This is a genomic window from Sphingopyxis sp. H050, from assembly GCF_001468265.1.
Lineage (GTDB): Bacteria > Pseudomonadota > Alphaproteobacteria > Sphingomonadales > Sphingomonadaceae > Sphingopyxis.
Window position 1 is genome coordinate 110505 of the sequence record NZ_LNRZ01000003.1, and the last position, 55742, is coordinate 166246.

A 55742-nucleotide genomic window follows, 5' to 3' on the forward strand; every position below is an offset into this window, starting at 1 on the left:
CGTCCAGTCCGGTGGCCAGGTTGCCCTATTTCGCCTCGCGCGCGACCTCGCGCCAGCCGATATCGCGGCGGCAAAAACCGCTTGGGAAATCGAGCTTGTCGACCGCGGCATAGGCGCGCGCCTGCGCTTCGGTGACGCTCTTGCCCGTCGCGGTGACGTTGAGAACGCGGCCGCCCGCGGCTACCAAGGTGCGATCCTCGCGCGCGGTGCCGGCGTGGAAGACGCGCACGCCGCCCGCCTCGGCATCGGCGATGCGGCGGATCGCGCCCCCCTTTTCGGGCGTGCCCGGATAGCCGTTCGCCGCCATCACGACCGTGAGGGCATAGTCATGCGCGAAGGTCGGGGCGTCGGCGGTGGCGATGGCGCCGGTCGCCGCGGCGTGGAGCAGCGCGGCGAAATCGCCCCGGAAGCGCATCATCAGCACCTGGCATTCGGGGTCGCCGAAGCGGCAGTTATACTCGATCAGCTTCGGGCCTTCGTCCGTCAGCATCAGCCCGGCGAACAGCACGCCGACATAAGGCGTGCCCTCCGCGGCGAGCGTCGCCACCGTCGGACGGATGATGCGGTCCATGACGGCGGCTTCGAGCTCGGCGGTGAGCACGGGGGCGGGGCTGTACGCGCCCATGCCGCCGGTGTTCGGACCCGTGTCGCCGTCGCCGACGCGCTTGTGGTCCTGCGCGCTGCCGAAGGCGATGACGTCGGTCCCGTCGGAGAGCGCGAAGAAGCTCGCCTCTTCGCCGGTCATGAATTCCTCGATCACCACCTCGGCGCCCGCGCTGCCGAAGGCGCCGTCGAACATATGCTCGATCGCCGCCTCGGCCTCGGTCCGCGTCTCGGCGATGATCACGCCCTTGCCCGCGGCCAAGCCGTCGGCCTTGATCACGACGGGGATTGCAAAGCCTTCGAGCACCGCGCGCGCTTCCTCGGCGCTGGTGCAGCGAACGTATCCGGCGGTCGGGATACCGGCGCGCGCGCACAGATCCTTGGTGAAGCCCTTCGATCCCTCGAGCCGCGCGGCGGCGGCGCTGGGGCCGAAGGCGGGGATGCCGATCTCGCGGAGGCGGTCGGCGAGGCCCGCGACGAGCGGCGCTTCGGGGCCGACGACGACGAAGTCGATCGCATGCGCCTTCACGAAGGCGATCAGCCCGTCGATATCGTCGGCGGCGACAGGCACGCATTCGGCATATATCTCGATCCCCGGGTTGCCGGGCGCGGCATAGAGCTTGGCGCAACTCGGCGATTGTGCCAGTTGCCAGGCTAACGCATGTTCGCGGCCACCAGAGCCCACCAGCAGGATATTCATGTCAGTCCCTTTTCCCGATCCGGCGTCCGACGATGGCACCGAAGCGCGGCTGTTAGCCGAGGCGGTGCCGGGGGACAATGCACCCGCCCTGTCGGTCAGCCAATTATCCGCAGCGATCAAGCGGACCGTAGAGGACGGTTTCGCCCGTGTCCGCGTGCGCGGCGAGCTGTCGGGGGCGAAACGCGCCGCGTCGGGGCATTTCTATGCCGCGCTGAAGGACGACAATGCGCTCATCGACATGGTGATGTGGAAGGGGCAGGCGGGCCGCCTCGCCTTCCGGCCCGAGGACGGGATCGAGGTGATCGCGACCGGCAAGCTCACCACCTATCCGGGGCGCTCGAAATATCAGCTCGTCGTCGACACGCTCGAGGTCGCGGGCGAAGGCGCGCTGATGCTGCTCTTCGAGAAGCTGAAGGCGCGGCTGGGCGGCGAGGGGCTGTTCGACCAGACACGCAAGCAGCCGCTGCCCTATCTGCCGCAGGTCATCGGCGTCGTCACCTCGCCGACCGGCGCGGTGATCCGCGACATATTGCACCGCCTGGCCGATCGCTGCCCGACGCGCGTGATCGTGTGGCCGGTGCTGGTGCAGGGCGAGGGCGCGGCAGCGCAGGTCGCCAATGCCGTGCGCGGGTTCGATGCGCTGGCGCCCGGCGGGCCGGTGCCGCGGCCCGATCTGGTGATCGTGGCGCGCGGCGGCGGGTCGATCGAGGATCTGTGGGCCTTCAACGAAGAGGTGGTCGTGCGCGCGATCGCCGATTGCCGCATCCCGACGATCAGCGCGGTCGGGCACGAGACCGACGTGACGCTTGCCGACTATGTCGCGGACGTGCGCGCGCCGACGCCGACCGCGGCCGCCGAGATGGCGGTGCCGGTGCGCGCCGAGTTGCAGGCGCAGCTTGCGACATGGCAGGGGCGGATGATCGGCGCGGCGAACCGCCAGCAGGCCTTGCGCAGCGAGCGGCTGGCGGCGCTGGCGCGGCACCTGCCCCGGCGCGAGGCGCTCTATGCGCCGCAGCGCCAGCGGCTCGACGACAATGGCGAGCGGCTCGACCGGGCGCAGCGGTATCGGCTGGGCGTGGTCGCCGAGCGGCTGGCGACGCGCTCGGAGGCGCTGCGGCCGGCGCTGCTCGAACGGCGCTGGGACCGCGACCGCGCGAAGCTGGAAGGGCTGGGGCGCTTGCTCGACTCGCTCGATCCGCGCGCGCTGCTGTCGCGTGGCTATGCGATGGTGCGCGATGGCGAAGGCGCGATCGTGACGACCGCGGCGAAGGCGCGCGGCGCCGGGCATCTGCGGCTGCAATTCGCCGACGGCGAGGTGCCGGTTGCCGTGAGTGACGGCGGTCAGACTTTGCCTCCCGCCGCGCCGAAGCCGGCTCGCAAGCAACCCCCCGCGGCGCCGGGCGCGACGGGCCGGGGGCAGGGCGAGCTTTTCTGATCGGGCTGGGGTGGCCGAAAGCGGCGCAGCTGCTATATTGCGTGCAATGACTTACGCTTCGATGGACCCGAAACCATGCTGATCGCCAGCCGCAACCGCCTTGCCCGCCTGCACTATGGACCCAATGGGTTCCGCGTTCTGGCGCCCGGCGACCACGTGCTGTGCGCGGTGAGCGGGGTGCCGATCGGGCTCGACGAGCTCCGCTATTGGTCGGTCGCGCGGCAGGAGCCCTATGCGACCGCCGCCCTTTCGGTACAGGCTGCGCTCGACGCCAAGGCATGAAGCGCGCGTACCGGCCGCGCCTGGCCGCGGTCCTGCCCCTGATGATGCTTGCCGCCGGTTGCGTGCCGCCTGCCGCGCCGGTCGATGCGCCCCACACGCCGCGCCCCGGGCCGCGCCCCGCCGCCAGCGTCCCGCCGCCAACCGCACCCTTGCCGCCGCTGCGCACCGATTTTGCATTGCGCGGCGTGCCCGAGCAGGGCGCGATCCTGATCGGGCAGGCGCCGGCGGGGACGCGCAGCCTGACGCTCGACGGCAGGCCGCTCGCAGTCGCACCCGACGGCGGCTTCCTGATGGCGTTCGACCGCGATGCCGGGCCGACGGCGCTGCTCGCGGTGACGCTTGCCGACGGCCGGAGCGCCGAGCGGGTGCTGAGCGTCGCACCGGGCAGCTGGCGGATCGAATATATCAACGCGCCCTATCGCGGCAGCGCGGCGAGCGACGCCGATTTCGAACGCCGCCGGCCGGCCGAGCTGGCGCAGATCGCCGCAGCGCGCGCTGTCGCGGTCGAGTCCGACGGCTGGCGGCAGGCGTTTCGCTGGCCGGTGACCGGGCGGCTGTCGGGCTTTTTCGGGTCGCAGCGCGGCTATCAGGGCAAGCCCGGCACCTATCATGGCGGCACCGATATCGCGGTGCCCGCCGGCACGCCCTTCGTCGCGCCCGCCGACGGCGTGGTGACGCTCGCGGCGACGGCGCCTTTCACACTCGAGGGCAATCTGCTGATCGTCGATCATGGCATGGGGCTGAGCAGCGCCTTCCTGCATTGCCAGCGGCTCGACGTGAAGGTCGGCGACCGCGTCGTGCAGGGCCAGCGGCTTGGAACCGTCGGCCGGACCGGGCGCGCGACGGGCCCCCACATGCATTGGGGCCTCAAATGGCACGATGCCCGGCTCGACCCCGGAAAGCTGGCCGGACCCATCGGCAGCTGAGCCCCATCGCAGGCGCGACATTTTGTTTCCCCTGAAACAAAATGTCGCGGATTGTGCAGTGCAACCGCCTTGTATGTCGCGGAATCCCGCAGTTGTTGCAAATACGTCACAATGGCATCCGAAACCGCCGGGCGCCGGGCAAATTCCCTTTACTCAACATGAATGAGCGATCATCCCGCGTGCTATCGGGGCATCTGTGCGTCGGCACTTCGCCGGCGCCATGGGGGCCCAGGTAACATCACCATCAGTAGCAAGGGACTGCACTGTGAAGACAACCCACTATTCCAAGCTGAAGCTCGGCGCCGCGCCGCTCGTCATGGGCATCGCGCTGGCTTCGGCTCCTGCCTATGCGCAGGACGCCGCTGAGGACAGCGCGACCACGGGCGGCGAAATCGTCGTTACGGGTACGCTGATCCGCAACCCCAACCTCGAACAGTCGACCCCCGTCAACGTGACCACGTCGGACGCGATCGAACTGAAGCAGTCGAACGTCGCGGAAGAAGTTCTGCGCGAACTGCCTGGCGTCGTTCCGAACATGGGTTCGGCCGTCAACAACGGCAACACCGGCGGCTCGTACGTCGACCTTCGCGGCCTCGGCTCGACCCGCAACATCGTCCTGCTGAACGGCAACCGCGTCGCTCCGTCGGATGTGAACGGCCGCGTCGACCTCAACAACATCCCGCTGGCCCTGATCGAGCGCGTCGACGCGCTGACCGGCGCCGCGGTGACCACCTATGGTGCGGACGCCATCACCGGCGTCGTCAACTTCGTCACCAAGCGCGACTTTGCGGGTCTGGAAGTCACGGCTTCGGAACAGATCACCGAACAGGGCGACGGCAACGTCTTCCGCGTCGACGCGACGATCGGTGCGAATTTCGACGACGGCCGCGGCAACGCGGTTCTCAGCATCGGCTACCAGCAGGCCGACGCCGTCTATCAGGGTGCGCGTCCGTTCTCGGACAACACGCTCGACAGCTATTCGAACACCTTCCTGGGTTCGGGAACCTCGGTTCCGTCGCGCTTCTCTGGCACCCGCCCGCTGATCGCCGGCACCAACACCCCGAATACCACGCCCGACCCGAACGGCACCGGTAACGGTGGTGTCCGTCAGGTCAACGCAGCCGGCCAGGCTGTCGGCACCTTCGCGACCTATAACTTCAACCCGTTCAACATCTTCCAGACCCCGTTCGAGCGCTATAACATTTATGGCCAGGCGAACTACGAAGTGTCGGACGCGGTCGAGGTCTATGCCCGCGGCATCTTCTCGAAGAACAAGGTTTCGACGATCATCGCCCCGTCGGGTTCGTTCGGCGGCACTGTTACCATCAACCTCAACAACCCGTTCCTGCCTGCGACGCTGCGCAACCAGTTCTGCGCATTCAACACGTCGACGACGAACGGCGTCTACACGCCGCGCTTCACCCCCGCGGAATGCGCCGCAGCGGCGACGGCCACCGGCCGCACCGACGCGAACTATCGTGAAGTCACGGTTACGCTGAACCGCCGTACGCCGGAAGTCGGCCCGCGTATCAGCGACTACCAGACAACGTTCTTCGACTATCGCGTCGGCGCCCGTGGCGGCATCACCGACACGATCGACTGGAGCATCGAAGGCGCCTACGGCGAGTCGGAAAATATTCAAACGATCAAGGGCTACACGCTGCAGTCGCGCTTCCGTCAGGGCTCGCTGGTCAACGGCACGCTCGCCAACCCGGTTTGCCAGGATCCGTCGAACGGCTGCGTTCCGATCAATCTGTTCGGCCCCGAAGGGTCGATCTCGCCCGCCGCTGCCGACTTCCTTTCGGAAAACAGCTCGACGACCAACCGGACTTCGCTCGCTCAAGCGCGCGCGATCATTTCGGGCGACCTCGGCTTTACTTCGCCGGGCGCCGTGCAGCCGATCGGCTTCGCGATCGGTGGCGAATACCGCAAGTATAAGGCGCAGCAGGCGTCGGATCTTCTCGCCAAGACCCCGGGTGAACTCGGCGGCGCCGGCGGTGCGGCTCCGGACATCGATGGTGGCTATGACGTCTATGAGGCTTATGCCGAAATCGTCGCACCGCTGATCGAAGACAAGCCCTTCTTCGAAAGCCTGACCCTCGAAGCCGGTATCCGTTATTCGGATTACAGCATTCAGGGTGCCGGTGGGTACAACACCACCACCTGGAAGGCTGGCGGCAGCTGGGAGCCGGGCGCTGGCGTCAAGTTCCGCGGCAACTACAGCCATGCCGTTCGCGCACCGAACATCGGCGAACTGTTCACGCCGACTTCGGTTGGCCTGACCAACCTCGGCATCGATCCCTGCGCGGGCGCCGCTCCGGTTGGCAACGCCAACCTGCGCGCGGTCTGTATCGCTCAGGGCGCTCCGGCGGGCACGATCGGTTCGATCACCAACCCGACGGCGGCTCAGGCGAACATCACCACCGGTGGTAACCTGAACCTGCAGCCGGAAAAGGCCAACACCTGGACCCTCGGTCTCGTGTGGCAGCCGGACTTCCTGCCGCGCTTCAACATGTCGGTCGACTATTACAACATCAAGGTCACCGACGTGCTCGGCACGCCGCTGCCGGGTGACATCATCAACGCCTGCTTCGGTGCCGTTACCGCATCGAGCGCGACAGATCCGGCTTGTACCGCGATCCGTCGTAACCCGATCACGGGCGGCCTTGACGGTGACCCGGCAACGACGCCCGGTCTGTTCGGTACCACGAACAACCTGGGTAAGCTGTTCACCGATGGTGTCGACCTGATCATGAACTACAATACCGATCTGGGCTTCGCGAGCCTCGACTGGTCGTTCGTCGGTAACTGGACGCACAGCTCGAAGTTCAACTCGAACGCTGCCGACCCGGCTTCGCTCAACCGCGAGTGCGTCGGCTACTACAGCGTGAACTGCTCGTTCACGGGTTCGATCCAGCCCGAGTTCCAGTTCTCGCAGCGCTTCACGTTCGGCTTCGACAAGGTCGACCTGTCGCTGCTGTGGCGCTGGCAGGATGCCGTGTCGTTCGAACCGCAGCAGCTGGCTGACGATATCGCGGCTGCCGTTGCGGCGGGCACCAACCCGGCGACGGGCTGCCCCGATCCGACGGGCACCGACCCCAACGGTTGCGTCGTCGATCCGCAGTTCCGCAAGATCAAGGCGGCGCACTATTTCGACCTCACGGCTCGCTTCAACGTCAGCGAGAACCTCACCTTCACGGCGACGGTTCAGAACCTGCTCGACAAGAAGCCGCCGATCGTCGGCAACACGATCGGTTCGACCACCTACAACAGCGGCAACACCTTCCCGTCGTCCTACGACGCGCTGGGCCGCCGTTATGCGGTGTCGGCGAAGCTGAAGTTCTAGTCGCTTCACGCTACGGCAAGAATTGGGGGCGGACAGCAATGTCCGCCCCTTTTTCTATGGATCGAAAGGGATCGGGCCGAATGGCGTCGGGTCAGCCCACGCGGAGCGGCTGCGGCAGGTCGAGGGGAATGCCGGCCTGTGAGGCGACCGCCTCGGCCCAGGTGGCGACCTGTTCGATCTCTTCGCCATAGGCCGCTTCGGCCGCGGCCAGATCGCGCTGACGCTCGCCCGCCGCGAAGGGGGCGCCCGACTTGCTGTTCCGCCCGAGCGCCGGATGCCCGCCCAGGTCGGCACGATCGCCCGACAGGCCGTAATGGTCGATCGCCGCCCCGAGCGCGGCGACGGGATCGGCGGTCAGTGTTTCGCTGTCGAGCGAGACGATCCGGTCGGGCGCCCAGTCGAGGAGCGCCGCGAACGCCTGTTGCTGGGTGAGCCAGCCTATCGCGGCGACCTGCAGGTCCGATTGGCGGAAATAGTCGCGCGGCTCGAAGCCGAGCTGGACATAGCCGTCGGCAAGATAGCTCTCGAGCAATTCGCGGCACCACAGCCGGCACCACATGCCTTTGCGCGCCACCGACAGCAAAAAGGCGCGGAGCGGCGCATGGAGCAGGATCGCCCGCGCCTGCGGGCGCAGCATCAGCGCGCCGCGCGCAAGCGGATTGAAAATACTCGAGGGTTTGACGACGACTGCTTCACCCGCCGCGAAACCGCGCCCAAGCATCGTCAGCGCATCGTCCATCACCCGGCCGTGCACGCGCGGCTCCGCGCCGCGCCGCCGCCAGCCCACCATGTCGTTGAGCAGCACCGGCTCGGACAGCGTCGTCGCGCTTCCCCGACGGTCGAGCGCCTGGACGAGCATCGTCGACGCGCAATAGGCCGAATGAAACAGGAAATGGAGCGGGCGCGTGTCGCCCTCGACCGCCTCGCGGCATTCGGTCCGGCGCAGGACGACCGGCGAATCGTCCGCGCCCAGATGCAGATCGGTCAGGAAGGGAACCGACTGGCGCGCCGCCCGCGCGACGCGCCGGAAATGAAAAGCGTCATGACCCGGATCATAGCGGTGCGCGAGCCACTCGGCGTCGCGGACGAGGGCGGAAACGGACGGTGCGACGGTCATCAATCGACCTTGCCGACTGCCCCCGCCGATGGCAAGCATGGCGGATCGAGCCGGCCGTCGCGCCGGCCCGGATTCGACGCAAATGGTTGGGGACGATGCGGGGGCGCAGGGGCATGATGAAATTCCAGGGTTCGCCGGGGCGGCGGACCTGAATCGATGACGAGTTCGGTTCCGCCCGCAGCGGCCGTCGAAGCCAACCGGCTGGGGATCGCGGCGCTGCAGGCCGGCGACTTCGACGCTGCGGTAACGCATTTCACGGCGGCGATCGCCGCCGACCCGCGATCGGGCGCGCTCCAGCGCAATCTTGCCTCGGCGTGGCGGGCGCTGGGCGACGAGGCGCGCGAGCTTGCCGCCCTCGACGCCGCGCTGGCGATCGACCGCCGCGATCTGATGGCGTGGATCCGCAAGGCCGAACGGCACGAGGCGCAGGGCGACAAGGGCACGGCGCTCGCGGCCTGGAGCGCCGGGGTTGCGCTTGCCGCCCAGCTCGACCCCGTTCCGCCGGCGCTCGCGCCGTTGCTCGCGCACGGGCAGGCGTTCATCGACGGCGCGACGGGCAGCATGTTCACCGCCGCCTCGGAAGCTTTCGACGAAATCCGCGGCGCGCTGTCCGAAGGCGAAGTCCGGCGCGGCGAAGCCTTTATCGCGAGCGCACTCGGTCGCCGCCGCATCTATCAGAACGAATGTGCGGGCGTTTATTACCCATTCCTGCCTGCCGACGAATTCTTCGACCGCGGGCATTTTCCGTGGATGGCGAAGATCGAGGCGCAGACCGATGCGATCCGCGCCGAGCTCGGCGCCCTGCTCGACGATCCGGGCGAAGCGCTGCGCCCCTATGTGCGGATGGAGGCGGGGACCCCCGATTCGATCTGGACCGGGCTCGACAACCGCCTCGACTGGGGGGCGTGCTTCCTGTGGGAATATGGCGTGCCGAACCAGCCGGTCCTCGATCGCTGCCCGGCGACGGCGGCCGCCCTCGCCGCCATTCCCGGCGCGCATATTCCCGGACGCGCGCCGAGCGCTTTTTTCTCGATGCTCAAACCGCACACGCGCATCCCGCCGCACACCGGCGTCACCAACACGCGTGCGATCGTCCATCTGCCGCTGATCGTCCCGCCCGGCTGCGGCTTTCGCGTCGGCGGCGAGACGCGCAGCTGGGAAGAGGGCCGGGCCTTCGCCTTCGACGACACGATCGAACATGAAGCGTGGAACGACAGCGACGAGCTGCGCGCGGTGCTGATCTTCGACGTGTGGAATCCGCATCTGACCGCGGGCGAGCGCGATCTGCTCCTGCGCTATTTCGCGTCCGCCGATGCATCGGGCTATGCCGTCCCGCGCTGAGGGCGATACCCCCCGGCAGGTGTCTGGCATTGGCCGAAATTCAGCTTTGCGAAAGCGCGCACCAGCCATATGATGCCGCATCGAGGCTGCGGGCTTGGCCCGCGCTAGGAGGATTTTCGATGACCCGCATTTTATCTGCCCTCGCCGCCGTGGCGCTTTTGGCTTCGCCGGCCGCTTTCGCCGCCGAAACGACCGCCGCGGTCGACCGCACGCCGCCGCCGAAAACCCCGTCGCTGATGACGCCGACCGAGATCAAGGCCTATAACGAAGGGCTGCCGCCGACCCATCCTTATTATATCAAATGCCGCAAATCGGTCGAAATCGGTTCGCTGGTGAAGAAGAATCGGGTGTGCCACACCAATGCGGACTGGAAGATCGCGCTTGAAAAGGGCGCGACGAGCGCACGTGAAACGGCAGAGGCGATGACGAGCAAGGCCGGCACCTCGAACTGATCGCTGCCCCGGGTAATTCCCGCCATGGGAGAATTCGATGCTTAGAGCTGCAAGTCTGGGAATTTTGATGACCTTGGCGGCGGCTTCGCCTGCGCTCGCAAGCGACGCCGCTGAAACGCCGCTTGCCCGCGCGCCGTCGGACATGACGGGTGACGAGATCGCCGCCTACAATGTCGGACGCGCGGCGAATTCGCCCGACTATATCCGCTGTCGCCGGATCGAACAGATCGGATCGCTGGTGCGGAAGAGCCGCGTCTGCCACACCAACGCCGAATGGCGGCGGATTACCGACAAGGGCAATCAGGACGCGCGCGACACGCTGGCGAACATCGAACGCGGCCACAGCAATTCGCTGGAACCGGCCGATCAGATCGGTCCGCAAATCCGCCCGCAGTGAAGGGACAGCCGATATGGTACACCTGATGATCGCATTGGCGATGGCGGCGTCGACAGCGCCGGCCGCAGCTCCCACCGGCACCGAACGCCGGCCGCCGCTCGACCGGCCGGCGTCGACCATGACCGGCAGCGAGATCAAGGCCTATAATGTCGGCCTGGCGCCGACCCACCCCGATTTCATCAAATGCCGCAAGATCGAGGAGATCGGATCGCTGGTGAAGAAAGCGCGTGTTTGCCACACCAACGACGAGTGGAAGCAGCTGTGGGTGCAGGGCAACCAGGATTCGCGCGACACGATGGACGCCTATGCCAGCAAAGCAGGGGATTGCCGCGCGACCGGCACCTGCTGAGACCGGCGGCCTTTGCAAAGGAAAGGGCGGCATTTCTGCCGCCCTTCATGGTTATGCCGGGGTAAGTTTGAGCGCCCCGTCGCCTTCGTCGACCTTGATCGTCGATCCGTCCTTCACTTCGCCTTTCAGGATCAGATCGGCAAGCGGATCCTGCAGATATTTCTGCACCGCGCGCTTGAGCGGCCGCGCGCCATAGACGGGGTCGTAGCCGACGCGGCCGAGCCACGCGCGCGCGGCGTCGGTGAGGTCGAGCGTGACCTTGCGGTCGGCGAGCAGTTTCTGGACGCGCGCGACCTGGATGTCGACGATGCCCGCCATATGCCGCTGGGCGAGGCGATTGAAGAGCACGATCTCGTCGAGCCGGTTGAGGAACTCGGGCCGGAAATGCGCGCGCACGATTTCCATCACCGCGGGCTCGGCCTGTTCGATCGGCGCGTCGTCGGGCAGCGCGGCGATCGCCTGGCTGCCGAGGTTCGAGGTCAGGATGATCAGCGTGTTGGTGAAATCGACCGTGCGACCCTGCCCGTCGGTGAGCCGCCCGTCGTCGAGCACCTGGAGCAGGATGTTGAACACGTCGGGATGCGCCTTTTCGACCTCGTCGAACAGCACGACCTGATAGGGGCGGCGGCGCACCGCTTCGGTGAGCGTGCCCCCCTCTTCATAGCCGACATAGCCCGGGGGCGCGCCGACGAGCCGCGCGACGCTGTGCTTTTCCATGAATTCGGACATGTCGATGCGGACCATCGCATTGTCGTCGTCGAACAGGAACCGCGCGAGCGCCTTGGTGAGCTCGGTCTTGCCGACCCCCGTCGGGCCGAGGAACAGGAAGCTGCCGAGCGGGCGGTTCGGGTCCTGAAGGCCCGCGCGGGCGCGGCGGACGGCGGTCGACACGGCGCGGACGGCTTCGTCCTGGCCGATCACGCGCTGGGTCAGCGTCTCTTCCATGCCGAGCAATTTCTCGCGCTCGCCTTCCATCATCCGGTCCACGGGGATGCCGGTCCATTTGCTGACCACCGCGGCGATATCGTCGGCGGTCACCTCCTCGCGCAGCATCGCGTTGCTCGAAATGGCCTGTGCCTCCTCGAGCTGCCGTTCGAGCGCGGGAATGGTGCCGTAGCTTAGCTCGCCCGCCTTCGCGAGGTCGCCCGCGCGCTGCGCCTGCTCGAGCGCCGAGCGCGCGGCGTCGAGCTCTTCCTTGATCTTCGCCTCGGCGTGGATCTTTTCCTTCTCGGCCTGCCACTTTTGCGTCAGTTCGGCCGACTGCTGTTCGAGGTTCGCGAGTTCGGCGCGGAGCGCGGCGAGCCGGTCCTTCGACGCTTCGTCGCTTTCCTTCGACAGCGCGGCTTCCTCGATCTTCATCTGGATGATGCGGCGGTCGAGGCTCTCGATCTCCTCGGGCTTGGACTCCACCTCCATGCGGATGCGGCTCGCAGCCTCGTCCATCAGGTCGATCGCCTTGTCGGGCAGGAAGCGATCGGAGATATAGCGGTTCGACAAGGTCGCGGCGGCGACGATCGCGCCGTCGGTGATCCGCACGCCGTGGTGCAGCTCGTATTTCTCCTTGATGCCGCGCAGGATCGAGATCGAATCCTCGACCGTCGGTTCGCCGACGAACACCGGCTGGAAGCGCCGCTGGAGCGCGGGATCCTTTTCGACATGCTTGCGATACTCGTCGAGCGTCGTCGCGCCGATGCAGTGGAGCTCGCCGCGCGCGAGCGCGGGCTTGAGCAGGTTCGACGCGTCCATCGCGCCCTCGCCCTTGCCCGCACCGACGAGCGTGTGCATCTCGTCGATGAACAGGATGATCTCGCCCTCGGCGGCCTTCACATCGTCGAGCACGCCCTTCAGCCGCTCCTCGAACTCGCCGCGATATTTGGCGCCCGCGATCAGCGCGCCCATGTCGAGCGCGAGCAGGCGGCGGTCCTTCAGGCTGTCGGGCACGTCGCCATTGACGATGCGCAGCGCGAGCCCTTCGGCGATCGCGGTCTTGCCGACGCCGGGTTCGCCGATGAGGACGGGATTGTTCTTGGTACGGCGCGCGAGGATCTGCACGGTGCGGCGGATTTCCTCGTCGCGGCCGATCACCGGGTCGAGCTTGCCCTCGCGCGCGACTTCGGTGAGGTCGCGGGCGAATTTCTTGAGCGCTTCATAGCGGTCCTCGGCCGAGGCGGTATCGGCGGTGCGCCCGCCGGTCAGCTTCGCGATCGCGGCGTTCAGCGCCTCGGGCGTGACGCCCGCATCGGCGAAGGCCTTGCCCACCGGCGTGCTCGGCGCGAGCACCATCGCGAGCAGGATATTCTGGACGGCGACGAACTCGCTCCCCGCCTTGGCGGCGACCTGCTCGGCCTGATCGAGCAGGCGCACGGCGTCGTTGTCGAGCCCCGGCGTCGCTTGCGCGCCCGAACCCGACACCGCCGGAACCTTGGCGAGCAGCGCATCGATGCCCTGCGTGGCCCGCGCGACGTCGCCGCCGCTTTCGCGGATCAGTCCCGCCGCCATGCCCTGACCGTCTTCGAGCAGCGCCTTGGCGATATGCTCGGGGCTGATCCGCTGATGGTTCATGCGGATTGCGATCGTCTGCGCCGCCTGCAAAAAGCCTTTGGCGCGGTCGGTGAATTTCTCGAGGTTCATGGCGAAAGCCCCTTTCTCGCTGTCAGAGATAGTGTTGCCATTTGGCAACACAAGGGGCGGGCGGCGGTTGCGGGCGCCGCGGCGTCAGAAAAGATTTCACGCGAAGACGCGAAGACGCGAAGAGGACGCGCCAGCGGCGAAGCGGCATCTCTTGTACGCGGCGCAAAGGGCCGTAATCATCAAAGAAAAGAGCCTTGCGCCCGGCACTGCCCGTCTTCGCGCCTTCGCGTCGTCGCGCGCAAAAATTACGGCTATCCTCTACTGCCCATCGCGCGCCAGCTGGTCGAGCAGACGCACGCCAAAACCGGTCATGCCCTTGGGAACGAGCGGCGAGGCCTTGCTGGCGTCGTTGACACCGGCGATGTCGAGATGCGCCCAAGGCGTCGCTTCATCGACGAAATAGCCGATGACATGCGCGCCGATGCTCGCGCCCGGCCCCTGGCTCGGCGCGATGTTGCGGATGTCGGCGATGTCCGACTTGATCTTTTCGGCATAATTTTTGTGGAGCGGCATCCGCCACAATTCCTCGCCGCTGGCGGTGCCCGCGGCGAGCAGCGCGGCGGCGAGCTTTTCGTCGCGCGCGAAGAGGCCGGCATATTGGTCGTCGAGCGCGCCGACGATTGCGCCGGTCAGCGTCGCGATGTTGACGATCGCGCGCGGTTTGTACGCCTGCGCGACATATTCATTGGCATCGGCGAGGACGAGGCGGCCTTCGGCGTCGCTGTTGAGCATCTCGATCGTCTTGCCTGACAGGGTGCGGGTGATGTCGCCGGGGCGCTGGGCATTGCCGTCGGGCATATTCTCGGCGAGCGCGGCGACGCCGACGACATGCACCGGCGCGCGCGACTTGGCGAGCGAGACGACCGCGCCCATGACCGAGGCGGCGCCCGACATGTCGCCCTTCATGTCCCACATCCCCGCGCCGGGCTTCAGCGAGATGCCGCCCGAATCGAAGGTGATGCCCTTGCCGACGAACGCGATCGGCGCGTCGGGGGCGCCGGCGCCGCGATAGCGCACCAGCATCAGGCGCGAACCGCGCGGGCTGCCCTGACCGACCCCGACGATCGTCCCCATGCCGAGCTTGCGCATCGCCGCCTCGTCGAGCACCTCGATGCTCACACCGGGCGTCCCGGCCAGCGCCTCGCGGACGCGGGCGACGAAGCTCTCGGGATAGATGACGTTCGCGGGCTCGTTGGCGAGGTCACGCGACAGGCGGACGCCGTCGGCGAGCGGCTTCCAGCGGTTCTTGTACGCGGCCTCGGCGGCGACGGGGTTCGCGCCGACGAGGGTGACGGCGCCCGTCGGCGGGGCCTTCTTGTCGACGGTTTTGTAGCGGTCGAAGCGATATTGGCCGAGCGCGAAGCCATAGGCGACGTCGGCGGCGCCGGCATCGCCATAGGCGCCCGCGACGGTGACGGGGTGCGCTTCGCTCTTCAACTCCTGCGCGGCCTTGCCGCCCGCTTCGGCGAGCGCGAGCGGCGCGGGGGTCGTGCCCGCGCCGACGAGCAGGATGCGCGACCAGGCGCCGATGCCGCGGAGCGACAGCGTGCTGCCCGCCTTGCCGTCGAAGCTGGCGGCGGCGACTGCGGCGGCGATCGCCCCCCGCTCGCTTGCGCCGAGCGCGATGCCGCCCAGCGGCGGCAGCGTCGCATCGGTCATCACGACCACCAGCGCACCGTTTGCGGGCGCGCTGGCGGCAAAGCCGATCGCGCGCTCGGCGCTGTTCGCGGCCGCGCTCGGGACGACGCCCGATCCGGTGACGGTCTGCGCGTGGGCGGCGGGCGCCAGTGTCAGCGACAGGCAGGCGGCGAGAAGCAAGCTCTTGGTACGCATGATCGAAAATTCCCCGTTTTGCTCTGAATATTGCTTGCATAGCCCGAAGACGGCCGTCCGCAAATCCGGCTCGACGAACGACAGCCGCTTGCCATCGGACGACATGGCCGCCACACCAGCGCGCGAAGTTTCGATCGTGAATATTCGATAAGGACCAGAGATGCTGCGACGGATTGGACTGGGGTTTCTGGTGCTGTTGCTACTGACCGCGGTGTCGCTCGCCGTCTGGGAGCCGCTGACCGCAAAGGCGCCCAAGGCGCCGCTGTACAAGCCGACCGACGTCCGGATCGCGCGCGACAAGTTCGGCGTGCCGCACATCTTCGGCAAGACCGATGCCGATGTCGCCTATGGTGTGGCGTACGCGCACGCCGAAGATGATTTTTCGACGCTGCAGGAGGTGCTGGCGATGACGCGCGGCCGCGCCGGGGCGATGCTCGGCGAGGATGGCGCGAAGGTCGATTATGCCGCCGAGCTGCTCGACGTGCGCAAGACCACGGCGCGCGACTGGCCGCGGCTGCCGAAGGACGTGCAGATCCTGTTCACCGCCTATGCGGCGGGGCTCAACCATTATGCCGACAAGCATCCGGACGAGGTGCGATTGTCGGGCCTGTTCCCGGTGACCGGCGAGGATGTCGTCGCGGGTTTCGTGCTGCGCTCGCCCTTCTTCTTCGGGCTCGATTCGGTGCTCGGCGGGCTGACCGAGGGCAAGCCGCTCGGCCGCGAGGGCGGGCCGTCGCTCGACGCCAAGGGCAAGCTGGTCCCGCGCGCGCTGACGCCTGTGGGCCGCGATCCCGAAGCCAATGGCTCGAACGGCATGGCGGTCGCCCCCGCGCGCTCGACCGACGGCGCGACGCGGCTCGTCTCCAACTCGCACCAGCCGTGGACCGGCGGGGTCGCCTGGTACGAGCTGGTCGTGCATTCGGGCGAGGGCTGGGATTTCGCGGGCGCGAACTTCCCCGGCTCGCCTTACCCCTTCCTCGGCCACAATAAATATCTCGGCTGGACCAACACGGTGAACCGGCCCGACCTGATCGACGTGTACAAGCTGGTGCTCGACGACAGCGGCGACAAATACCGCTTCGACGGCAAATGGCTGCCGCTCGAGCAGAGGCGCATCTGGCTGCGGGTCAAATATGGGCCGTTCGTGCTTCCCGTGCCGCAGACCATCTATCGCTCGGTGCACGGACCGGTGATCAGGAACGACAAGGGCGCGTTCGCGATCCGGTATGCCGGGATGGACCAGTCGGCGATGGTCACCCAATATTACCGGCTGAACAAGGCGCAGAATTTCGCCGAGTGGCGCGCGGCGATGGCGGGGCAGGGCGTGCCCGCGACCAACTTCATCTATGCCGATGCGAGGGGCAATATCGGGCTTTTCTACAACGCGATGTTCCCCGACCGGCCCGCCGGTTACAATTGGCGCGGCATCCTGCCGGGCGACACCTCGGCGGACCTGTGGACCAAGACGCTGCCCTTCGACCGCGTCCCGGCGCTGGTCAATCCGCGCTCGGGCTATGTGATGAACGCGAACAACACGCCGTGGGTCGCGGCGGGGCCGGGTGACGAGCTCGATGCCGCGGCTTTCTCGCCTTTGCTTGGGGTCGAGGACGATATGACCAACCGCGCGGTGCGGCTGATCGAGCTGTTCGAGGCGTCGGGGCAGATCGACGAAGCGCGGCTGAAGACGATCAAGTACGACACCGCCTATGCAAAGACCGGCTATGCCAGGGCGTGGATGGACAAGCTTCTCGCGCTCGACACCAAGGGCGATCCGGCGCTCGCCGACGCGCAGGCGCTGCTCCGCGCATGGGACTGGACTCTCGACGGCAAGGGCAAGGGCGACGCGCTGGCGCTGATGGTGCTGCGCCCCGCGAACGGCAGCCATTATCAGCGCAAGGCCGAACCCGACGCGCGGCAGGTGCTGACCGATACGGTGAACCATCTGCAAGAGCATTTCGCCGGGCTCGACCCGAAGCTCGGCGAGGTGCTGCGCCTCCGCCACGGCGAGGGCGCGTCGCGGGTCGACCTGCCGCTCGACGGCGGCAACGACACGGTGCGCGCATCGACGCTGTGGGACGTCGAGCCCGACGGGCGGCTTAAGGTGCGCCATGGCGACAGCTTCATCATGTTCGTGACCTGGGACGCGGCGGGCAAGGTGCGGTCGGAATCGATCCAGCCGTTCGGCGCGGCGACGACGCGGCCGGGCAGTCCGCATTACAATGATCAGGCGAAGCTGTTCGTGGCGCACAAGCTGAAGCCCGTGCTGTTCGATCCGGCGGCGCTCCGGGCCAGCGGCGCGCGTTTCTATCGGCCTTGAAAGCCTGCGAAGCGCGCCCTAAACCGTTGATAGAGTGCCGCCCGGCACAGGTCGCGCGTGGGTCCATGTGCCCGCTATCCAAGAGGAACTTCATGCCCGCTTTCCGTCATCTCGCTCTCGCTCTCGCAGCGTCGACCTCGCTCGTCGCCGTCGGTCCCGCGCTCGCCAAGGCGAAGGAGGCGAAACCCGCCCCCGTCGCCGAGCTCGTGAAGGCGGTCGACATTCCGTACCAGAGCTTCACGCTCGACAACGGCCTGCGCGTCATTGTCCACGAAGATCGCAAGGCGCCCGTCGTCGCGGTGTCGGTCTGGTATCGTGTCGGGTCGAAGCACGAGCCCGCGGGCAAGACGGGCTTCGCGCACCTGTTCGAGCATCTGATGTTCAACGGCTCGGAAAACGCCCCGGGCGATTTCTTCGAGCCGCTGCAACAGGTCGGCGCGACCGACAGCAACGGCACGACCAGTTTCGACCGCACCAATTATTTCGAGACGGTGCCGACGGGGGCGCTCGACCGGGCGCTGTTCCTCGAAAGCGACCGCATGGGGCATCTGCTCGGCGCGGTGACGCAGGAGAAGCTCGATAACCAGCGCGGCGTCGTCCAGAACGAAAAGCGCCAGGGCGACAACAATCCCTATGGCCTGCTGCGCTACGAGATTTTCGAGAATCTCTTTCCCAAGGGGCATCCCTATCACCACAGCACCATCGGCTCGATGGCCGACCTCAATTCGGCGAGCCTCGCCGATGTGAAGAAGTGGTTCACCGACAATTACGGCCCCAACAACGCCGTCCTCGTCCTCGCGGGCGACGTCGATCTCGCGACCGCGAAGGCCAAGGTGCAGACATGGTTCGGCGACATCCCGCGCGGACCCGAGATCAAGGCGCCCCCCACGTCGGTGCCGACCTTGCCCGCGCCGCTGGCGAAAGAGGTCAAGGACCTGATCCCGACGACGCGCATCTATCGCATGTGGACGATTCCCGGCCTCAACGACGCCGAGGCGGTGCCGCTGCAGATGGCGGCGGCGGTGCTCGGCGGGCTGTCCTCGTCGCGCCTCGACAATGCGATGGTCCGCAAGGATCCGGTCGCGGTCAGCGTCGGCGCGGGTGCGCAGACGTTCGAGGATGCGGGGATCTTCATCGTCCAGGCCGATGTGAAGCCCGGCGTCGATCCCGCGGTCGTCGGCAAGAAGCTGGATGAGGAAATCGCAAAGTTCCTCGAAACCGGCCCGACCGCCGACGAGTTGCAGCGCGCGGCGGCGAGCTATCTCGCCGGCACGATCGGCGGTCTCGAATCGGTCGGCGGCTTCGGCGGCAAGGCGGTGACGCTGGCCGAGGGCGCGCTCTATTCGCAGGATCCCTCCTATTACAAGGTCGAGCTCGACCGGCTTGCCAAGGCGACCCCCGAACAGACGGCGGCCGCCGTGAAGAAGTGGATTTCGCGCCCTGCCTTCTCGCTCACCTACACCCCCGGCGAACGCACCGAAGGCGGCGAAAATCGCGGCGGCGCGGTGACCGAGGCCAAGATCGCCGACGCCGTCGCGCCCGACCGCTACTGGAACCCGGCGCTCGGCGACATCGGCCCGGACACGGGTGTCGGCACGTCGATCGCCGACCGCTCGCAGCTGCCCGCGGTCGCCGACCTGACCGCGCTCGACTTCCCGGCGATCGAGCGGGCGAAGCTCAAGAACGGGATCGAGGTCGTCTTCGCGCGCCGCACGACGGTGCCGACGGTCAATGTCGCGGTCAGCTTCGACGCCGGCTATGCCGCCGATCCGCGGAGTGCGCTGGGCACCCAGTCGCTGATGCTGAGCCTGATGGACGAGGGCACGACGAGCCGCGATTCGATCGCTTTCGCCGAAGCGAAGGAGCGCCTCGGCGCGCAGATCGACGGATCGGCTACGGCGGACGAGACGGTGTTCAGCCTGTTCGCGCTGAAGCCCAATCTCAGCGCCTCGCTCGGCCTGCTCGCCGATTATATCCGCAATCCGGCGTTCGACGCGAGCGAGCTCGACCGCGTGCGCGCGCAGCAGCTCAACCGCCTGAAGGCCGAACTCAACAACCCCAACGCGATCGCGAGCCGGGTGCTGATGCCGGTGCTGTACGGCGCCGACCATCCCTATGGCATTCCGCCCTCGGGGCTCGGCACGACGAGCGCGGTGACCGCGGCGACGCGCGACCAGCTCGCGGCGTTCCACGCGGCGTGGATCCGTCCCGACAATGCGCGCATCTTCGTCGTCGGCGACACGACGTTGAAAGAGGTGACGAAGCAGCTCGACGCCGCTTTCGGCAACTGGAAGGCGCCGGCGGCGGCAAAGGGCGCCAAGCATTTCGAAACGCCGATCCCGGCGCCGACGCCGCGCATCCTGCTCTTCGACCGGCCGAAATCGCCGCAGTCGGTGATCCTTGCGGGCAAGGTGCTCGACGCGAAGGGCACCGAGGAGCTGGAGGTGCTGCGTTCGGCGAACGACATCTTCGGCGGCAATTTCCTGTCGCGCTTCAACACCAATCTGCGCGAGACCAAGGGCTGGTCCTATGGCGTGCGCTCGCGCATCTCGGCCGACCGCGACCGGCTGACCTGGGTCGCCGTCGCGCCGGTGCAGGCCGATCGCACCGGCGATTCGATCAAGGAGCTGCAGGCCGACCTCAAGGCCTATCTCGGCGACAAGGGGACGACGACGGAGGAGCTCGAGCGCACCGTCAACGGCAATGTCCGCGAGCTGCCCGGCAGCTTCGAAACCTCCGCCGACGTGCTCGGCGGCCTGCGCCAGATCGTGAAGTTCGATCGGCCCGACGACTATTACGAAAAGCTGCCCGCGACCTATGAGGCGATGACGACGCAGGAGATCGACGCCGCCGCGCGCAAGGCGCTCAGCACCGGCGACCTCGTCTATGTCGTCGTCGGCGATGCGTCGGTCGTGAAACCGCAGCTTGACGGACTGGGCCTGCCGGTGGAAATAGCGAAACCCGCTAATTAACATCAGTTTCAGTAGGAGAGAGTCTATGTCCGGTGTCGATGGCAGCTACGACTGCGTCACCAAATCGCCGATGGGCGACCAGAAGTCGGTTTTCACCGTGCACAGCAACGGCGACAGCTTCACCGGCCAGAACGCCGGTGCGATGGGCTCGCTCGATGTCGAAAATGGCAAGGTCGACGGCAACAAGCTGACCTGGACCATGAACATGAAGGTGCCGATGCCGATGACGCTCGAAGCCGAAGCGACGATCGACGGCGACACGCTGACCGGCACGATCAAGGCCGGCGCCTTCGGCTCGATGGCGATGACCGGCACGCGCCAGGCCTGATCGCCGGCACGACGAATGAGCGAAGGGCCGTCCTGCGGGGCGGCCCTTTTCTTTGGCGCATTCCATCCTGCGTAAGCCCAGGCGCGATGTCGGCTCAGGGGTGGGAACAAGACGATCCTCCCCACTTGTGCGGAGGTGGCAGCGCGAAGCGCTGACGGAGGGGGGTGGCGTCCTCAAGCGGCGCTTCAGGCCGAGAGCCCCCTCCACCACCCGCTTCGCGGGCGGTCCCCCTCCCCGCAAGCGGGGAGGACCTTTATGTCCCCTTCCGCCCGAGAACCGCCATTCGGGCCCTGGGTTCGCAACCGGGATAATCGCCCTTCCTTTGCGCTGCATAGCTTTGCGGGGGGTGGCCAAAGCCTGGTCGGGGGAGCATAGCGCCGCTGCAATGCACAATTTACCCGCCTCCCGGCCTCCCGACACGACGCGCCGCCTGCCCGGCCCGCGCGAAATGGTCGCGATGATGGCCATGCTGATGGCGCTCAACGCGCTCGCCATCGACGCCATGCTGCCGGCGCTGCCCGCGATCGGCAAGGGGCTGGGCGTGACGGTGGCGAACGACCGGCAATATGTCATTTCGATCTATATCTTCGGCACCGCGCTCGGCGCGCTGGTCTATGGCCCGCTCGCCGACCGGTTCGGGCGCAAGGGCGTCTTCGTCCCCGCGCTGCTCGCCTATACGATCTTCGCGATCGGCTGCGGGCTCGCGACGAGCTTTCCGATGCTGCTCGCGCTGCGCTTCGGCCACGGCCTCGTCAGCGCCGCGCTCGGCGTGGTCGTCGTCGCGGTCATCCGCGACCTGTTTTCGGGCGACGCGATGGCGAAGCGGCTGTCCTTGATCTTCCTCGTCTTCATGATCGTTCCGATCATCGCGCCGTCGATCGGCGCCGGGGTTGCGGCGCTTGCGGGGTGGCGCGCCATCTTCATCGTGCTCGCCGTAATGGCCGTGGTGATGCTGATCTGGCTCCGCCGCCTGCCCGAAACGCTCGATCCGGCCGATGTTCGCCGGCTCGACTGGCGGACGATGGTCGCGGGATGGAGCGCGGTGATGCGCCACCGCCGCGCCGCGGGCTACATGTTCGCCGCGGGCGTCATGCAGGCCGCGCTGTTCGGTTATCTCAACAGCAGCGAGCAGATCATCGCCGAGGTGTTCGGCGCACAGGCGCTGTTCCCGCTCGTCTTCGCCTGCGTCGCGGTGGGCATCGCGATCGCCAATTTCTCCAACGCTGCGATCGTCGAGCGCTTCGGCGCGCGGCGCGTGTCGCAGACCGCGGTCTTTGCCTTCATGGCGACCTCGATCGCCCAGATCGTCGCGGCCTTGAGCGGCGGCGAGACGCTGGCGATCTTCACCGGGCTGATGATGATCAATGTCGGCCTGATCGACTTCATCGGCAGCAATTTCGGGTCGATCGCGATGGAGGATTTCGGCCATATGGCCGGCATCGCCTCGTCCTATCAGAGCTTCGCCAAGACCCTGCTTGCGGCTTTGGTGGGGGCCTTCATCGGCCAGCAATATGACGGTTCGACGCTGCCGCTTGCCTATGCCTTTCTCGGCTGCGCGGCCACCGGGCTGGTGCTGGTGCTATGGGCCGAACGCGGCCGGCTGTTCACGCGGCCGGGTACGGCCCCCAAAAGCCCCTTCTGAAGCCCAAAAGAAAGGGGCCGCCGCAGCCTTTGCTGCGACGGCCCCCTGCGTTTGTGCGGACCCGCTCAGTCGTGGATCGGTGCGTGGGGCTCGAGGTCGTCCTCATGCACCTCGACGATGCCGCGGCCGAGATGGCTGCGGCTGCGGCTGTAGAGATAATAGAAGACGAGGCCGATCGCGCCCCAGATCGGCAGCACCAGCATCGCGTCGAGCGGCAGGTTGAAGAACAGGAAGACCGTGCCGGCGATCGTCGCCGGACCGATCAGCCACAGTGCCGGCGTCTTGAACGCGCGCGGCGTGTCGGCGGCGGTCTTGCGCAGGATCATCACCGCGATGGCGACCATCATGAAGGCATAGAGCGTGCCCGCATTGGCGATGTCGGCGAGCTTGCCGACCGGCAGGAAGGCCGCCGCGACCGCAACGGCGACGCCGGTGATCGCGGTGATCACGTGCGGGGTCTTCCACTTCGGATGCACCTTGCTCCACGATTCGGGGAGCAGGCCGTCGCGGCTCATCACGAAAGCGACGCGGGTCTGGCCGAACAGCAGGATCAGGATCACCGACGGCAGCGCGACGAAGGCGGCGATGCCAAGCATGTTGCCGACGCCCGACCAGCCGATCTGGCGCAGCACATGGGCGAGCGCTTCGTTCGAACAGACGAGCGGCAGCTGGTCGGCGGCGAAGGTCGCGCACTGGCGCGCCAGCTCTTCCGAACCCGCCGGGAAGGGCACGCCGTTCGGGCCCATGATCGGTTGGCCGCCGATGGTCCCGATCGCGCCCGCGGCGACGAGGATGTAGAAGACGGTGCAGAAGAGCAGCGAGCCGATCAGGCCGATCGGCACGTTGCGCTGCGGATTCTTGGTCTCTTCGGCGGCGGTCGAGACCGCGTCGAAGCCCACATAGGCGAAGAAGATCGTCGCCGCCGCGCCGACCGCGCCGATCCCCGATCCGAAGCCGCCGAACACGCCGGCGGGCAGGAAGGGGTTGAACTTGTCGGTCGAAAATTGGTCGCTGGGCAGCGTCAGCACGATGAAGGCGGTCAGCGCGGTCACCTTGATCGCAACGAGCACGGCGTTGACGCGCGCGCTTTCGGTGGTGCCGATCATCAGCAGCCAGGTGATCAGCAGCGCGATGAAGACGGCGGGCAGGTTGATGAAGCCGCCTTCGATGCCGCCCAGCGCCAGCGGCGCGCCGGCGAGATAGGACGGCAATTGGATCCCCAGAAACTCGTTCAATATCGTTCCGGAGAAATAGCCGGACCACCCGACCGACACCGCGGAGGCCGCGACCGCATATTCGAGGACGAGCGCCCATCCGACGGTCCAGGCGAGCACCTCGCCCATCGTCGCATAGGTATAGGTATAGGCGGACCCGGCGACCGGGATCATCGCGGCGATCTCGGCATAGCAGAGCGCGGCGACGATGCAGATCAGCCCGGCGATCGCGAAGGCCAGCATCAGGCCGGGGCCGGCCTTTTGCGCGCCGGCCGAGGTCAGCACGAAGATGCCCGTGCCGATGACGCAGCCGATGCCGAAGAGCGTGAGCTGAAAGGCGCCGAGCGTTCGGTGAAGCGACTTTTTCTCGGCGGTGGCCAAGATGGCGTCGAGTGGTTTGACGCGACCAAATATCATCCAAAATTCCCCTTTGGGGCCCGGTGCGGGCCTTCTCATGGCGGGACAGACTAAACGCTCCGCGCGTCAGCGCAACTTAATTTCGCGAGGCTTCCCGCGGCTTACCGCACGGTGAAGCGGACGCGGTCGATCATCTTGCCGCCGGGATCGACGAGGGTCAGCATATGGATGCCGGGGCGCGGCAATATCTGTTGCCCGGCACCGGCATCGCCGAGCGGCGTCTTGTCGAGGATCAGCCGGTATCCGGGGACGTCGCCGCTGACGATCACGGCGAGGCGCTGGCGGCCCAACGGGATGTCGGGATCGAGCGCATAGACGCTGCCGCTGACCGGGCTGGTGATGCGCGGGCGGCGCGCGGCCTGCGGTGCGGCGGCCATCTCGCTCTGCGCGGTGCCGGCCAGGAAATATTCGCGGCGCGGCGGCTCGCGGGTGCCCGGCAGGCGGATCTGGCGCGCTTCGACGCCCGCCGGCATCGCGGGGGCCTTGCCGGGGCTGCCCGCGTGGAGCGCCATCATCACGTCGCGCCAGACGGGAGCGGCGCCCGAGGTGCCGGAGACGGCGCGCATCGAATCGCCCTCGAGATTGCCGACCCAGACCGCGACCGTGTAGCGGTCGGTGAAGCCGACGCACCAATTGTCGCGCATGCCTTTGGACGTGCCGGTCTTCGCCGCGGCCCAGAAGGGGAGGCGCAGCGCGCTGTCGGCGCCGAAGGCGTCGGCGCGGGCCGAGGCGTCGGCAAGGATGTCGCCGACGATGAAGGCGGCGGGGGCGCTGACGATCCGCCGCGGTTCGGCGCTTTCCTCGCCGGGCCGGAAATGGACCGGCGACCAGAGGCCCTGATTGGCCAAGGTCCGAAATGCGTTCGCCTGCTCGACGAGGCTGACCTCGGCTGAACCGAGCGCAAGGCTGAAGCCGTAATATTCGCCGTCCTCGACGAGGCTGTGGTAGCCGAGCGCCCAGAGGCGGTCGCGGAATTCCTGGACGTCGTCGATGACGAGCGCCCGGACCGCGGGGACGTTGAGCGAACTGGCGAGCGCGTGGCGGACGCTGACCGGCCCCTGAAAACTGTGGTCGTAATTCTTCGGCACATAGAGCCCCGAGGCGGTGTCGAGCTGGACCGGGCTGTCGTCGAGGATCGACGCGGCGGTGAGCCAGCCATGCTCGATCACCTGCGCATAGAGATGCGGCTTCAGCGTCGAGCCCGCCTGCCGCGGCGCATTGGCGCCGTCGACCGCCGCCGCGGTCGATTTGAGGCCGACGCCGCCGACATAGGCGAGGACGTCGCCGGTCGCATTGTCGAGCACGACGACCGCGCCGTCGCGCACGCGGTCGGAGCCGAGGCCCGCGAGCTGGCGGCGCAGCGCGACGATCGCCGCGGTCTGGACGGTGCGGTCGATGGTGGTGGCGACGCGCTTGCCCGGCTTGTCGAGCAGGCGCGCCGCGAGGTGCGGGGCCAGCCCGGGATCGAAGCGCGTCGCGCGCTCGCCCGAGACGAGCGTCGCGGCCGCGGCTTCGATCGCGCCGCAGTCGGCGGCCTTGGCGACCCGGCAGGCGCGTTTGCCGAGGGCTTCGGCGCTGGCGGCGGGATTGGGGAGCAGGCCCGCGAAGAGCGCCGCGTCGGCGCGGTTCATCGCGGCCGGGGTCTTGCCGAACAGGCTTTGCGCGCCCGCGCCGATCCCCTGCGCCTCGCCGCGCAGCGGCAGGAGGTTGAAATAGGCCTCGAGCATCTGCTCGTGCGTCCAGTCGCCTGCGAGCGCTTGCGCCGCGCGCATCTGGCGCAGCTTGGCGAGCCAGCCGCGCTGGCCGGGCTGCGCGAGTTCGGGGGCGAGGAAGGCGGCGAGCTGCATCGGCAGCGTCGAAGCGCCGCGCGACTTGCCGCCGGTCCAGCGCGCCTTGGCCGCGCTCGCCATCGCCAGCCAGTCGACCCCGCCATGCGACCAGAAGCGGTGATCCTCGGCCGCGACGACGGTGTCGCGCACCGCGGGGTTGATGTCCTTCAGCGGCACCCAGGGGAGGCGGCGGCGCTCGAAATCGACGCGCTCGCTGTCGAGAAGCCGGCCGTCGCGGTCGTAGAGCCAGGCTTCGCTGGGCTGCCAGCCGGCGCGCACGGCTTCGTAATCAGGCATCGCCGGCGGCCGGGTGAGCAGGTGCGCGGCGGTGGTGAGGATGAGCGCGGCGAGGGCGAGCCAGCCGAGGGCGTCCAGCCAGCGGCGTTTGTGCGAAAGTCCGCTGCCTTCAACCGTCTCCAATAAAGTCGTCATGCTGAACTTGTTTCAGCATCCATGGCCCGGCCGTGCCTGCGACGCGGCGCAGGCGGCGAGGGCAGGCCATGGACCCTGAAACAAGTTCAGGGTGACGAGGATAAGGTGGCGACGGTCGTTTTCCATCACTCCGCCGACGCCGCCACCGTCACCGGCGCGTTCGGCCACTGGCCGCGGATCGCGGGAGAGTACATCGCCTCGACGCGCGTCGGGGGGAGCGAGAAGCGGCCCGAGCCGTTGAGGCGGACGACATATTCGACCGCGTGCGTTCCCGCGGGCATCCAGCCATAATAGCCGCGCCAGCTGTCCTTGGCGCGCTCGACATAGGACGGCTGCCAGTTCGACCCGCCCGCCTGTTCGCCCAGCATTTCCGACTGGCCGCCCAAATTGCCGACGATCGTCGCGCCCGGCGGGACCGGGTCGTTGATCACGACCCAGGTCCGGCCCGCGGCGGCGATGACCTCGATCCGCACCTTGATCACGTCGCCCCTCGTCAGGCGGCTCGGGTCCGCCGCCTTGACGACGCTGACCGAGCGCTTGATGCGATAGCCGGCGTTGAGCGGTTCCTTGAGGGGGACCGCAGCCTTGACGCTGACCGTCGCCCAGGGCGCGCCGGTGCCCTGATGCTGAAGGCTCATCGTCGCGGCGTTCAGCGCGACGCGCAGCGGCGACGGCGTTTCAGCGGGCAGCGGCCAGCTTTGCGACGCGCTATTGCCCGCGAGGCTGATGCTGGTCACGCCGGTGATTGCGCTCGCCGGATAGAGCCCGGCGAAACGGCGGACGGTGACCGCGCCCCACGCATTGGCGGGGGTGGTGTCCCAATGGCCCTTGCGCTGGCGCTGCGCCACGCCGACCATCAGCTTGCCGGCATCATCCTCCCAGCCCTTGCGGCCGAGCACGGCTTCGAGCGCCTTGATCGCCATCTCGTCGCCGCTCGTCATCATCCACCACGGCGCGTTGCCGTCATCGACGAGGTCGAGGCGCGTGCCTTCATAGACGAGGCGCTTGCGCAGCTCGGCCTCGGCCGCGACGCGGAGCGCCGCCGCATTGCGGACCCCCGGGGTGCGCTCGATCGCGACGAGCCAGTCGGCGAGCGTGCCGGTCGCCATGTCAACCGGCCTGGTATCGATCGCCGCGACGAGCGCGGGGGTCGAGGCATTGTTGCGCGCGAGCGCCGCGAGCGCGGCGATGCGGATCGGGCGAAGATCGTACGGGCCATAGCCCTTGCGCGTCAGCCGCCCTTCGACGACCGCCTGCAGCGCCTTGACCATCTTCGCCTTCGAGGCGTCGGGGATCGCGAAGCCGTTCGCCGCGGTCACCGCCATCACATAGGCGGTGAGCTCGATCGAGCCGTCCATCCGTTCGTTCGGCCAGTAACGCAGCAGCCCGTCCTTATCGAGATAGGTCGGCATGGCGTCCGCGAGCGCCTGCCAGCGGCCGACATCGCCGAGCGCGATCGCGCGCGAGGTCGACTGTTCGAAGCAGTTGTACGGATAGATCGCCATATAGTCGCGCACGCCCGACAGCGGCGGCGCGAGCGTGCCCGCGAGCGCGACGTCGACAAAGCCGCCGGGCAGCGCCCCCGCAGGGATCGCGATCGGCAGCGTCATGTTCGGGCCGACGCGGAACAGGCTGGCGGCCCAGGTCTCGACCGGGATCGCCGGCTCGACGAGCTGATCGAAGACAAGGCGGTCGCGCGCCTTGCCGTCCTTCGCCACCGCATCGACGGTCCATTGGATCGGCCCGGGCTGTTCGGGCGCGGTCACCTGCCAGCTGACCGGCACCGCGCCGCCCGCCGGGATCGTCACGGTCAGCGGCTGCGCGGTCAGGGTCGCGGGCGACAGCGTCGGGGTCGCGGTGACGGTCATCGGCTTGTCGGTGCCATTGCGGAGCGTGAAGCGCGCATCGAAGACGTCGCCGGTGCGCACGAGCTCGGGCAAGCCCGCGAAGACGCCGAGATCCTGCACGGTGCGCACGCTCGTTTCGCCCGTACCGAAATATTGCGAGCCGTCGGTCGCGATCGCGACGAGGCGGAAGCCCGACAGATTGTCGGAGAGCGGGACATCGACCGTCGCACGGCCCTTGCCGTCGAGCGGGACATGGCCCTGCCACAGCAGCACGGGGCGGAAATCCTCGCGCGTCAGTCCGCTGAGGTCGCCGCCGCCACCGCCGCCGGGTTCGAGCGCCTTGCGGCCGTAATGGCGCTTGCCGACGACCTGCATCTGCGCGGTCGAGGTGAGGACGTCGAGCGTGCGCTCGCCCATCATCGCGTCGACCAGCTTCCAGCTTTCGTTCGGCGCGAGCTGGAGCAACGCCTCGTCGACCGCGACGAAGGCGACATCTGCCCCGCTGGCCGGCTTGCCCGAGGGATTCTTGACCTCGATCGCGACCTTCGCCGTCTCGCGGATCGCATATTTCGCCTTGTCGGCCTTCACCTTGACGCCGAGCTGATGGCCTTCCCAGCCGACCTTGATCTTGGCGATGCCGAGGCGGTAGCTCGGCTTGGCCAGGTCGACGAGCGCCGTCGGCGGCGCGCCTTCGCTGGTCTCGATCTTGAAGCCGACCGCGCGCTTCATCTTGCGGAACCAGCTTTCGTTGCCGGTGACGCGCCCGCGCACCGCCATGACCGAGACATAGACGTCGGGGGCGTAGGTGGCGGGCAGCTTGACCTGCACGACGGGGTTGGTGCCCTTCAAGGGCACGACGAAGCTCGACAGCACGCCCTCGCGCTCGACGGTGACGAGCGCGGTCGCCTCGCGGAAGGGCATGCGGACCTGAAAGCGCGCGGTGTCGCCCGCGGCATAGCGCGGCTTTTCGGCAATCACGTCCATGCGGTCGCCATTGTCGCCGCCGAACCACCAGTCGTCGTCGCCCGCGAGCCACACCGAGCGGACGGCGCGCGCTTCGTTGCCGTCGGCGTCGACGGTGGTCGCGACGACGGTGACTTCGCCCGAGACGCCGGGCGCCATCGCGCAGCGCGCGCGGCCGAGCTTGTCGGTCGTCGCGCTGCACGTGGCGTCGAGCCGCGTCGTGCGCATCTGGTTGTCATAGGCGTAGAAGCCGCCGATCAGGCGCCGCCGCGCGGTGATGATCTCGCGGTTGTAGAGCGCCACCTGGACGCGCTGGCCGGCGATCGGGCGGCCGTCGAGATCGAGCGCGACGAAGCTCAGCCGCAGGTCGTTGTCGCGCATCAGCCAACCGTCGGTCTTCACCCCCAAACGCACGGCAGACGGGAAGAGCATGATCCGGCGGCTCGAGGTCAGCGTCTCGCCATTGGCGTCCTCATAATCCATCTCGACCGCCATCTGGGTCGGCTCGGTGATCGGCTGGTCGACGGCGATGCTGGTCGTCGCGCTGCCGTTCGCGTCGAGCCTGAGCGGGACCGAGCGCGCGAGCGGCAGATCGGCCTCGGGCTCCTCGCCGCTGTCGTCGAGCTGGATCACCCCCTCTTTCACGGGCTGGCCGTCGAAATCCCAGTCCTGATAATCCTCGGGTGCGTTCCAGCTGGCGCGGAAATTGGTCCGGATCTCGACCGGCAGGTTCGGCGCGGGGCCGCCCGAGAGATAGCCGACGAACAGCGACAGCGGCACCGCGGTCGGGCGCACGGGCGGCGCCTTCGGCCCGGTCACCGTCGCCTTCATCGTCGGCAGCCGATATTCGTCGACCTTGACCGACTGGTTCGACCAGATCGTCTTGTCCTCGCCGTCCTTATCCTTGGTGACGAACACCAGCTCGTAATCGCCCATCGGCGCGGTCTTCGGGACGTTCCACGTCGTTTCGCCGCTGCCGGTCGCGGCGATCGCGAAGGGCATTTCGAACTCGGTGTCCGAGCCGCGGTGGACGAGGCGGAGCTTGCCCGCGAGCGGCTTCGGCGTCGCAAAGCCGGTGCCGACCTGACGGCGGAGGATATGCTTCATGTGCACCGTCTCGCCCGCCTTGACGAGCGCGCGGTCGAAGAGCGTGTGAAGGATGTCCTCGCGTTCCGACCAGCCATAGGGCAGGTCGAAGTCATATGGGCGGATGCCGTTGCCCCAGTCGGTCAGCGTGAAGCTGAAATCGTCGCCGCTGCGCGCGCTGACCATCAGCGCATGGCCCTCGCTGCTTGCGGGATCGGGCTCGTCCTCGCAGCTCGCATAGGTTTCGGGCTGCGGAAGCGTCGATGCGAAGGCGAGGCGGCCGGCCTTGTCGGCGGTGCCGCGCGCGAGCAGGCGGCCGGTGCAGCTGTCGGTGACGCGGATTTCGGCGCCCGCGACGGGCAGGCCGGTGTCGAGCGCGGTCACCCACGCGAGCGAGGATTCGCGGCCCCATTTGAAATGCACCGCCATGTTGGTGACGAGCGCGGCGGTCGCGACATAACGCGTCGCCTTGCGGCCGAGCAGCACCGCGCCCAGCTCGGGGCTGGCGATCTCGACGACGTGGAATCCCTTTTCGGCCAAGGGAATGCCGACGACCTCGAACTCCTTGCCGCCGGCGGCGGGCGACAGCTGCATGGCGCGGCGCTCGCCGCCCGCGGGCGCGTCCTCGAACACCGATTTGGTGCCGGTGTAGTTGACCGTGACCTCTTCGCCCTTGGCGTTCTTTTCCTCGCGATAATCGGTGTTGTCGGCGTCGGCGACGCGCTTCAGCCAGCGCGCGATCGCCGCATCGTCGTCGCCGACCTTCAGCGTCGTCGCGGGCATCTTGAGGTTCTTGCTGACCATCGACGCCTCGACCCCGCGCACGGTGACGGGCAGGACGCCGCCCTCGGACGCTTCGAGAATGCCGAATTCGGCGGCGAATTTGACCAGCGGCGGGGCGCGGTCGATGTGGAATTTCAGCGGGAAGTTGGACTGGTTCTGCAGGCTGCGGCCGCTCTGGTCGGCGATATCGGCGGGCAGGACGAGCGTCGCGTCGACATTCTGCGACAACCGGCCCGAAAAGTGGACGCGCTCCAGATATTTGTCGTTTCTGTCGTCGTCGTCGACCTTCGCGGCGTAGCTCTTGCCGTCGGCGGTCTTGAGCGTCGCGGCGAGCGCGGTTTCGCGCGCGACGGGCGCCGCGAAGACGAGATTGATGTCTTTCAGCGGGTTGCAGCCCGCCTGCGGATTGACGCGGCTGCACGACATTTTGGCGGTGAACGCCGGGCGCACGTCATAGTCGAAGCGCTGGTCGCGGCCCGCGGTGCGGCTCGGCACCCCGGCCTGCGAAATGCGCGCGTCCCAGACAAGCGCCATCTCGCGCCCCGGCGGCAAGGGCCGGCGGCATTTGACCGGGACGACGCGTTCGAGCAGCGCGGAGCGGTCCGATCCGGCGGTGGGGAGGCGCAGCGGCAGGCCGGCATCATAGGCGAAGGACTGCACCGCATATTGGTCGCCGAGGCCGTCGAGGATCTCGCCCGCGGTCTCGCGCTTCAGCACGTCGACGGGGATTTTCTCGCCGATGCCGTCGACCGCGCAATAGGCGAAGCGGCCGACCGAGGCGCGGTCGGCGGCGACGTTGGTCGCGACAAGGAAGATCTGGTCCTCCTCGACGCCTTCATAGGTGTTGCCCGCCAGGACGGCGCGCACCGACGGGCCGCCGGTGTCGATCTCGAACCGGTCGTTGCCGACGACATTGACCCCGCGCGCCGTGGTGAGCCCCGAATTGAGCTGGACGTGGCAGCTGACGCCGCCGGGGAGCGACTTTTCGAATTCGAGCACCCAGGTGCGCGTGTCGACCCAGCGGCCGGTCGCGGGGGTCTTGCAGTCGTGCGTCGCGGGCGCCTTGGCGCGGGGATCGCCGAGCGGCACCATGTCTTCGGAAAAGCGCAAGGTGAAGCGGCTGATCGTGCCGTCGCCGGTGCCCGACGAGCCCGGCGTCGCGAGCGTCACCTGCGGCACGGTGTCGCCGCCCGCGGCGGCGAGCGCGAGCCCGAGGGGGATGAAGAGGGCCAGCTTGACCCTGCCGGCGAGACCTTTCGCCAGCGCGTGCCATCCCATCGCCATCGCTTCGTCTCCCCGGTCCGCCTGGAAATCTATCCTGCTGGAAACGGGGGCATGAGTCCACCCGTCGCCGCGTATCGCGCACGGTTAATCGCACGGCGTGAAGTCGCTGTGACGGCGGTCATAGGCCGTTCGGAAATTGGCAAATTCGGGATCGGGAGTTTCCCAATATTCGTCATCCCGGATCAAGTCCGGGAGGACGAGGATGGGTTTATGCCCGCCTATCTGGCGAGCATCGGCCCTAGCTTTTGCCCCGCGAAGATGTGGACGTGGAGGTGCGGGACCTCCTGATGGCTGTCGACGCCGACGTTGGCGAGCAGGCGGTAGCCGGGCGCGACGAGCCCCTGATCGCGCGCGACCGTGCCGACCGCGCGGACGAAGCCGGCGATTTCTTCGTCGCTGCCGCGCGCCGAGAAATCGTCCCAGCTGACATAGGGGCCTTTCGGGATCACCAGGATGTGCAGCGGCGCCTGCGGGTTGATGTCGTGGAAGGCGAGGGCGAATTCGTCCTCGTAGACGGTCTTCGACGGCAGTTCGCCGCGCAGGATGCGCGCGAAGATATTGCTGTCGTCATAGGGCAGCGTTGCGTCGATCGGCATGGGAGGGCTCCTATTCTATCCGGACATGGAGGGCGATCGCGACGGTTGATCGCCCGCTCACTGGCGCGCGGCCTTTTCGGCGTGGCCCGAGGTGCCGTGGCGGCGGTCGAGTTCGGCGGCGATGTCGCTCCACGACAGGCCGCGGTCGGCGATCAGGATCGAGAGGTGGAAGACGAGGTCGGCGACCTCGCCGGTCAGCGCGGCGTCGCTTTCGGTCAGCGCGGCGATGACGGTTTCGGTCGCTTCCTCGCCGACCTTTTGCGCGATCTTGCCGCGGCCTTTCGCGGCGAGGCTCGCGACATAGGAGGTGTCGGCGTCGCCCGCGGCGAGCCGGTCCTTCACCACCGCTTCGAGCTGCGTCAATGCTTCGCCGATTGTCCCGCTCATTGCGCTGTCCTTTTTGGACCGTTCGCCCTGAGCTTGTCGAAGGGCCGTTCTTTACTTTCGAGCGTCGAAGAAAGGACGGTGCTTCGACAAGCTCAGCACGAACGGAAAGAGGAATCCGCCTAGCCTTCCACAAGGCGCTGGACAAGGCAGGATGGCTCCGGTCAAAGGCGCGCATGGCCGAGGTCAAGCTCCATCCCGACTGGCTCGCCCGCATCGGCGGCGAGTTCGAGCAGCCTTATATGGCGGCGCTCAAGGCGTTTCTTGCCGACGAGCGGGCAAAGGGAAAGGCGATCTATCCGCGGCCGCGCGACTGGTTCGCCGCGCTCGACGCGACGCCGCCGCAGGATGTCCGCGTCGTCATATTGGGGCAGGATCCCTATCACGGGCCGGGGCAGGCGCACGGGCTCTGCTTTTCGGTCCAGCCCGGCGTCCGCACCCCGCCGAGCCTCGTCAATATCTACAAGGAAATGAAGGCGGACCTCGGCATTCCGCCGGCGCCGCACGGCTATTTGAAGCACTGGGCCGAACAGGGCGTGCTCCTCCTCAACAATTGCCTGACGGTCGAGGCGGGGATGGCGGCGTCGCATCAGGGCAAGGGGTGGGAAAAATTCACCGACGCCGCGGTCGCCGCGGTCGCCGCCGACCCGGCGCCGAAAGTCTTCATCCTGTGGGGCAGCCATGCGCAGAAGAAGGCGGCGAATGTGCCGGGACTCGGCGCGGGCAGCCCGCACCTCATCCTGCGCGCGCCGCACCCGTCGCCGCTGTCGGCGCACAACGGCTTCTTCGGCTCGAAGCCCTTCAGCCAGGCGAATGCCTTTCTGGACGCGCACGGGCGCGGCGCGATCGACTGGCGGCTGCCGGATGACCCCGAAACATGAGCCTCCTGTCCGACCCGGTGACGCTGGCGATCCTGATCGTGGCGGTGATCCTGCTCGGCATGGCGAAGGGCGGGCTCGCCGGAGTCGGCGCGCTCGCGACGCCGCTCGCCGCGCTCGTCCTGCCGCCCGCGACCGCCGCTGCGCTGTTGTTGCCGATCCTGATCGTGCAGGACGTGATCAGCGTCTGGGCGTTCCGCAAGACGTGGGACGGCTGGATCATCGGCTGGATGCTGCCGGGCGCCGCGGTCGGCATCTTTGCGGGCTGGTTCTATGCCGAGCGCGTGAACGAGGCGCAGCTGATGGCGGCCTTGGGCGCGATCACGCTCGCCTTCGGCCTCTACCGGCTGTGGGTCGAACGCGGCGGACGTGTCGTCGCCGCCTCGACCTCGCCGGGCTGGGTGGGTACGATCTTCGGCGGGTTCATGGGACTGACCAGCCAGATCGCGCACGCCGGCGGGCCGCCGTTCCAGATGTGGGTGACGCCGCGCAAGCTGCCGCACCTGACCTTCATCGGGACGAGCGCGATCCTGTTCGCGGTCGTCAACTGGCTGAAGGTGCCCGCCTATCTCGCGCTCGGCGCCTTTCCGCACGAGGTGATCGTCGCGGCGCTGCTGCTGATGCCGCTCGCGATCGTCTCGACCTTGCTCACCGTGCGCTGGCTGCGGCGCATCGACGGGGCGCGTTTCTATGCTATCATCTATCTGCTGATGGTCGCGCTCGGCGCGAAGCTGCTGTGGGACGGGCTTTCGGGCTAGGGAAGGCGGACGATGGTTCAGGCGGTCTGGAACGGTAAAGTGATTGCGGACAGCGACGATACGATCGTCGTCGAGGGCAATCATTATTTCCCGCGCGCGGCGGTCGATGCGGCGCTGCTGTCCGACAGCGCGACGACCAGCCTTTGCCCGTGGAAGGGCGTGGCGCATTATCATCACGTCACCGTCGACGGGCGGGTGAACGAGGACGCGGCCTGGTACTATCCCGATCCCAAGGAAGCCGCGGCGGCGATCGCGGACCGCATCGCCTTCTGGAAGGGCGTCACGGTCGGCTGACCCGTTCGCCTTATGGCCATCGCCCCGCAAATCCTCGTCGATGCCGACGCATGTCCGGTGAAGGACGAAATCTACAAGGTCGCGTGGCGGCACGACGTCGTGGTGAGGTCGTCAGCAACAGCCGGCTGCGCGTACCCGAGCATCCGCTGATCGAGCGCATCGTCGTCTCCGACGGCTTCGACGCCGCCGACGACTGGATCGCCGAGGCGGCGGATGCGAAGAGCATCGTCGTGACCGCCGATATCTTGCTCGCCGATCGCGCGCTGAAGGCGGGCGCGACGGTGCTCGCGCCGACGGGCAAGCCCTTCACGACGGCATCGATCGGCCCCGCGATCGCGACGCGCGCGATCATGGCCGACCTGCGCGCCGGCATGGGCGATGGCATGGGCGGGCCGCCGCCCTTTTCGAAGGCCGATCGCTCGCAATTCCTGCAGGCGCTCGACGCCGCGTTGGTGCGGTTGAAGCGCGCGGGGTGATGCGGTCGATCAGTTTCCCGCGGCGCGGTGGCGGAAGAAGGCGAGCACCAGCACGACCGAGATCACCCCGACCATCATCCCCGCGGTGGTCGTGATCATGTTGATCGATTCGGCAGGATTGTTGGAATTCCACGCCCCGCTCTTCGTGCGGTCGATCATCCACCACGCCCCCGCGACGACGATCGCGTCGAGCAGCACGAGCCCGAGCAAGGCACGCATCGATTTCTTCATGTTGGTCTCCCCCTTTTCGACTTGTGCCGATCCTATCAGATTGGCGGACATGGTCCATTCCGTTTGACGGGACGGTGCTTGCCGCGCATCCTGGCGCCATGCCGCGCCTCTACACGACCTTTGCCGACTTCTGGCCCTTTTACCTTCGCGAACACAGCAAGGCGTCGACGCGCGCGCTGCATTATGTCGGGACCAGCCTTGTCGTGCTGATCGCGGGCGCGGCGGTGCTGACCGGGCGGTGGGGGTGGCTGATCGCGCTGCCCGTCGCGGGCTATGCCTTTGCCTGGGTCGCGCATTTCGGGGTCGAGAAGAACCGGCCGGCGACCTTTACCTATCCGCTGTGGAGCCTTGCGGCGGACTTCCGGATGTGGGCGCTGTGGCTCACCGGGCGGTTGGGCCCCGAACTCGATCGCGCCGGGGTCGAACGCGCTTCGCGATAAGAAATCGATCAGAGTGAGCGAAAGGCTGCGCTGGCGATTGCTGCGAATCGTTCTTAACTAATGGTCTCGTACCGGAGACCCACGATGCCGACCGACCTCGCCAAGACGCTCACCTATCTTTCGCTCCACCTGACCATCGGGTTCAGCGTCGCCTATGTGATGACCGGATCGGTCGCGCTCGCCGGCGGGATCGCGATCGTCGAACCCTGTATCAATGCCGTCGCTTTCTTTTTCCATGAAAAGGCGTGGAAGCGAGCCGGGACGCGGCGTAAGCTGCTCGCGGCCTGAGCGCCTTTCCCGAGTCCCGCCGCCGCAACCGAAGGAGACCCCGCATGACCGTCAACCGCGCATCCGCCCGCTACGAAGGCTTCGGCAAGGAGGGCAAGGGATCGATCACGACCAAATCGGGGGTGCTGAACGCCCAGCCCTATGGTTTCGGCACGCGCTTCGAGGGGCAGCCGGGGACGAACCCGGAGGAATTGATTGCCGCGGCGCACGCCGCCTGTTTCACCATGGCGCTCTCGTTCGGGCTCGCGCGCGCGGGCTATTCGGGCGACACGCTCGAGACCAGCGCCGAGGTGACGCTCGATCAGGTCGACGGCGGCTTTGAAATCTCCAAATCGGCGCTGACGCTGACCGGCAAGGTGCCGGGGATTTCGGCCGAGGAATTCGCCGCGATCGCAAAGGAGGCCGAGCTGAACTGCCCGGTGTCGAAGCTCCTCGATTGCGAGATCACGCTCGAACACAGCCTCGAAGCTTAGGCGGCATAGCGCAGCGCCGGTGGCAGTTCGTCTTCCATGAAGGCGAACATGCCCTGCGCGGGCGCATCGAGCGTCCAGCTTTGCAGCACCCGGTGGCGGCCGTGGCCGACATGGCTTTCGATCAGCGCCAGTTCGCGCGGAATCCAGGTCCACGCGACCGGCACCGGATCGAACGACTGCCGGCCATAGCCCAGCGTGATGTGTGGCCGCAGGCCCGACTCGCGATACCAGGGCTCTATTCCGTGCGGCGCGAGGCGCGCGACGATCGCCTCATAAAGGTCGCGAACGCCGGCGACGCTTCCCGAGGTCACCAGTTCGGCGCCCAGTCCCTTGCCGACGATCCGGCCGAAGGGAATGGAGGCCGCTGCCGGCAGGCCCGCGGCAAAGGCCTCGGCCACGCGCTGGCGCAGGAAGGGGTGCGGCGCCTGCGTTTCGGCGATCGTGCAGAGCGTGAGATGATAATTTTGCGGCTTCAGCCCCGCGAACAGGTCGCCCGATACGGGCGGCAACTGGCGGGCAAGCCACCCCGCGCGATCGGCGGCGACCTGAAAGCCCAGGAAATAGCGGAACATGGGGGTCATCATCCTTCCTCCGAATCGGACTATGTTCCTATTATGTTCTCATTCGGAGCGAGAGTCGAATCGCGCGACGCGATCGGCTCACACGCCGCGCCTGTCAGGGCACGCGGGCGAAGAACATCAGATAGGCAAGGCGGCCATCGGCGGGACCGGTGCCGAAACCCGCGGCGCTGTTGTGGAACATCCACGGGCTGAACAGGATCAGCCGGTTGAAGCGCATCGGCGCCGTGAAGCTTTTCTCCCACGCCGCGGGCTTCATCGTGTCGCGGTTCACGACATCCTCGACCAGATGGTTGATGTCGGTATAGGCCGCGCTGCCGATCTCCGCCATCGTCGGCGGCACCCGGTCGAGCCCGGTGCGGCGGTGGCGATAGAAGTCGGTGCCGCCGCGGCAATGCTCGGGCGGGGTCAGATAGAGGATCCCCGAATAGGAGGCGGGATCGATATGGACGCCGCTCTTGCCGCGGTCGCCCCTCAGCGTCAGCCGGCAATGGCCGTGAAGCGTCCCTGGCGCGCCGGTCAGCTTCATCCCCGTCAGGCGCGAGACATAATCGTCGAGCCCCGCGATCGGCAGCGCGCGCGTACTTGTGGTGCCGGGATAATTGGCCTCCTCGGGCTTCGCGTCATAGCCGAGCGCGAGCGCCTGCCGCCTGAGCTCCAGCGGATTGGCGACGAAATCGTCGATCATGATGAAGCTCGGCGTCATGTTGCGCGGGTGGCTAACAGGAAGCACGAGTAAGCACCAGCGGGCTGGATGCGCTGGGCGGGGCATGCCATGCTGCCGGGCGGCAATCCGTAAATTCCGAAAAGCGATGGCGATGCGCCATGACAGGAGAGAGCATGGACGACGAAGATGCTTCGGCGCTGATCGATGCGAAGATCGCGTCGCTGACCGACTGGCGCGGCGCGGCGCTGGCGCGGCTGCGCGCGCTCATCCGTGAGGCCGATCCCGATATCGAGGAAGCGGTGAAGTGGCGCAAGCCGACGAACCCCGCAGGCGTGCCGACGTGGGAGCGGGCGGGCGTGTTGTGTACCGGCGAGACATACAGGGACAAGGTCAAGCTGACCTTCGCCAAGGGTGCGGCGATCGACGATCCGAACAAACTGTTCAACGCCAGCCTCGACGGCAATGTCCGCCGCGCGATCGACCTTGCCGAGGGCGACGACATCGACGCGGCGGCGTTCACGGCGCTGGTCCGCGGCGCGGTCGCGGCCAATCTCGCCAGACCGGCGCGCGCGAAGAGGGCATGAACCGCGATCCCACCGGCCTGGCGGCGGCGTTGCTCGATGCGGTCGAGGCCGAGAACAAGGCGCGCGAGGATTGGCAGCCGGCGATCCCGCGCCAGAATGCGGCGGCGATCCTCGACGCGCTGCTGTGGCTCTATGGCGCGCGCGCCGGGTCGGCGGCGAGCATCTATGCGGCCGATGCGCTGGACAAGGCGGTCGCCGGAATATGGCCGCGCCGCACTTGACTCGCCGCGCCTCGGCGCCGCTAATGCGGCAAAGACAAGGAGAGGCCCATGAATATCGCCGCGGCGCAGCGCAGCTTCGAACGGCTCGCGGTCACGCCGCTGACGCCCGCGATCGGGGCCGAGATTTCGGGCGTCGATCTGGCGCAGGAACAGGAAGAGGCGGTCATCGCCGAAATCCGCGCCGCGCTGCTCGCGCACAAGGTGATCTTCTTCCGCGACCAGCATATCACGCCCGCCCAGCATATCGCCTTCGCCCGCCGCTTCGGGACGCTAGAAATCCACCCCGCGACGCCGAAGGATCAGCCCGATCCTGAGGTGCTGCACATCGCGCACGGCCCGGAATCGAAGGGCAAGGAAAATGCCTGGCATTCGGACGTCACTTGGCGCGCCGAGCCGTCGCTCGGGTCGATCCTGCGCGCGGTCGAGGTGCCCGCGGTCGGCGGCGACACGCTGTTCGCCGACATGGGCGCGGCGTTTCGCGGGCTCTCGCCGGCGATGCAGGAGTGGTGCCGCGCCCTGACCGCCGTGCACGACATCGCGCGCGTTTTTGCAGGAAGGCTCGGCAAGCCCGTCGAGGAGCTGCACAAGCAATATCCGCCGCAGACGCACCCCGTCGTGCGCACGCATCCCGAGACCGGCGAGCAGGCGCTCTACGTCAACACCGCCTTCACCAGCCATATCGAGGGGCTGTCGAAAGCCGAGAGCGACTGGCTGCTCGCGCATCTCTATGCGCAGGCGGCGATCCCCGAATATCAGTGCCGCTTCCACTGGGCGCCGGGCTCGATCGCCTTTTGGGACAATCGCGCCGGCCAGCATTATGCCGCGTCGGACTATTTCCCCGCGGTGCGGCGGATGGAGCGGGTGACCATCGCGGGCGACCGGCCCTTCTATCGCGACGAGCGCTGAGTCATGACGCGCGGAGCATTCGCCCGTAGTGCCTCAGGACCGATTGGGACGGCAGCTGGAATCAGCGTATCGGGGTGACGCTCGGCTGGAAACGGCGGCGTGCCGATTGACGGCGAGAGCGCTTGATCTCAACCGCGGTTGAGCTTTCATACGATGCGGCAGATGATTCGCGAGGAGCCTTTGCCGATGTTGCACGCCAGCCAGCCGCCCTGTCCCGACGACGATGCGTTCGATGCCGAGCCTGGCCGCGACGCGTTCGTGGCGCGCTATTTGCGCCGGATCGGGCTGGCCGTGGCTCCGCCACCGACGCGCGAAGGCCTCGCCACCCTTCAGGCGGCGCATATCGCCGCGATCCCGTTCGAGGCGCTCGACGCGCTGACCGGGGTGGGCGTCGATCTCGACCCCGATGCGATCGCGGCGAAGCTGATCGACCGGCGGCGCGGGGGCTATTGCTTCGAGCAGAACGCGCTGTTCCTTAGCGTGCTGCGGCAGATCGGTTTCCAGGCCGAGGGGCTGATCGGGCGGGTGCGCTGGATGCTGCCCGACGATGCCCCGCCGACGCCGCGCACGCATATGACGGTGCGCGTGTGGATCGCCGGCCGGCCGTGGCTCGCCGACGTCGGCTTCGGGTCGGCGGTGCCGCCGCAGCCGCTGGCGCTCGACCGCCCCGGCGCGGCGCAGCCGACGCGGCATGAGACCTATCGCGTGTCGGCGCATGGCGGCGGCTACCGCGTCGAGGCCGAGATCGCGGGCGAATGGCGGGTGCTCTACGATATGGAAGACGCCCCCGCGCCGGCGATCGATTATGCCGTCGGCAACTGGTACACCTCGCGGCATCCGGATTCGCATTTCACCCGCCAGCTGAGCGTGGCGCGCTCCAGCGCCGAGGCGCGCCACGGCCTCCGCGACAACCGGCTGACAATCCGCCGCACCGACGGCCGCATCGAGCAGCGCTACCTCAGCGCCGACGGGATCGAGGCCGCGCTGCGCGACATCTTCCTGCTGACGCCCGAACCCGGCTGGCGCCGCGCCATCGAGCGCGCAGCCGCGGCGGAGATTGCGGGCTAGTCGCAGCCCTCTCCCGCTTGGCGCGCGGCCCAGCCGATCGCGCCGTCGACCATCTTGAGGTGCGCCGGATCGCTCCACGCCTCGGCCCGGTGGCCGAGCGCCGAATAGAAGATGCGCGCGCGGCCCTCGCAGCGCCACCAGATGAGGGCATGGCCCGCGCCCATGCGATACTTCGGTTCGAGCCGCAGCGTCGTTTCGTCGAGGCTGGCCAGGATGTGCGTATCGGCGGCGGGCGGGGCGTCCCAGCTGTAATATTCGTCGGTCCAGCGCCAGCGAGCGGGGAGGTGCGCGGTTGCGGGATGGCTGCGGTCGGTGACGGTCAGGTCGGCAGCCTGGAACTGGTCGCCGCCGCCCGGATGGCCGATGAACTTGCCGTTGCCGCGCATCCGCGCGAACCAGGCCGGATGGCTGTCGTCGCCCGCGCTGTGCAGACCGACGAAGCCGCCGCCCTTCGCGATCCACGCCTGGAAGGCGGCGCGCTGCTCCGGCGTGTAGAGGTCGCCGCTGGCGTTGGCGAAGACGATCACGTCGAATTTGGCGAGGCTGGCAGGGTTGAGGACCGCGGCATTTTCGGTCGCGTAGCTGCTCCAGCCGCGCGCAGCGGCGAGCGCCTCGATCGCGGGCACCGCCTGCTCGATGCTGTCGTGGCGATAGCCGTTGGTCTTGCTGACAATCAGCACCGCGGGGCGCGGCATGTCGGGAATCTCGGGCGCGACGCTGTCGAAGGTCGGCGCGGGCCAGTGCGGGTCGGCGGCGGGCGCGGCCTGCGCAGCGAACAGCAACACGGCGGCAAGGTCTGCGATCATGGCTCCCCCTTCAATTATGTCTATACATTAGTGAATCAATCAAGGATCTCAGCGCCTTCGTCCCTCAGGCGGTCGAGATTGGCCTTCATCGCGGCCAGCACTTCGGGCGCGTGCGGCGTCCAGCGTTCGACTTCGCCGACGATGCGCAAGGGCGAGCGGCTGCGGTAGCTGCGCGTCGGGTTGCCGGGAAATTTCTTGTCGGTGAGGTTCGGGTCGTCGAACCAGTTGCCCGTCGGCTCGACGATATAGATGCGCTCGCGCCCGTCGCCCACCGCGAGCTCGCACCCCCATATGGCGGACTCGAGCGCGGCGGAGAAATAGATCCACGAGAGCGGCTTTTCGGTGCCATAGTTGCTCGTCCAGCCCGCCGCGAGCAGGTCGCCCGGCGTCAGGTCGGCGCGGGTGCCGTGATAGAAGGTCGCGCCCCGGTCGGGGCCGGTCGGGGTATCGCTCATGCCGGGCTCGCCATCGCCTATTCGCGGTCGTCGGACGGGTCGAGCCGCACCGTCCACATCGGATGCCCCGCCTCGCTGCGCGCGATGTCGTGGCTGGGGACCATGTCGTCGCCGGTCTTGATCCACCCGCGCCCGTCGCATTTGGGGCAGGCGTGGCGGATCGAGCGATGGCTGACGAGGTCGATCTGGACGTTCCACTGGCCATAGCCGCCGCATTCGGGGCAGGGCTTGTCGAGGTCGCCGCTGCGGTGGCGGCGCGAAATGCCGTCGAGCGCGTGCGGGTCGCCGGGGCCGGTGCAATGGACGATGTTCGACGGGTGCGACATGGGGGCAGCCTATCATGCGTGGTCAAGGCAGGGAAAGGGGCCGCCGACCGCTCAGGGTGGCGATCCCCCGATCCTGCGGCGCTCCGGCGTCAGCGGCAGCGCACGTCGGTGTCGTTGCCGCTGCGTTCGATCGCGCGCCCCGCGACCGCGCCGCCGATCGCGCCAAGGACGGTGCCCAGCGTCTCCGACCCGCCGGGCGCGATGACGTTGCCCGCGATGCCGCCGGCGATGCCGCCGACGATCAGCCCGGTCGACCCGTCGTTGCGGCGGCAATAATATTTATTGTCGCGGCCGCGATAGACGCGGTCGTTCGACGACAGACGGCGCTCGCGATAGCGGCGGTCGCTGCGGTAATATTGATCGGCGTAATAGCCGCCATAGCGCGGGTCGGGGCGGTCATAATCGTAACTGCCATAGCGGGTGTAGTAATCGCGGTCGTAATAGCCATAGCCGCCGTCGTCATAGGCGCTGGCGCCGCCACCGACACCGGCATAGGTCCCCGCGCAGCCGGCGAGCGCGGTCGCCGCGGCAAGGGGCAGGATCATCAGCTTGTTCATCGACATCACTCCATGGGTCGCGTGCCGGCCAAGCGGGCGTGGGCATGCTCTGTTGTCGCCCCTCGCATGGAGTAAAGTCTTGAGCGGGATGGGAGTTCCGTCGCGGTCAGGCGTCGCCGCACAGCCGCCAGCGGCCATGGTCGACATGGGTGGTCTTGCCGACGATGCTTTCCATCAGGATATCTCGTCGACCGTCCAGCCGATCGGCGGCATCTTTTGGGCATTCAGCCGGTCGCCGCGATAGTTGATCGTGATGTGCGGTTCGGGGGTGGTGCCGTCCATGATCGGCGCCTTTTCGCGCAGCAGATGGTTGACCAGCGCCTTCTGAAACGCCCGCGCCTCGGCCAGGGCCCCACGCGTCCGCAGCGTCACCGTCTTGCGGTTCTCGATCCGGTCGAAGCGGAGGGAGAAGGGGGCCGCGGCGAAGCCGTCCAGCGCGGCGATGATCGCGGGCAGCCACTCGGGCGGTGCATAGTGCAGGTCATAGAGCGAGATGAGCGTGACATGGAGCAGGTCGGGGCCGCGCCCGGGATCGCCCACGCGGCTACGCGGCGATCGCCGCCTGCACCTCCGGCGGCGGCTTGGCCATGACGTAGAGGGGATTCCGGGCGCGCATGGGTGGGAGTGTAGCATGGTGTGGGGAGCGACCGGAGGATTTTAGGGGTGTCGGATACAGGTAAAGGTATAGGGAAAAAAATTTTTAGTTCAAATATTATATACCTACCGTCTTATTCCAGTCTGAAATATACATATAAATTCTCTGAAATTCGTTAGGAAGTAGCATTCTATTATGAGCAACAAAGTTTCTTGCCTTTTCTAGCTCTACCATGCGTTGATTAAGCCAGCTTTGGCTGGGGATAATATCTTTGAAACAGTCCCAATTTGCGATCATAATCTGTGACAGGTCGCCGAAATCGACATATTCTAAATTGTCATCTTTAGCGCCTTCAAGCCAACTGTCTTCAAGTGCCGTTTTGCGGCGAGATTCAGCCTTGTCTCGTATCTTTTTTGGAATGGCATCACCTTCCCACCAGTTGCCTGCCATAGCCTCATCAAATGTGTCTCTAACAAGGCGACGAATTTCATTCTCAAAAGCATGAAGGACGGCGTATAATCTCGCCATTTCTAAGGCATCATTCCGGCGCTTTATACCAAATTGCGAAAGGGCCTCGAGTAGGAGTGACTCTTCTGATTCCGCATGGTCCAGTCCGATCTTGATTCCGGCCTTGCGAAACTGTTCGGCTTCGGAGTCAAACAGCATTCCTCGGAATATGAAGTCTCTAAGGGCCGAGCTAGTCAACTAAGTGCTCCTTTAGAGACTTAAATATCGCGTTGTAGACCTCGATATCTTTCGTCGCGGGCAAGTGGATAGCGATATCGTACTTCAATCCGATTACCCGCCCATTTGAACTTTCGGCTTCCTTGGTATTTGTCGGAAGCGGGATATCGTTTGAAGCTTGTTGCTGAGGCGATGTTGACGTCGCATTCAAATCTGAAAGTTCGGTGAGTGCCAAGAAGGTATTGGCGCACCTCTCTGCCTGAAGATCGGAGAGATTGAAGGTGCTTTTGAATTTGCCCGATATTTTCTCTCGATCAGATTTTGTTGGATTTTTGGTTATCGTGAAAAGATCTGAGTAAGCTTCCTTGACGGCTTCTCCTAGAACCGTTCTCGATCTAGAAGAGTCTAGGTAGCTCTTGTATCTTTCGGTAGGAGATCCGTCGGCAGTTAAAAATCCCAAGTCCTTGAGAAGTGGGATAAGTACTCTGTAGTTTGAGCTCCCAAATCCTATATCAACCAAGTACTGTTGGGTAAATTTATCAGGAGCTGTACCCTCTCTCAGAGTGTTAAAAAACTTAGGAAGCTGCTGATGTACCTGCGTCGGTCGATTAATAAGTGCCATAATCAAATCCCCTTTGAGAAGATAAGCAGACTATGGTTTTCCGAGTCAAGAGGCGGAAGGGAAACGGGAAACGGGAAACCACGGGCATGACCGGCGGCCTGTAGGGCAAGCACATCGTTCGTACCAGTGACGGTGTGCGGTCGAGGCGTTTGCTTGGCCAGCTTGAACTCTAACCTCAGCCTTTATTCATCCACTTGCTCCACAAGTGGAACTGCGGCTTCTCGTCGAAGCTGGGAGCGGACTTGGCGCTCGAAAGGCATAAGCCCATCGCGCTCATATGCGGCGATGTTCTCAATCCGAATCGCCTCATATCGCTGCTGCAGCTCTCTCGCCGCTGCCAACTGTTCTTCCGTGATCTCAGATTCCAGCATTGGCATGAACTGCTCTTCCATTGCTCTGTTTACGCCATCGAATGAGAAATCGTTCTGCATTCCGCGTTTCATAACAAGGTGTAGGAGTTTTGAGCAGTTGTACGGAATATCTTTTCCTAAAAGGAATTGTTTAAATATCCAAAGAATGCAGTCACAAACTTGAATGCCCGGGCTATCGTCCGATGCTGATACTTCGAAGTCGGAGTTATGAACTTTTCGGAGAACGCGCGTCTCGCCAGGCAGCTCAATTGGGTCCGGCAGCGCGTTAGCGACCATTCTATGCCATTCCGCGAGTGTACCCTCAAATTGCGATTGCCTGTCATGGCGAATGAGGCGAACTTCTCGGCCCCACTTTTTTGAGAGAGTTTCAAGGCCGTCGAGTAGATTGGCAAATGCGACCATATTGGGCATGTGGCCGTTTTTTGCCTGACGGCCGGCTTGATAGAAATCCAACCCTTCGGGGTGGGCCTTAGACCACTCCAACGCGTTCGTGATTATCTCGCGAGATCGCGCATCTGGCAGCAGATCGACCCGATCAATAATTGCCTGACATATCTCTGGGATTATCGCTCTGGCTCGCGCCTCCGATTTTTCCATGAGCATCGACCAAAATAGTCTGGCGATATTCTCATCGAGAATATGAGCGACTTTGAATGCCAATATTAATCTCAACGGGCGAACATTATAGGTTTGCCACGGAACAGCGGGATTCTCTCCGCTATCGAAGAATGTATCGAAGATTTTCGTTGCTAGAAGATATCGTTTTTCTACCCGCGAAATAAAGAACCTAGCATCGGCCCGTTTTAGGAGTTTTGTAAGGTCGCCAGCGACTTCTTCAAGGCGACCAAAGCCGAGTTCGGACGCGTGGAGCGCCCGAACGCCTAGCTTAGAGCAAATTCGAGCAAATTCTTTCCTGTGGACTAGGTCGAAATCTGCCTTCGTGATCAGCGCAGCGGTAAGAAATAGGGGTTGGGCATCATCAAAAAGATTGGCGCCAGTATTGCCGGTCTCATCGACGAATGCGTACATCTCAGCGTAACCTCAATCATGCTCCCGACCACCCGCGCCCATATACAGCTCGCGCCCGGTTTCCTCATAAACCTCGCTCATTTTCGCCATGCCCTTTTCGGCCTCTTCGGCGGCGATGAAGCCGGCGCTGTCCTGATTTTGCAGCTTCGCAAAGTCGCGGACTTCCTGGCTGATCTTCATCGAGCAGAATTTCGGGCCGCACATGCTGCAGAAATGCGCCGACTTGGCACCCTCGGCGGGGAGCGTTTGGTCGTGATATTGCTCCGCCGTGTCGGGGTCGAGCGACAGGTTGAACTGGTCGCGCCAGCGGAATTCGAAGCGCGCTTTCGATAGCGCGTCGTCGCGGACCTGCGCGGCGGGGTGGCCCTTGGCAAGGTCGGCGGCGTGCGCGGCGAGCTTGTAGGTGACGACGCCGACCTTCACATCGTCGCGGTCGGGCAGGCCCAGATGCTCCTTGGGCGTGACGTAGCAAAGCATCGCGGTGCCGTACCAGCCGATCATCGCGGCGCCGATGCCGCTGGTGATATGGTCGTAACCCGGCGCGATGTCGGTGGTGAGCGGCCCGAGCGTATAGAAGGGCGCCTCGCCGCACGCCTCGAGCTGCTTGTCCATATTCTCTTTGATCTTGTGCATCGGGACATGGCCCGGGCCCTCGATCATCACCTGCACATCCTGCGCCCAGGCGCGCTTGGTGAGCTCGCCCAGCGTATAGAGCTCGGCAAACTGCGCCTCGTCGTTCGCGTCATAGATGCTGCCGGGGCGGAGGCCATCGCCGAGGCTGTAGGCGACGTCATAGGCCTTCATGATCTCGGTAATCTCGTCGAAGCGTTCGTAGAGGAAGCTTTCCTTGTGATGCGCGAGGCACCATTTCGCCATGATGCTGCCGCCGCGCGACACGATGCCGGTCATGCGCTTCGCCGCGAGCGGGACGTAGGGCAAACGAACACCTGCGTGGATGGTGAAATAGTCGACGCCCTGTTCGGCCTGTTCGATCAACGTGTCGGCGAAGATTTCCCAGGTCAGGTCCTCGGCGATGCCGCCGACTTTCTCGAGCGCCTGATAGATGGGGACGGTGCCGATCGGGACGGGCGAGTTGCGGATGATCCATTCGCGCGTGTCGTGGATGTTGCGGCCGGTCGACAGGTCCATGACGGTGTCGGCGCCCCAGCGGATCGACCAGACCATCTTGTCGACTTCGGACGCGACGTCGGACGCGACCGCGCTGTTGCCGATATTGGCGTTGATCTTGACCAGGAAGTTGCGGCCGATCGCCATCGGCTCGCTTTCGGGGTGGTTGATGTTGCTGGGGATGATCGCGCGGCCGCGCGCCACCTCGTCGCGGACGAATTCGGGGGTGACATAGTCGGGGATGCTGGCGCCCCAGCTTTCGCCGTCGCGCTTGTATTCGGACAGGCGCGCGCGGCCGAGATTCTCGCGCTCGGCGACATATTCCATCTCGGGCGTGATGATGCCGCGGCGGGCATAGTGCATCTGGCTGACGTTTGCGCCGGCTTTGGCGCGGAGGACGTTGCGGCGGACGTTGGGGAAGGCGGGGACGCCGCCGCTGCGGTCGGGGCCGAGCTGGCCGTTGTCCTCGGGGCGGACCTCGCGCTGCGCGACCTCCTCGACGTCGCCGCGGCCGCGAATCCAGTCGCGGCGCAGTTCGGGGAGGCCCTTGGCGATGTCGATGACCGCGTCGGGGTCGGTGTACGGCCCGCTGGTGTCATAGACGCGCACCGGCGGTTCGCCCGACGAGGGTTCGAGCAGGATTTCGCGCATCGCGACGCGGATGCCGCTGCCGGTCTGCGCCGCGACATGGATCTTGCGGCTGCCTCTTATGGGTCCGGTGGTGACGCCGATCGGCTGGGCTTGCGTCTTGTCGAGGCGGCTGTCGATGTCGGCCATGTCTGTTCGCTCCATAGGGTTCGGAGCGAGAATGGGGATTCCGGGCTTGGAATACCGACCCTCCCTCCGCCGGTATTACCCGGATCAGGTTCGACGGGTCGCGGGCTGTTCCGCTCTCAACCTGTTGCTGCACACAGGCTCCCCGGGGATGGGGAGGGTTATAGGGGGAGCAAGGGCCGGTGGCTATCCCAATCTCGCGTCATTCCGCCCCTCTTCTCGTCATCCCGGCGAAGGCGGGGGTCCGGCTTTCTCCTCTCCTTCGCTTTGCGCCTTTGCGCCTTTGCGTGAGGCGGAAAAATCTCACGCAAAGGCGCAAAGGCGCGAAGAAGGAAACGGGATTCCCGCCTTCGCGGGAATGACGAAGGAAAGGAGGCGGATGACAGCGCGAATCCGGCCCGCTACGACCCCATGCATGGGGGACGATCCGGCAAATGGGGTGACACGGCGCGACTGGCTGGTCGTGCTGGGGCTGGCGCTGGCGCTGCGGCTGGCGTCGGCGGGGTTCGAGACCGTGCTGCACCCCGACGAGGTGTATCAATATCTCGAGGGCGCGTTCCGCACGACGCACGGCTATTCGGTGATGACCTGGGAATATCGCGACGGGATGCGCGCCGATCTCTATCCGTGGCTGCTGTCGTGGCCGATGCGGCTCGGGGAGTGGATCGCGCCCGACAGCCGCCTGCCGATCCTGTTGCCGCGGATTGCGATGGCGGTGCTGTCGCTCGGCATCGTCGGTGCGGCGGGGTGGCTGGGGGCGCGGGTGTCGCGTGCGCATTTCTGGACCGCGGGGCTGGTCGCGGCCGTCTGGACCGACCTCGTCGGCTTCGCGCCGCATCCGTTGACCGAGCAGATGGCGGCGCTGCTGGCGGTGCCGGCGATCGCCCTGCTGGCGAAGCGCGACTGGAGCGCGCGGGTGCTGGCGGGCATCGGCTTCGCGCTGGGGCTCGCCTTCCTGTTCCGCCCGCACCTCGCGCCCGCGATCGGGCTGGCGGCGCTGTGCTATCTGTGGACGGTGCGCTTCGCGGGGCTGGCGCCGCTGCTCGGCGGCAGTGTGCTGGCGCTGGCGGTCGGCGCGGGCAGCGACTGGCTCGGCGGCGACTATCCCTTTGAATGGATGGTGAATAATTTCACCCGCAACATCGTCGACAACGTCTCCGCCCGCTACGGCGTCTCCGGCCCCCTGGCGTATGTGGGCGAAGTTTGGCAAGTTTGGTCCATCTGGACCCTCCCGATCCTCGCGCTCGCGGCATGGGGCGCGCGGCGCTACCCGTTGCTGCTCATCTTCGCGGCGGCGAATATCGTCGTCCACAGCGCGATCGGCCACAAGGAATATCGCTTCCTGATCCCGTCGCTAACCGCGCTGATCCTGCTTGCAGGCGTGGCGACCGCGGACTTTGCCGACTGGTGGGCGAAGCGGCGCGGGCTCAGCGCCGACGGGCGGCTGCGGCTGCTGGTCGTCGTCTGGCTGCTCGCTGCGGCGACGGTGGTGCCGGTGTACAAGGCGCGCGACACCTTCATCGTGACGGACTTCACCGCAAAGGCGATCGACGAGGCGCGCGGGCGCCCGGACCTTTGCGGCTTCGCGCTGGTCGGGCGCGAGTTCGACGGGACCTATGGTTATGCGCGGCTGCGGCGCGACGTGCCGATCTTCATCCGCGGTCGGGGCGATCCGGCGATCGACCCCGCACTCTATAATCATGCGGTGGTCTGGAACGGGTTCGAGACCGAGCTGTCGCCGGCGTTCGACAGGAAGGCGTGCACCGGCGGCGAGCAGAAGCAGTGCGTTTATGTGCGCAAGGGCGGCTGCAGCGGCGCGCCGTCGCCGTCGGAGATCAACCGCTATCTGCGCGAGCATGATATGTAGTTTGATGTTCCTCCCCATGCCTTCGGCACGGGAAGGATTGTTGCCTATCGTCGTCGGTATGGCATAGTCGCCGCCGCAAGACCCACGCGTTACCCGGGCGGCGGCAGCGCTATATAGCGATTGCAGCGCCGACTTTCCGCACAGGCCGGTCCGGATCATATCCTAGTCCGAGGAGGGGGATGCAAATGACGTTTCTGGCGACCCGGCTGGCCCTGCTGCTGCTCGCGACTGGCGAACCGAAAGTTGCGGTCGAGGATCTCGGCTGGATGGCGGGAAGCTGGATAACCGAGAGCGAAGGGCGCTGGACCGAGGAGGAGTGGACGACCCCGCGCGGTGGGGTGATGCTGGGACATAGCCGGTCGGGGCGCGGCGAGACTCTGCGCGCGTTCGAGTTCCTGCAACTGCAGGCCGGGACGGATGGCGTGCTCGCCTATATCGCGCGGCCGCAGGGCGGGGCGCCGGTGGCGTTCGGGCTGGTGCAGCAGGACGCCGCCAGCGCGACCTTCGAAAACGCGGCGCATGATTATCCGCAGCGTATCCGATACGAGCGGATAGGTGCCGTCATGAAGGCGACGATCTCGAGGATCGACGGGTCGGGCGCGCGGAGCTGGGTATATCGGCGGCGCTAGGCGGTTCGCCGCGCCAGATAGACACCCGCTATCATCAAGGCGATGCCTGCAACGCGTTTCACGTCGATCGCCGAGCGCATCGCGCCGAACAGGCCGAAATGGTCGATCGTCGCGGCGCTGATCAACTGACCGACCAGCACGAAGAAGATCGCGTTGCCGACGCCGAACTTGGGGGCGATAAAGGTCACCGCGATCACATAGAAAGCGACGAATAGCCCACCGAAATAGAATTGGAACGGGATGTCCGAGGTGAAGCGGACCTGCCCGACCGAGCCTGTGAGCAAGGCGCCGGTCGTCGCGATGAAGAAGGCAAGGCCAAAGAGGATCATCGACGCCGCCATCGGGCTGCCGAGCCGGGCGCCGAGACCGCCGTTGAGCGCGGCGAGGATCGGGATGCCGATGCCGGTCAACAACATGATCAGGGCAAAGGCGGGGGCGTTGCCGGATGCGGTCATGATTTCGATTCCCTCAAGGCCTGCGCTGCACGATAGGCGAGGACGGGCATTCCGCCGATTCCCCAATTATCGGTTTCGACCTCGTCGATCACGACGACTGTCGTCGCGGGATTCTTGCCGAGGACATTCTTGAGGAGATTCGTGACGCCTGCGATCAGCTCAGCCTTCTGTTCGGGGGTGACGCCTTCGCGTGTGATCTGAATATTCACATAGGGCATGGCATGGACCTCAGGCGAAGGGGGTAGCGAATTCGATGCGAATACCACCGGGCATCGCGCAAATGAAATGATGCGTTGCCGCGCCTTCGCGGATCGGTTCGGGGTCGAACTCGATGCGAACGCCGGGATGGTTCTGGACTCGCGAAAAGACGGTGCGCAGCGCATCATGATCGGCGACGCGGAGGGCGAGATGGTGGAGGCCGATGTTGGCGCGGCGGTCGAACGGTGTCGCGCTTGCCGGCTCGGCCACCTGCCAGAGCGTCAGCAGCGTTGCGCCGTCGGTCACGAAGATCGCAGGATAGTCGGGGCGCTCGGCGGCGACGGTAAAGCCCAGCGCCTCGACGAAGAAGTCGCGCGCCTCGGCGACGTCGCGCACGGCGAGGCCGATATGATGGGCGCCCTGGGTCATGGCTTGGCTGATGGCTTGGGTCATTTTGCGTCCTTCTCTGCGCGAAGCGCGGCGATTTCGGCGCGAAGCTGGTTGAGTTCGTCCGCCATCGGGCGGATCGCGGCGGAAATCTCGGCTTCGGTGAAGCGCGGGGTGATGTGCTGCGAGCAATTCCATTCCCAGCCGATCACATCGATGAAAAAGGCGCGCTCGGGGGTCGCGCGATAACCCTCGGGCATCAGCGCGGTCACCGCGGCGGGATCGTCGGCAAGCTCGACGCTCACCGCGTGGCCGACGATCTTCAGCCGCTCCTTGTTCGGATAATCCATCAGGAACAGCGAAACGCGGTCGTTGCCCTTGAGGTTCGCGGTGCTGATATATTGTTTGTTGCCGCGATAGTCGGCGAAGCCGATGCGATTGCCCGCGATATGACGGAGGAAACCCGCGGGACCGCCGCGGTGCTGCATATAGGGCCAACCCTCGGGATTGACGCTCGCCATATAGAAGCTGTCGCGCTCTTCGATGAAGGCGATTTCGCGGGGCGTCAGCGCGTCGGGGGTGCCGTCGGCGCCAGCGTCCATCTTGGCATAAGAGGCGCGCGAGCCATGGCGTTCCTGCTCGATTTTAACCGCATCGTCGAACAATATGTGCCGGTAATTCTGAGCCATCGGACCGCCTTTCGAAAGGACGCGAACGAAGGCGGGGGAGGGGCGGGCCTCCGTTCGCATCCATGATTTAGGTCATTGCGCGAATGATGATAATCGGGAGTGATTGCACAAGTTAATTCCGGTAAATGGAATAATCATGGATCGGTTGCTCACGCTCGAAATGTTCATTGCCGTCGCCAGCGAGGGCGGTTTCGCCGCCGCCGCGCGCAAGCTTGGCAGCTCGCCGCCCGCGGTGACGCGCGGGATCGCGGCGCTGGAGGCGCGGCTGGGGACGAGCCTGTTCCACCGCTCGACGCGCGCGGTCGCGCTGACCGATGCGGGGGCGGCGTTTCTGGAACAGGCGCGGCGCATATTGGCCGAGCTGGCGGGCGCCGAGCGCGAACTGCGGGGCGCCGCGGCCGAACCGCGCGGGCAGTTGCATTTGACCGCGCCGGTGATGTTCGGGCGCCTGCATGTGCTGCCCGTCGTCGGCGATTTGATGGCGCAGCACCGCGAGCTGGCGGCGCGGATGATGCTGATCGACCGCAATGTCCGCATCGTCGAGGAGGGGATCGACGTCGCGGTACGCATCGGGCCGCTGGCGGACTCGGGGTTGAAGGCGGTGCGGATCGGCTGGGTGCGGCAGATGCTCGTTGCGAGCCCCGCCTATCTGGCGCGGCGCGGGGCGCCCGCAAGCGTGGCCGATCTGGCGGGGCACGATCTGGTCGCGGCGATGGGGCCGCGTGCGGCTGGCGAGTGGCAGTTCGCGTCGGGGCGCTGGCGGGTGGAGCCGCGGCCGCGACTGGTGCTCAACACGGTCGACGGGATATTGGCGGCGGCCGAGGCGGGGCTGGGGATCGCCAATCTGCTGAGCTATCAGGTCATCGAGGCGGTCGATGCGGGGCGGCTGATTTCGCTGCTGACGGAGGAGCAGCCGCCCGCGCTGCCGGTGCATCTGCTGTTCGAACCGTCGCGCGCGGCATTGCCCGCGGTGCGGCTGTTTGTCGAGGCGATGAAGGCGCGGATGCGGATGGCGGGGCTGGTTTGAGGGTTGGTGGGATGTCGGCTTTGGGGTGGGAAGCGGACGTCCAAAATGCCGTCATGCTGAACTTGTTTCAGCATCCATGGGCTGCGCTCTATTCGGCCGCTGCGTTGAACGAGGCGACGGGCCATGGACCCTGAAACAAGTTCAGGGTGACGATGGAAGAGATGTCGCCTTTCGGTCGCTACCCGTCAGAACTGATACGCCAGACCGCCGCCGAAGAGCCACTGGTCGCGGCTGCCCGCGATGGCCACAATCGGCGAATCGCCGTAGCGACCGGTCAGGCGGCCATATTGAGCGCCGCCGATCAGCACGAAGCCTTTGCGCAGATCGCCCGACAGGCCATAGGCGCCCGCGACGCCAATGGTATATTTGCCGAGCGTCGGTTTGCGTCCCGCGCCGGTATAGACCGGCAGGCCGCTCGCCGCGCTGCCGATCGGATCGACGTCGAAATAATAGCGGCCGAAGCCCTTGCCATAGATGTTGGTCGAGGCGGAGACGCCTATATAGGCGCGCTTTGACAGCGGAGTGCCATAGTCGATCGTCGGCGAGACGACCCAACTGCCGTGGCGGCCCGAGACGTCCTTGAGGCCGACGATACGAACGCCGACCTGATCGTAGCCGCTGGTAACGACACCAGTGTGGGTAATGCCCGCCGAAATGCCGAGCTCGACCGCGAGCTTCTTGTCGCCGAGCGCCTCGACCTGCGCGTCCTTGATGCGGCCGGTGCGGTCGCTGCGCAGGTTGATGATCGGCCCGAATTTGATGTCGGTCTTTTGCCCGCGTTTCTGGCGGATCAGGTCGACCTGGAAATTGGTGCCGCGGGTCGAAAAGGCGAAGCCCTTAAACCGTCCCCGGAAATAGAAGGCCGGGAGGACGTTGCGCTCGTCCGAGCCGTTGTAGCTCGGCACGGTGATCACGCCGCCGGCTAGCGCGAAATAGTCGCGCGCATATTTGCGGTCGTCGTCGAACTCTTGGCCCTGCGCGGGGAGCAGGATATTCTCGTCGATCTCGCCGCTATCCTGAAGATAGCGCACCGGCTGCTCGTCACCCGACGTCAGGCCGGTGTCGAGCTGGGCGGGCAGGTTATAGGGGAGCGCTGCGTCCTGCGCCGACGCCGGCACCGCCAATCCCGCGGCCGCAACGGCGGTTACGATGGGAAATCTTTGAATCGGTCGGAGAAGGCGGGAGAATTTCATCAACTCGAGCATCGGCATTCCTATGGTCTTGCCCCCCGTAACCGGGGTGTTAGGTGATTGTCTCCGCAATGCAAAGGCTTCGTCTTGCGGGCGGCGGCTTTTCCTGTGATCGTGACATTCATGCACCAGCATCGCCCGATTTCCTTTCTAAATCCCCGCACGCGCTTTGGTTCCGTTGGAGCGAGCAACGCGGCGTCCGCCGCATGACCCGCGCCGGACGCTTCATCGGCTATGGCTTGATGGCCGCCGCGGCATCGCTTGCGGTCGCGATGCGGCAAGGGCTGATCCAGGCGATCGGCCCCTTTCCGGTCGCCGCGGTCGCGCTGCTCGTCGGCATGATCGGCGTGATGCTGGTGTTCACCGACCTGATGGTGCGGGGGCTTTATGCGCAGGTCGACGCTGCCAAGGCCCGCGACCGGGACGACGGACCCTAGGCCTTTTCGTTCGACAGTATCGGCGGTTACCATTATGACGGTGCGATGACCGACCGTCCGCATACGCCGCTGCTCGACACGGTGGATGTCCCCGCCGACCTCCGCAAGCTGAAGCCCGAAGACCTCCGCCAGTTCGCCGACGAGCTGC

53 protein-coding genes, 1 pseudogene and 1 riboswitch (1 of these 55 only partly in view) are annotated in these 55742 nt (G+C 66.4%); of the genes and pseudogenes, 28 read left to right on the forward strand and 26 right to left on the reverse strand.

Annotated features, from left to right (window positions below; all coding sequences use genetic code 11):
• Nucleotides 1-25 precede the first annotated feature (25 nt).
• On the reverse strand, nucleotides 26-1303 hold the full coding sequence (gene purD, locus ATE67_RS06750; protein WP_058815983.1) for a phosphoribosylamine--glycine ligase: 1278 nt from the start codon (nucleotides 1301-1303) through the stop codon (nucleotides 26-28).
• Between purD and xseA the strand changes: the two genes are divergently transcribed.
• The 4 genes from xseA (at nucleotide 1302) to ATE67_RS06770 (ending at nucleotide 7292) form a co-directional block, all read left to right on the forward strand.
• The gene (gene xseA / locus ATE67_RS06755) at nucleotides 1302-2738 is read left to right on the forward strand and encodes an exodeoxyribonuclease VII large subunit (RefSeq protein WP_058815984.1); all 1437 of its coding nucleotides are present in this window, start codon (nucleotides 1302-1304) and stop codon (nucleotides 2736-2738) included. The genes purD and xseA overlap by 2 nt on opposite strands.
• Nucleotides 2739-2813: 75 nt before the next feature.
• The gene (locus ATE67_RS06760) at nucleotides 2814-3020 is read left to right on the forward strand and encodes a DUF2093 domain-containing protein (protein WP_058815985.1); all 207 of its coding nucleotides are present in this window, start codon (nucleotides 2814-2816) and stop codon (nucleotides 3018-3020) included.
• A complete protein-coding gene (locus ATE67_RS06765; RefSeq protein WP_058815986.1) occupies nucleotides 3017-3946 on the forward strand; it encodes a M23 family metallopeptidase in 930 nt (309 codons plus the stop codon). Before ATE67_RS06760 ends, ATE67_RS06765 begins: the two co-directional genes overlap by 4 nt.
• 265 nt (nucleotides 3947-4211) lie before the next feature.
• The gene (locus tag ATE67_RS06770) at nucleotides 4212-7292 is read left to right on the forward strand and encodes a TonB-dependent receptor domain-containing protein (protein ID WP_058815987.1); all 3081 of its coding nucleotides are present in this window, start codon (nucleotides 4212-4214) and stop codon (nucleotides 7290-7292) included.
• A gap of 91 nt (nucleotides 7293-7383) precedes the next feature.
• Here ATE67_RS06770 and ATE67_RS06775 read toward each other — a convergent pair whose 3' ends face one another.
• The gene (locus ATE67_RS06775) at nucleotides 7384-8409 is read right to left on the reverse strand and encodes a hypothetical protein (protein WP_058815988.1); all 1026 of its coding nucleotides are present in this window, start codon (nucleotides 8407-8409) and stop codon (nucleotides 7384-7386) included.
• 156 nt (nucleotides 8410-8565) lie between these two features.
• Here ATE67_RS06775 and ATE67_RS06780 point away from each other — a divergent pair, with 156 nt between their 5' ends.
• From ATE67_RS06780 to ATE67_RS06795, 4 genes are all read left to right on the forward strand, one after another.
• On the forward strand, nucleotides 8566-9750 hold the full coding sequence (locus tag ATE67_RS06780) for an aspartyl/asparaginyl beta-hydroxylase domain-containing protein (protein WP_058815989.1): 1185 nt from the start codon (nucleotides 8566-8568) through the stop codon (nucleotides 9748-9750).
• Nucleotides 9751-9869: 119 nt separating this feature from the next.
• Nucleotides 9870-10202: a hypothetical protein gene (locus ATE67_RS06785; protein ID WP_058815990.1), complete on the forward strand. Its 333-nt coding sequence runs from the start codon at nucleotides 9870-9872 to the stop codon at nucleotides 10200-10202.
• A gap of 67 nt (nucleotides 10203-10269) precedes the next feature.
• Nucleotides 10270-10599 carry a hypothetical protein gene (locus ATE67_RS06790; RefSeq protein ID WP_197411892.1) on the forward strand — a complete coding sequence of 110 codons (330 nt, stop codon included), beginning with the start codon at nucleotides 10270-10272 and terminating at the stop codon, nucleotides 10597-10599.
• A gap of 13 nt (nucleotides 10600-10612) precedes the next feature.
• A complete protein-coding gene (locus tag ATE67_RS06795) occupies nucleotides 10613-10948 on the forward strand; it encodes a hypothetical protein (protein WP_058815991.1) in 336 nt (111 codons plus the stop codon).
• A 51-nt stretch (nucleotides 10949-10999) separates the two neighbouring features.
• Here ATE67_RS06795 and clpB read toward each other — a convergent pair whose 3' ends face one another.
• Both clpB and ATE67_RS06805 read right to left on the reverse strand, forming a co-directional pair.
• Nucleotides 11000-13579, reverse strand: coding sequence for an ATP-dependent chaperone ClpB (clpB, locus tag ATE67_RS06800; RefSeq protein WP_058815992.1), 2580 nt, complete (start codon nucleotides 13577-13579; stop codon nucleotides 11000-11002).
• A gap of 258 nt (nucleotides 13580-13837) precedes the next feature.
• Nucleotides 13838-15412: a leucyl aminopeptidase gene (locus tag ATE67_RS06805; protein WP_058816386.1), complete on the reverse strand. Its 1575-nt coding sequence runs from the start codon at nucleotides 15410-15412 to the stop codon at nucleotides 13838-13840.
• Nucleotides 15413-15572: 160 nt separating this feature from the next.
• On the opposite strand from ATE67_RS06805, the gene ATE67_RS06810 reads away from it, so the two are divergent.
• From ATE67_RS06810 to ATE67_RS06825, 4 genes are all read left to right on the forward strand, one after another.
• Nucleotides 15573-17729, forward strand: a complete 2157-nt coding sequence (locus ATE67_RS06810; RefSeq protein ID WP_197411893.1) for an acylase — start codon at nucleotides 15573-15575, stop codon at nucleotides 17727-17729.
• Between the two features lie 92 nt (nucleotides 17730-17821).
• Nucleotides 17822-20701, forward strand: coding sequence for a M16 family metallopeptidase (locus ATE67_RS06815; protein WP_058815993.1), 2880 nt, complete (start codon nucleotides 17822-17824; stop codon nucleotides 20699-20701).
• Between the two features lie 25 nt (nucleotides 20702-20726).
• On the forward strand, nucleotides 20727-21029 hold the full coding sequence (locus ATE67_RS06820) for a hypothetical protein (protein WP_058815994.1): 303 nt from the start codon (nucleotides 20727-20729) through the stop codon (nucleotides 21027-21029).
• Between the two features lie 346 nt (nucleotides 21030-21375).
• On the forward strand, nucleotides 21376-22671 hold the full coding sequence (locus ATE67_RS06825) for a multidrug effflux MFS transporter (protein ID WP_231728072.1): 1296 nt from the start codon (nucleotides 21376-21378) through the stop codon (nucleotides 22669-22671).
• A 65-nt stretch (nucleotides 22672-22736) separates the two neighbouring features.
• Here the strand turns inward: ATE67_RS06825 and ATE67_RS06830 are convergent, their stop codons facing one another.
• The 5 genes from ATE67_RS06830 to ATE67_RS06850 form a co-directional block, all read right to left on the reverse strand.
• On the reverse strand, nucleotides 22737-24302 hold the full coding sequence (locus tag ATE67_RS06830) for an amino acid permease (protein ID WP_058815996.1): 1566 nt from the start codon (nucleotides 24300-24302) through the stop codon (nucleotides 22737-22739).
• 101 nt (nucleotides 24303-24403) lie between these two features.
• A complete protein-coding gene (pbpC, locus tag ATE67_RS06835) occupies nucleotides 24404-26563 on the reverse strand; it encodes a penicillin-binding protein 1C (RefSeq protein WP_058815997.1) in 2160 nt (719 codons plus the stop codon).
• Nucleotides 26564-26688: 125 nt separating this feature from the next.
• Entirely contained in the window at nucleotides 26689-32520 is a 5832-nt protein-coding gene (locus tag ATE67_RS06840) for an alpha-2-macroglobulin family protein (protein ID WP_058816388.1), read from the reverse strand.
• 224 nt (nucleotides 32521-32744) lie between these two features.
• Nucleotides 32745-33122 (reverse strand): histidine triad nucleotide-binding protein, encoded by a 378-nt coding sequence (locus ATE67_RS06845; RefSeq protein WP_058815998.1) that lies wholly within the window; start codon nucleotides 33120-33122, stop codon nucleotides 32745-32747.
• A gap of 57 nt (nucleotides 33123-33179) precedes the next feature.
• Entirely contained in the window at nucleotides 33180-33509 is a 330-nt protein-coding gene (locus ATE67_RS06850) for a phosphoribosyl-ATP diphosphatase (protein ID WP_058815999.1), read from the reverse strand.
• A gap of 173 nt (nucleotides 33510-33682) precedes the next feature.
• On the opposite strand from ATE67_RS06850, the gene ung reads away from it, so the two are divergent.
• The 4 genes and pseudogenes from ung to ATE67_RS06870 all read left to right on the forward strand — a co-directional run bounded on the left by ung (nucleotide 33683) and on the right by ATE67_RS06870 (nucleotide 35912).
• Nucleotides 33683-34387, forward strand: coding sequence for a uracil-DNA glycosylase (gene ung, locus ATE67_RS06855; protein ID WP_058816000.1), 705 nt, complete (start codon nucleotides 33683-33685; stop codon nucleotides 34385-34387).
• Nucleotides 34384-35142 (forward strand): sulfite exporter TauE/SafE family protein, encoded by a 759-nt coding sequence (locus tag ATE67_RS06860; protein WP_058816001.1) that lies wholly within the window; start codon nucleotides 34384-34386, stop codon nucleotides 35140-35142. Before ung ends, ATE67_RS06860 begins: the two co-directional genes overlap by 4 nt.
• 12 nt (nucleotides 35143-35154) lie before the next feature.
• Nucleotides 35155-35436 (forward strand): DUF427 domain-containing protein, encoded by a 282-nt coding sequence (locus tag ATE67_RS06865; protein WP_058816002.1) that lies wholly within the window; start codon nucleotides 35155-35157, stop codon nucleotides 35434-35436.
• A 12-nt stretch (nucleotides 35437-35448) separates the two neighbouring features.
• Nucleotides 35449-35912, forward strand: a pseudogene (locus ATE67_RS06870) (YaiI/YqxD family protein).
• Between the two features lie 9 nt (nucleotides 35913-35921).
• Here ATE67_RS06870 and ATE67_RS06875 read toward each other — a convergent pair.
• On the reverse strand, nucleotides 35922-36143 hold the full coding sequence (locus ATE67_RS06875; protein ID WP_231728073.1) for a hypothetical protein: 222 nt from the start codon (nucleotides 36141-36143) through the stop codon (nucleotides 35922-35924).
• Between the two features lie 98 nt (nucleotides 36144-36241).
• Between ATE67_RS06875 and ATE67_RS06880 the strand changes: the two genes are divergently transcribed.
• The 3 genes from ATE67_RS06880 to ATE67_RS06890 all read left to right on the forward strand — a co-directional run bounded on the left by ATE67_RS06880 (nucleotide 36242) and on the right by ATE67_RS06890 (nucleotide 37344).
• Nucleotides 36242-36583 carry a DUF962 domain-containing protein gene (locus tag ATE67_RS06880; RefSeq protein ID WP_058816389.1) on the forward strand — a complete coding sequence of 114 codons (342 nt, stop codon included), beginning with the start codon at nucleotides 36242-36244 and terminating at the stop codon, nucleotides 36581-36583.
• Nucleotides 36584-36667: 84 nt separating this feature from the next.
• A complete protein-coding gene (locus ATE67_RS06885; protein WP_058816004.1) occupies nucleotides 36668-36871 on the forward strand; it encodes a DUF2061 domain-containing protein in 204 nt (67 codons plus the stop codon).
• Nucleotides 36872-36915: 44 nt separating this feature from the next.
• Nucleotides 36916-37344, forward strand: a complete 429-nt coding sequence (locus ATE67_RS06890) for an OsmC family protein (RefSeq protein ID WP_058816005.1) — start codon at nucleotides 36916-36918, stop codon at nucleotides 37342-37344.
• On the opposite strand, the gene ATE67_RS06895 is transcribed toward ATE67_RS06890, so the two are convergent.
• Nucleotides 37341-37925, reverse strand: coding sequence for a 2'-5' RNA ligase family protein (locus tag ATE67_RS06895; RefSeq protein ID WP_156416935.1), 585 nt, complete (start codon nucleotides 37923-37925; stop codon nucleotides 37341-37343). The two genes, ATE67_RS06890 and ATE67_RS06895, sit on opposite strands and share 4 nt — an antisense overlap.
• 94 nt (nucleotides 37926-38019) lie before the next feature.
• Nucleotides 38020-38628 (reverse strand): DUF6445 family protein, encoded by a 609-nt coding sequence (locus ATE67_RS06900; protein WP_058816007.1) that lies wholly within the window; start codon nucleotides 38626-38628, stop codon nucleotides 38020-38022.
• Nucleotides 38629-38762: 134 nt separating this feature from the next.
• On the opposite strand from ATE67_RS06900, the gene ATE67_RS06905 reads away from it, so the two are divergent.
• From ATE67_RS06905 to ATE67_RS06920, 4 genes are all read left to right on the forward strand, one after another.
• Nucleotides 38763-39173: a DUF1801 domain-containing protein gene (locus ATE67_RS06905; protein ID WP_197411894.1), complete on the forward strand. Its 411-nt coding sequence runs from the start codon at nucleotides 38763-38765 to the stop codon at nucleotides 39171-39173.
• Complete coding sequence (locus ATE67_RS06910; protein WP_058816009.1) at nucleotides 39170-39394, forward strand: hypothetical protein; 225 nt, start codon at nucleotides 39170-39172, stop codon at nucleotides 39392-39394. The genes ATE67_RS06905 and ATE67_RS06910 overlap by 4 nt, the downstream gene beginning before the upstream one ends.
• A 48-nt stretch (nucleotides 39395-39442) precedes the next feature.
• Nucleotides 39443-40300 carry a TauD/TfdA dioxygenase family protein gene (locus tag ATE67_RS06915; RefSeq protein WP_058816010.1) on the forward strand — a complete coding sequence of 286 codons (858 nt, stop codon included), beginning with the start codon at nucleotides 39443-39445 and terminating at the stop codon, nucleotides 40298-40300.
• 153 nt (nucleotides 40301-40453) lie between these two features.
• Nucleotides 40454-41368 (forward strand): arylamine N-acetyltransferase family protein, encoded by a 915-nt coding sequence (locus ATE67_RS06920; RefSeq protein ID WP_231728074.1) that lies wholly within the window; start codon nucleotides 40454-40456, stop codon nucleotides 41366-41368.
• Here the strand turns inward: ATE67_RS06920 and ATE67_RS06925 are convergent.
• The 9 genes from ATE67_RS06925 to thiC form a co-directional block, all read right to left on the reverse strand.
• Nucleotides 41365-42174, reverse strand: coding sequence for a ThuA domain-containing protein (locus ATE67_RS06925; protein ID WP_058816011.1), 810 nt, complete (start codon nucleotides 42172-42174; stop codon nucleotides 41365-41367). The two genes, ATE67_RS06920 and ATE67_RS06925, sit on opposite strands and share 4 nt — an antisense overlap.
• Nucleotides 42175-42209: 35 nt before the next feature.
• Nucleotides 42210-42629, reverse strand: coding sequence for an NAD(+)--rifampin ADP-ribosyltransferase (gene arr, locus ATE67_RS06930; RefSeq protein WP_058816012.1), 420 nt, complete (start codon nucleotides 42627-42629; stop codon nucleotides 42210-42212).
• 17 nt (nucleotides 42630-42646) lie between these two features.
• A complete protein-coding gene (locus ATE67_RS06935; RefSeq protein WP_058816013.1) occupies nucleotides 42647-42955 on the reverse strand; it encodes a hypothetical protein in 309 nt (102 codons plus the stop codon).
• An 89-nt stretch (nucleotides 42956-43044) separates the two neighbouring features.
• The gene (locus ATE67_RS06940) at nucleotides 43045-43512 is read right to left on the reverse strand and encodes a glycine zipper 2TM domain-containing protein (protein WP_058816391.1); all 468 of its coding nucleotides are present in this window, start codon (nucleotides 43510-43512) and stop codon (nucleotides 43045-43047) included.
• 174 nt (nucleotides 43513-43686) lie between these two features.
• On the reverse strand, nucleotides 43687-44145 hold the full coding sequence (locus ATE67_RS06945) for a 2'-5' RNA ligase family protein (protein ID WP_269433434.1): 459 nt from the start codon (nucleotides 44143-44145) through the stop codon (nucleotides 43687-43689).
• A gap of 79 nt (nucleotides 44146-44224) precedes the next feature.
• Entirely contained in the window at nucleotides 44225-44812 is a 588-nt protein-coding gene (locus tag ATE67_RS20960) for a Swt1 family HEPN domain-containing protein (RefSeq protein WP_197411895.1), read from the reverse strand.
• The gene (locus ATE67_RS21335; RefSeq protein WP_156416936.1) at nucleotides 44805-45413 is read right to left on the reverse strand and encodes a DUF5343 domain-containing protein; all 609 of its coding nucleotides are present in this window, start codon (nucleotides 45411-45413) and stop codon (nucleotides 44805-44807) included. Before ATE67_RS21335 ends, ATE67_RS20960 begins: the two co-directional genes overlap by 8 nt.
• 182 nt (nucleotides 45414-45595) lie before the next feature.
• Entirely contained in the window at nucleotides 45596-46813 is a 1218-nt protein-coding gene (locus ATE67_RS06950; RefSeq protein WP_058816015.1) for a DUF3800 domain-containing protein, read from the reverse strand.
• Between the two features lie 12 nt (nucleotides 46814-46825).
• Nucleotides 46826-48718, reverse strand: a complete 1893-nt coding sequence (gene thiC / locus ATE67_RS06955) for a phosphomethylpyrimidine synthase ThiC (RefSeq protein WP_058816016.1) — start codon at nucleotides 48716-48718, stop codon at nucleotides 46826-46828.
• 44 nt (nucleotides 48719-48762) lie between these two features.
• Nucleotides 48763-48873: riboswitch (TPP riboswitch) on the reverse strand.
• 257 nt (nucleotides 48874-49130) lie between these two features.
• Between thiC and ATE67_RS06960 the strand changes: the two genes are divergently transcribed.
• Nucleotides 49131-50582, forward strand: a complete 1452-nt coding sequence (locus ATE67_RS06960; protein ID WP_197411896.1) for a hypothetical protein — start codon at nucleotides 49131-49133, stop codon at nucleotides 50580-50582.
• A 185-nt stretch (nucleotides 50583-50767) separates the two neighbouring features.
• A complete protein-coding gene (locus ATE67_RS06965) occupies nucleotides 50768-51211 on the forward strand; it encodes a DUF6265 family protein (protein WP_058816018.1) in 444 nt (147 codons plus the stop codon).
• On the opposite strand, the gene ATE67_RS06970 is transcribed toward ATE67_RS06965, so the two are convergent.
• The 4 genes from ATE67_RS06970 to ATE67_RS06985 are packed head-to-tail and all read right to left on the reverse strand — an operon-like array spanning nucleotide 51208 to nucleotide 52940.
• The gene (locus tag ATE67_RS06970; protein ID WP_058816019.1) at nucleotides 51208-51666 is read right to left on the reverse strand and encodes a DMT family transporter; all 459 of its coding nucleotides are present in this window, start codon (nucleotides 51664-51666) and stop codon (nucleotides 51208-51210) included. The two genes, ATE67_RS06965 and ATE67_RS06970, sit on opposite strands and share 4 nt — an antisense overlap.
• Nucleotides 51663-51884 (reverse strand): tautomerase family protein, encoded by a 222-nt coding sequence (locus ATE67_RS06975; RefSeq protein WP_058816020.1) that lies wholly within the window; start codon nucleotides 51882-51884, stop codon nucleotides 51663-51665. The genes ATE67_RS06970 and ATE67_RS06975 overlap by 4 nt, the downstream gene beginning before the upstream one ends.
• A gap of 10 nt (nucleotides 51885-51894) precedes the next feature.
• A complete protein-coding gene (locus ATE67_RS06980) occupies nucleotides 51895-52317 on the reverse strand; it encodes a VOC family protein (protein ID WP_058816021.1) in 423 nt (140 codons plus the stop codon).
• The gene (locus tag ATE67_RS06985; RefSeq protein WP_058816022.1) at nucleotides 52314-52940 is read right to left on the reverse strand and encodes a pyridoxamine 5'-phosphate oxidase family protein; all 627 of its coding nucleotides are present in this window, start codon (nucleotides 52938-52940) and stop codon (nucleotides 52314-52316) included. The genes ATE67_RS06980 and ATE67_RS06985 overlap by 4 nt, the downstream gene beginning before the upstream one ends.
• Nucleotides 52941-53076: 136 nt before the next feature.
• On the opposite strand from ATE67_RS06985, the gene ATE67_RS06990 reads away from it, so the two are divergent.
• Entirely contained in the window at nucleotides 53077-53967 is an 891-nt protein-coding gene (locus ATE67_RS06990; protein WP_058816023.1) for a LysR family transcriptional regulator, read from the forward strand.
• 185 nt (nucleotides 53968-54152) lie between these two features.
• On the opposite strand, the gene ATE67_RS06995 is transcribed toward ATE67_RS06990, so the two are convergent.
• Nucleotides 54153-55172 carry a MipA/OmpV family protein gene (locus tag ATE67_RS06995; protein WP_197411897.1) on the reverse strand — a complete coding sequence of 340 codons (1020 nt, stop codon included), beginning with the start codon at nucleotides 55170-55172 and terminating at the stop codon, nucleotides 54153-54155.
• Nucleotides 55173-55363: 191 nt separating this feature from the next.
• Between ATE67_RS06995 and ATE67_RS07000 the strand changes: the two genes are divergently transcribed.
• Both ATE67_RS07000 and dxs read left to right on the forward strand, forming a co-directional pair.
• Nucleotides 55364-55594, forward strand: a complete 231-nt coding sequence (locus ATE67_RS07000) for a hypothetical protein (protein ID WP_058816025.1) — start codon at nucleotides 55364-55366, stop codon at nucleotides 55592-55594.
• Between the two features lie 45 nt (nucleotides 55595-55639).
• Nucleotides 55640-55742: the beginning of a 1-deoxy-D-xylulose-5-phosphate synthase gene (gene dxs / locus ATE67_RS07005; RefSeq protein ID WP_058816026.1), read on the forward strand. 1826 nt of this gene lie beyond the right edge of the window; the window shows 103 of its 1929 coding nt (coding positions 1-103); it begins with the start codon at nucleotides 55640-55642; its stop codon lies off the right edge, out of view.

Bases quoted from the DNA above. Each gene is read 5' to 3' on its own strand.
- xseA (WP_058815984.1), top strand. From the start codon at position 1,302: ATGTCAGTCCCTTTTCCCGATCCGGCGTCCGACGATGGCACCGAAGCG.
- purD (WP_058815983.1), bottom strand. From the start codon at position 1,303: ATGAATATCCTGCTGGTGGGCTCTGGTGGCCGCGAACATGCGTTAGCC.
- ATE67_RS06760 (WP_058815985.1), top strand. From the start codon at position 2,814: ATGCTGATCGCCAGCCGCAACCGCCTTGCCCGCCTGCACTATGGACCC.
- arr (WP_058816012.1), bottom strand. From the start codon at position 42,629: ATGAGCGATACCCCGACCGGCCCCGACCGGGGCGCGACCTTCTATCAC.
- ATE67_RS06975 (WP_058816020.1), bottom strand. From the start codon at position 51,884: ATGCCCTATGTGAATATTCAGATCACACGCGAAGGCGTCACCCCCGAA.
- ATE67_RS06995 (WP_197411897.1), bottom strand. From the start codon at position 55,172: ATGCTCGAGTTGATGAAATTCTCCCGCCTTCTCCGACCGATTCAAAGA.
- ATE67_RS06785 (WP_058815990.1), top strand. From the start codon at position 9,870: ATGACCCGCATTTTATCTGCCCTCGCCGCCGTGGCGCTTTTGGCTTCG.
- ATE67_RS06920 (WP_231728074.1), top strand. From the start codon at position 40,454: ATGCGGCAGATGATTCGCGAGGAGCCTTTGCCGATGTTGCACGCCAGC.
- thiC (WP_058816016.1), bottom strand. From the start codon at position 48,718: ATGGCCGACATCGACAGCCGCCTCGACAAGACGCAAGCCCAGCCGATC.
- pbpC (WP_058815997.1), bottom strand. From the start codon at position 26,563: ATGACGACTTTATTGGAGACGGTTGAAGGCAGCGGACTTTCGCACAAA.
- ATE67_RS07000 (WP_058816025.1), top strand. From the start codon at position 55,364: ATGACCCGCGCCGGACGCTTCATCGGCTATGGCTTGATGGCCGCCGCG.
- ATE67_RS06950 (WP_058816015.1), bottom strand. From the start codon at position 46,813: ATGTACGCATTCGTCGATGAGACCGGCAATACTGGCGCCAATCTTTTT.
- ATE67_RS06900 (WP_058816007.1), bottom strand. From the start codon at position 38,628: ATGACGCCGAGCTTCATCATGATCGACGATTTCGTCGCCAATCCGCTG.
- ATE67_RS06910 (WP_058816009.1), top strand. From the start codon at position 39,170: ATGAACCGCGATCCCACCGGCCTGGCGGCGGCGTTGCTCGATGCGGTC.
- ung (WP_058816000.1), top strand. From the start codon at position 33,683: ATGGCCGAGGTCAAGCTCCATCCCGACTGGCTCGCCCGCATCGGCGGC.
- ATE67_RS06790 (WP_197411892.1), top strand. From the start codon at position 10,270: ATGACCTTGGCGGCGGCTTCGCCTGCGCTCGCAAGCGACGCCGCTGAA.
- ATE67_RS06845 (WP_058815998.1), bottom strand. From the start codon at position 33,122: ATGCCGATCGACGCAACGCTGCCCTATGACGACAGCAATATCTTCGCG.
- ATE67_RS06775 (WP_058815988.1), bottom strand. From the start codon at position 8,409: ATGACCGTCGCACCGTCCGTTTCCGCCCTCGTCCGCGACGCCGAGTGG.
- ATE67_RS21335 (WP_156416936.1), bottom strand. From the start codon at position 45,413: ATGGCACTTATTAATCGACCGACGCAGGTACATCAGCAGCTTCCTAAG.
- ATE67_RS06935 (WP_058816013.1), bottom strand. From the start codon at position 42,955: ATGTCGCACCCGTCGAACATCGTCCATTGCACCGGCCCCGGCGACCCG.
- ATE67_RS06925 (WP_058816011.1), bottom strand. From the start codon at position 42,174: ATGATCGCAGACCTTGCCGCCGTGTTGCTGTTCGCTGCGCAGGCCGCG.
- ATE67_RS06865 (WP_058816002.1), top strand. From the start codon at position 35,155: ATGGTTCAGGCGGTCTGGAACGGTAAAGTGATTGCGGACAGCGACGAT.
- ATE67_RS06940 (WP_058816391.1), bottom strand. From the start codon at position 43,512: ATGAACAAGCTGATGATCCTGCCCCTTGCCGCGGCGACCGCGCTCGCC.
- ATE67_RS06895 (WP_156416935.1), bottom strand. From the start codon at position 37,925: ATGACCCCCATGTTCCGCTATTTCCTGGGCTTTCAGGTCGCCGCCGAT.
- ATE67_RS06970 (WP_058816019.1), bottom strand. From the start codon at position 51,666: ATGACCGCATCCGGCAACGCCCCCGCCTTTGCCCTGATCATGTTGTTG.
- ATE67_RS06915 (WP_058816010.1), top strand. From the start codon at position 39,443: ATGAATATCGCCGCGGCGCAGCGCAGCTTCGAACGGCTCGCGGTCACG.
- ATE67_RS06980 (WP_058816021.1), bottom strand. From the start codon at position 52,317: ATGACCCAAGCCATCAGCCAAGCCATGACCCAGGGCGCCCATCATATC.
- clpB (WP_058815992.1), bottom strand. From the start codon at position 13,579: ATGAACCTCGAGAAATTCACCGACCGCGCCAAAGGCTTTTTGCAGGCG.
- ATE67_RS06795 (WP_058815991.1), top strand. From the start codon at position 10,613: ATGGTACACCTGATGATCGCATTGGCGATGGCGGCGTCGACAGCGCCG.
- ATE67_RS06805 (WP_058816386.1), bottom strand. From the start codon at position 15,412: ATGCGTACCAAGAGCTTGCTTCTCGCCGCCTGCCTGTCGCTGACACTG.
- ATE67_RS06905 (WP_197411894.1), top strand. From the start codon at position 38,763: ATGGACGACGAAGATGCTTCGGCGCTGATCGATGCGAAGATCGCGTCG.
- ATE67_RS06885 (WP_058816004.1), top strand. From the start codon at position 36,668: ATGCCGACCGACCTCGCCAAGACGCTCACCTATCTTTCGCTCCACCTG.
- ATE67_RS06815 (WP_058815993.1), top strand. From the start codon at position 17,822: ATGCCCGCTTTCCGTCATCTCGCTCTCGCTCTCGCAGCGTCGACCTCG.
- ATE67_RS06840 (WP_058816388.1), bottom strand. From the start codon at position 32,520: ATGGGATGGCACGCGCTGGCGAAAGGTCTCGCCGGCAGGGTCAAGCTG.
- ATE67_RS06765 (WP_058815986.1), top strand. From the start codon at position 3,017: ATGAAGCGCGCGTACCGGCCGCGCCTGGCCGCGGTCCTGCCCCTGATG.
- ATE67_RS06860 (WP_058816001.1), top strand. From the start codon at position 34,384: ATGAGCCTCCTGTCCGACCCGGTGACGCTGGCGATCCTGATCGTGGCG.
- ATE67_RS06850 (WP_058815999.1), bottom strand. From the start codon at position 33,509: ATGAGCGGGACAATCGGCGAAGCATTGACGCAGCTCGAAGCGGTGGTG.
- ATE67_RS06890 (WP_058816005.1), top strand. From the start codon at position 36,916: ATGACCGTCAACCGCGCATCCGCCCGCTACGAAGGCTTCGGCAAGGAG.
- ATE67_RS06985 (WP_058816022.1), bottom strand. From the start codon at position 52,940: ATGGCTCAGAATTACCGGCACATATTGTTCGACGATGCGGTTAAAATC.
- ATE67_RS06965 (WP_058816018.1), top strand. From the start codon at position 50,768: ATGACGTTTCTGGCGACCCGGCTGGCCCTGCTGCTGCTCGCGACTGGC.
- ATE67_RS06945 (WP_269433434.1), bottom strand. From the start codon at position 44,145: ATGCTACACTCCCACCCATGCGCGCCCGGAATCCCCTCTACGTCATGG.
- ATE67_RS06990 (WP_058816023.1), top strand. From the start codon at position 53,077: ATGGATCGGTTGCTCACGCTCGAAATGTTCATTGCCGTCGCCAGCGAG.
- ATE67_RS06880 (WP_058816389.1), top strand. From the start codon at position 36,242: ATGCCGCGCCTCTACACGACCTTTGCCGACTTCTGGCCCTTTTACCTT.
- ATE67_RS06780 (WP_058815989.1), top strand. From the start codon at position 8,566: ATGACGAGTTCGGTTCCGCCCGCAGCGGCCGTCGAAGCCAACCGGCTG.
- ATE67_RS06810 (WP_197411893.1), top strand. From the start codon at position 15,573: ATGCTGCGACGGATTGGACTGGGGTTTCTGGTGCTGTTGCTACTGACC.
- ATE67_RS06960 (WP_197411896.1), top strand. From the start codon at position 49,131: ATGGGGGACGATCCGGCAAATGGGGTGACACGGCGCGACTGGCTGGTC.
- ATE67_RS06830 (WP_058815996.1), bottom strand. From the start codon at position 24,302: ATGATATTTGGTCGCGTCAAACCACTCGACGCCATCTTGGCCACCGCC.
- ATE67_RS06875 (WP_231728073.1), bottom strand. From the start codon at position 36,143: ATGAAGAAATCGATGCGTGCCTTGCTCGGGCTCGTGCTGCTCGACGCG.
- ATE67_RS06820 (WP_058815994.1), top strand. From the start codon at position 20,727: ATGTCCGGTGTCGATGGCAGCTACGACTGCGTCACCAAATCGCCGATG.